Genomic DNA, 57,671 nt, shown 5'->3' with positions numbered 1-57,671 from the left:
AAATATCGTGGCTGATATCGCGTTTAGTGAATACAGGGGATAAATGGATGTTGGTATGTGAGCAAAAAGCGCAGAGCACACTGTGCCGTGTTGGCGCGCTGTGGGCCTTGAGCCTGTTTTCTTTCTGTACGTTGTCGGCGACCGGGCAGGCGGCAATAACGTCCCATGCCGCGTCGAGCGTCTCTGCGCACACCGCAGGCTCCACGTCACATGAAACCAGCGTGGCGGCATTACAGGCACTGGCAGCGAAAGGCGTTAAACCGCATTATCTTTCAGAACTTACCGCACTCTACGCGCTGCATCCGGCACAACGGCTGTGGGCGGATGAGCACGCCGTGGTACAACTTCAGCAGCAGTTGGCGGAAGTGGCGCTGTCAGGGGTTCAGCCGCAGTTTACCCAATGGGTGACCTGGTTGACCGATGCCAGTATCAAAGGGATGGCGCGCGACGTGTTGTTGTCGGATGCCATGCTGGGCTATCTGCAATTTGTTGACGGCGTGGAGCGTAGCGGCACCGATTGGCTCTACAGCAGCGTTCCCTACCGTTTGCAACCGCCAGCGCCTGGGCGCGTGGAGCAATGGCGGCAGGCACTGGTCGCAGGCAACGGTGTCGGGTTTGTCTCGTCACTTGCACCGCGCCATTCACAATATGCCAAGATGCATCAGGCGTTAAAAACGCTGTTGTTGGACACGCGTCCCTGGCCGGTGTTGACGATGTCCGATACCTTGCGCCCTGAGCAGCAAAGCCAGGATCTGACGGTGCTGCGTGAAATACTGCAACGTACCGGCATGCTTGCCACGCCAGAGACTATCACCCTGTTCAATGAACAACCTGCTGCCGCCGATGCGACTGTGTCGTCACCGGATACCTACACCGGCGATCTGGTCGAGGGGGTTAAGCGCTTCCAGCAGTGGCAGGGGTTAGATGCCGATGGCGTCATTGGTAAGCGCACGCGGGATTGTCTGAACGTTTCGCCGCAAACCCGTGCAGCGCTGCTGGCGCTCAATATTCAGCGCCTGCGTCTGGTGCCGGATAATGTCAGCACCGGCATCATGGTGAACATTCCTGATTACTCGTTGAACTACTATCAAAACGGTACGCAGCGGCTCTCATCGCGTGTGATTGTCGGACAACCGAAACGCAAAACGCCGTTGATGAGCAGCTCATTGTATAACGTGGTGGTTAACCCGCCGTGGAACGTGCCCACTACGCTGATTCGCCAGGATATCGTTCCCAAGGTCATCAAAGATCCCAGCTACTTGCAGCGGAACAACTATACGCTGCTCTCTGGTTGGCACTCCGAAGCGGAGACCATCGATCGTTTCCCGTATCGCATTCGTCAGGCACCCGGTGCTAACAACTCGCTGGGGCGGTATAAATTCAACATGCCTAATTCTGAAGCGATTTACTTGCACGACACGCCAAATCATGGGCTGTTCCAGCGCGATATTCGTGCGCTCAGCTCAGGCTGCGTGCGCGTGAACAAAGCCTCTGAGCTGGCGGGGCTGCTGTTGCAGGATGCCGGTTGGAACGATGCACGCATTTCCTCCACGCTAGCGCAGGGAAATACCACCTATGTGCCGGTCAAACAACGTATTCCTGTCAATCTGTACTATTTGACAGCCTGGGTCGCTGACGACGGCAAACCCCAGTTCCGCACAGATATTTACAATTATGATGATACGGTAAAACGGGGGGCGGGCATCTTGGGTAAGGCAGGGCAACTGCTCCAGTAACCGCTGATATTCTGGGGCGTTAGCGCTGTCACAGGGTTTATATCGCAGCGGAGGATCAATGCGATCCTCCGCATACCCTGTCGTAAAGCGGGTTGACTCAACTGCACTGCACGGTTATGGTGCCAAACGGCGCGCTTTTTGTCGTCGTTATGTTTACCTATTAAGCCGGGGCACACTTCATGGAATTCATCGATCATCATCGCCGCAGATGGCTGGCGCTGGGCGGAGCCGCGTTGGGCGTTGCCCTGCTACCGGGGCAGGCGTTTGCCACGCTATCAACCCCGCGTCCGCGCATTCTTACGCTGGCAAACCTTAATACCGGCGAATATCTTAAAACTGAATTTTTCGATGGCCGCCGTTACAACAAAGATGAACTGTCCCGTCTGAACCACTTCTTCCGTGATTACCGCGCCAATAAAATCAAAACCATCGATCCTTTACTGTTCGATCAGCTTTATCGCTTGCAGGTGATGTTAGGCACCAACAAACCGGTGCAGCTGATTTCGGGGTATCGTTCGGTGGACACCAACAATGAAATGCGCAGCCATTCACGCGGCGTAGCCAAACAGAGCTATCACACCAAAGGACAGGCGATGGATTTTCACATTGAGGGTGTGCAACTGGCCAACATTCGTAAAGCAGCGCTGAAACTGAAAGCGGGTGGCGTAGGCTACTATCCGAAAAGTAATTTCGTGCACATTGATACCGGACCGACGCGGAGCTGGTAACCCTTAACGCTAATAGACCCTATGGCCTGACCGTGTCATGATGGCGGTTACGTAAGGGTGCTTTTTTCGTGAAGTGGAGTGCTATGAAATACCAGATTGTTCCCGTAACGGCGTTCAGCCAAAACTGTACGTTGTTATGGTGTGAGGAAACCCGCGACGCGGCGATTGTTGACCCCGGCGGCGAAGCGGAAAAAATCAAACGCGCCGTCGCGCAGTGCGACATCAACGTGTCGCAAATCCTGTTGACGCATGGACATCTCGATCACGTCGGTGCGGCTCAGCAACTGGCCGATCACTATCAGGTGCCGATTATCGGCCCACATCCCGCAGATGCCTTTTGGCTTGATGGTTTGCCCGCACAGAGCCGCATGTTTGGCCTGACAGAGTGTGCACCGTTAACGCCGACGCGCTGGTTGCAAGAAGGGGATTCGGTAACAGTGGGTAACACGGTGCTGTCCGTGCTGCACTGCCCGGGACATACGCCGGGCCATGTGGTGTTTATCGACAAGGTATCGCGTTTAGCGCAGGTGGGCGATGTGATTTTCAACGGGGGTGTCGGGCGCAGTGATTTCCCGCAGGGCGACCATCAGGCACTGATTACGTCCATTCGTACCAAGTTGTTCCCACTCGGTGATGATATCACCTTTATTCCTGGGCACGGCCCGATGTCGACGCTGGGTCAGGAGCGCAAGACCAATCCTTTTGTGCATGATTAATGCACAGGCATCCCCCGACTAGCAGGGTATGCCTGACGGTATATTACAGCACGGCCACAATGGCTTCGCACAGCGGAGCCATGTTTTCCGGCGTCATACCCGCCACGTTAACCCGCCCAGAGTTCACCGCATAGACCGCAAACTCATCGCGCAGACGCAACACCTGCTCTTTGGTCAGACCGCTGAAGGAAAACATACCGTTCTGCTGGATGATAAACGAGAAATCCTGCGTCGCGCCTTTTTCCTGTAAGGTATTGACGAAAAGATGACGCATGCGTTGGATGCGCTCGCGCATCGCTGTCAGTTCCTGTTCCCACAGGGTACGCAACGCCTCGTTGCCGAGAATGGTCGCTACTACCGCCGCACCGTGTGCTGGCGGGTTGGAGTAGTTGGCGCGGATGATGGATTTCACCTGGCTGAACGCTTTGTCTGCCACATCGGCATTGGCCGCCACCAGGGTGCAGGCACCGACACGTTCGTTATACAAGCCAAAGTTCTTCGAATAGGAGCTGGAGACCAACAGTTCCGGGTGGGAAGCCGCGAAAATACGCAGACCCTCTGCATCCTCTTCCAGCCCGCGAGCAAAGCCCTGATAGGCAAAATCAAACAGCGGCAGCCAACCCTTCTGAGCAGACAGGTCAGCCAGCGCTTGCCACTGCTGCGCTGTAGGATCGATACCGGTCGGGTTATGGCAACAACCGTGGAATAACACCACGTCGCCCGCTTGAACTGCTTCAAGGCTTTTTACCATGCCATCAAAATCCAGCGCGTGGTTAGCAGCATCGTAGTAGTGATAATCACACACTTCCAACCCGGCAGCCTGGAACACGTTTTTATGGTTAGGCCAGCTCGGGTTACTTACCCAAATACGCTTAGCGGCGGTCTGACTGGCGATAAACTCTGCGGCAATACGCAGGCCACCGGTGCCGCCCGGCGTTTGTGCGCTACGTGCACGCTTTTCGCTGATAATCGCGCTTTGCGTGCCGAACAGCAGTTCCTGGGTGCGCAGAGCGAATTCAGGCAGGCCATCGATTCCGAGATAGTTTTTGGTGGCTTCATTCTCCAGCAAAAATTGTTCTGCTTTTTTTACACTGGCCAGCACCGGTGTCTTTCCGGTTTCATCTTTGTATACGCCGATACCCAGATTGATTTTTTGTGGACGAGAGTCGGCGCGAAACAGATCGGCCAGGCCAAGAATCGGATCAGCGGCAGCAGCAGTAATATGTTCAAACATTGATGGCTATTCCATGACAGAGGTTAGGCAAGAACCTTCAGGTTACCGCTAGCCATAAGCTTTGCCAACCGTTTGCGATCAAAATGCAGGTGAAATAACAGGAAAAATTGTGGCAGGAGCTATAGCCATAAATGGCGCTAATAGTCAGGGGACAGAAAACAAAAAGACAGGGCACAAGGCCCTGTCTTTTTCGTTATCAGACTGCGTAATGCAGTGGTGATAAAACGAAATTAGAACTGATAAGTTACACCAACAGCATACTTGTCATCATCGTTAACGCCGTAAGCATTAGTGTCTTTGATCAATTTGATGTCGTATTCAGTGTATACGGAGAAGTTTTTGTTGAATGCATAAGTTGCACCCAGGCTCACGTATTTGGTGATGTAGGCATTACGATTGTTGGTGTCGTCTTTAGCTTTGCCAGAAACGTAACCCAGAGACGGCGTCAGACCGAAATCGAAGTTGTACTGAGCAACAGCTTCGAAGATTTTAGTTTTATCTGCGAAATTGGTCAGCGGCGTAGCAGGGTCTCTTCTGCCGTTGATATAGCTTGCATTGCGCAGTTCAGAATAGATAGCTGCAACATAAATGTTGTTAGCATCATATTTCAGACCAGTACCCCAAGCTTCAGCTTTTTTACCTGTACCGGTAGTAAACTGGTTTTGCTCAACAGTACGGCTAATTGCTGCGTAGTTAGCAACGATACCTACACCAATTGGAGATACGTACTCCAGTGATGTACCCCAACCGTCGCCATTCTGAGTGTCCGGAGCAGTACGCTCGTTCAGAGTGTCTTTATTGTTCTTACCTTGATATTGCAGACCGAAGTTCAGACCATCAACCAGACCAAAGAAATCTTTGTTACGGTAGGTCAGAACGCCAGTAGAACGGCCAGTCAGGAAGTTGTCAGAGTTGGACTGGTCGCCGCCCCACTCAGGCAGAACGTCGGTGTATGCCAGAGAATCGTAAGCGATACCCATGTTACGACCGTAGTCGATGGTACCGAAATCAGCGATTTTCAAACCGGCGAAAGCATAACGAGTAGCAACGTCAGAACCTTCTTTTTTGTTGCCAGCGAATTCAGCTTCGTAACGACCGTAGCCCGTTACATCGCTGGTGATCCGCGTTTCACCTTTGAAACCCAGACGTGCATAAGATTTGTCACCATCCTGACCGCTGTTGTCAGAAAAACGGTGTTTAGCGGTAACTTTACCGTACAGGTCCAGTTTGTTGTCGTCTTTGTTGTAAACTTCTGCTGCGTTTACTGCGCCAGCAGCTAACAAAGCCGGGATTACTACTGCAAGAATATTGCGTTTCATCATTATTACCCTCATTGGTGTTTTAAGACACCCGCCGCTGCCATTAACAATTCTCGAAAAAAGTAATAAAACTCTTACGGAACTATCACTGGAAGTTTGGTGTCCTCCTGTGTCTGAACGCAGTGTTCCATTCACTCGCCCGTTAATCTACCCTTAAAATGATACTAAGTTCGTAATAGGGTAATAAAAAGAAAGATTGTGTTTCAAGTTGTAAATTTTAGGGAACTTTTTCAGCCTTATCTGAAAGAAAAAAAAGACCGCGAATTATTCGCGGTCTTTTTTCTAGTTATTTGTTTTACTTATGTTTAATGCGTATTTAGAAACTGGCGTTACGTGGAGTGCGTGGGAAAGGGATTACATCGCGCACATTTTGTACACCGGTCACATAGGCGATCAGACGTTCAAATCCGAGCCCAAAACCGGAGTGCGGAATGGTGCCGTAGCGACGCAGATCGCGATACCACCAGTAATCTTCTTTATTCAGCCCCATTTCTTCCAGACGGCTGTCCAACTGCGCCAGACGCTCTTCACGCTGAGAACCACCGATGATTTCGCCGATGCCTGGTGCCAATACGTCCATGGCTGCGACAGTTTTACCGTCTTCGTTCATACGCATATAGAAAGCTTTGATGTCTTTCGGGTAGTTTTTTACCACCACTGGCGCTTTGAAGTGTTGCTCAGCCAGGTAGCGCTCATGCTCGGAAGCCAGATCGACACCCCAGAACACCGGATTCTCGAAGGTATGTCCGCAATTCAACAGGATTTCGATCGCGTCGGTGTAATCCACCTGGGCAAAATCAGCGCTGACGAAGTTTTCCAGACGGCTGATGGCTTCTTTATCAACACGCTCAGCAAAAAACGCCATATCATCGGCGCGCTCTTCGAGCACGGCCTTGAAGACGTATTTCAACAGGCTTTCGGCCAGCGCGGCGGCATCGTCAAGGGTCGCGAAGGCCACTTCCGGCTCGATCATCCAGAACTCCGCCAGATGGCGGCTGGTGTTGGAGTTTTCAGCACGGAACGTGGGGCCAAAGGTGTACACATTCGAGAGCGCACAGGCGTAGGTTTCACCGTTCAATTGGCCAGAAACGGTCAGGAAAGCCTCTTTGCCAAAGAAATCTTCACTGAAATCCACTTTACCCGCCTCGGTACGCGGCAGGTTTTCCAGATCCAGCGTAGAAACGCGGAACATCTCACCGGCACCTTCGGTATCCGACGCGGTGATAAGCGGCGTGGAGACCCAGAAATAACCGTTCTCATGGAAGAAACGGTGAATGGCTTGAGCCAGCGTATGACGCACACGTGCTACGGCACCGATCAGATTAGTGCGCGGACGCAGGTGCGCGACTTCACGCAGGTACTCAATGCTGTGCCGTTTCGCCGCCATCGGATAGGTGTCCGGATCGTCTACCCAGCCCACCACGTCAACGGCGGTCGCTTGAATTTCGAATGATTGACCTTCACCCGGTGACGCCACCACGGTACCTGTGACAATCACAGAGCAGCCAGTGGTCAATTTCAGAACGTCATTCTGGTAATTGGGAAGATTATTATTTACGACCGCCTGTAACGGATTAAAGCAGGAACCGTCATAGACGGCGATAAAGGAGATACCGGCTTTAGAATCTCTCCGGGTACGTACCCAGCCGCGCACGGTGACTTCACTGTCAACGGCGACACGGCCTTGCAGTACGTCGACTACAGGCACTACGCTCATAAAATTCTCTCTTCTCAATGAATGGTATTAAACGGGTCAACCCCTAAGGGTGATTTGCTATGTTACTTGCCGTCTGGCAGGACACAAGCAGAAATCACCGGAATGCGCTAAGTTTTGCGCATTCCGGTAACGTTGGGCTAAATACTGAGCAGTCGAACAGACTAGCTGGCTTTTCTGATGCGCGGCAGATCGAAGGCTTTGCGCAGCGCAGAAATAAACGCGGCGTCGTGGCAGATTGTCTTGCCAGGGCTATCGGAGAGTTTCGCCACCGGGCGACCGTTACACTCCACCAGCTTGATGACGATATTCAGCGGTGTAACGCCCGGAATATCGCAGGTCAAACGCGTGCCGATGCCAAACACCAGATTGATGCGCTGAGAAAAATGGCGATAGAGCGTAAGAGCTTTTTCCAGATGCAGGTTATCGGAAAACACCAGCGTCTTGCTCATAGGGTCAATGCCTAAGCGCTGATAATGTGCGATGGCCTTTTCCCCCCAATCGATTGGATCTCCGGAATCATGACGCAGGCCCTGATAAGCGTTCGCGAAATCGAGATCGAAATCACGCAGGAACGCATCCATGGTAATGCAATCCGTCAGTGCGATACCGAGCTGATCGGGGTATTCCACCAGCCAGGCGTGCAGGGCGGCACGTTGGCTGTTAGCCAATGTCGCACCGAGTTGCTGATGCGCCTGGAACCATTCATGCGCCTGCGTTCCCACCGGCGTCAGCCCTAAACGGCGCGCCAGATCGTAGTTGCTGGTACCAATCAAATAGGGGAACTCTTGCTGCAACACGCTCACGATCTCGTGTTGCACATCGCGGGAGAAACGACGCCGGGTGCCGAAATCCATCAGTTTGAAATGGCTCAGATCGATACCCTGACTGCGTTCACGGAACTGCGCCAGCGTGCGACGCAACTGCGCCACGGCGTGTACGGCGCTAACGTCCGGGGTACGCGAGCGGTGTACCACTTCACTGATCACCGCCAGCAAGGGGACTTCCCATAAAATCACTTCGCGCCACGGGCCGCGAATGCGAATATCCAGCTTGCCGTGATGATTGCTCACAGTAACCTGTTGCGGGTTAAAGCGGAAATGACGTAGCCACAGTAAATAATCTGCGGTAAAAAAGGGCAGCGTAGAGAGATAAGCGAACTCGTCGTCGCTGAGTGACAGTTGGCTCATCAGCGCGATCTGCGCGGTGATAGCCTCTGCATAACTCCCTAACAGCTCATCGCCGCGGCAGCGGAATTCCGCTGTAACGTCCACATCATAATAATGATGAAACACCGCTTGCTGCATATGAAGCTTGTACGCATCCGTATCCAGCAATGAGTTCAAAATCGGGGAAGGGTGTAAAGTCATAATGCGTTACAGCATCCTCGTCAGACGCGTTTCCACTATCAAAATCATCAGCAACGTTCGGTGAGTATACCTTGATTCACGCTGCGTTGTCGCTATCACCAGATATACCCGTCATACTTCAAGCTGCAGGTGCGTTGTCTGCACTCATTAATCTGAATCACTTACTTGAGTAAGTTCATCGGGATTCGTTCGCTTGCCGCCTTCCTGCAACTCGAATTATTTAGGGTATAACATCATAATCCGGCCAGAAAAGAGAGGACCAATCGTGCTCAGGCATGGTTATTATTCTCATCCACTTAGTCATGGCAACATCGTTGTAACAGGCATAAACTGAACTGTCAAAGCAAAGAGTGAGGTGTAAACATCCTATGAATCAACAGCCGCAAGTAAAATACCGTCATGATTACCGTGCACCGGACTATACCATCAGCGATATCGCGCTTGATTTTGTTCTGGATGCACAGAAAACGCACGTCACGGCAGTGAGCCAGGTAGTTCGGCAGGGAGAGGCAGGGGCGCCGTTAACACTGGACGGTGAAGGGCTGACGCTGTTAAGCCTGACAGTGGATGGACAGGACTGGCCGCACTATCAGGTTGAGGATAATGGCCTGGTGTTAACGCACCTGCCCGCCGCTTTCACGCTCAGCATTGTCACAGAGATTAACCCAGCCGCCAACAGCGCGCTGGAGGGGTTATACCAATCTGGCGCGGCGCTTTGTACCCAGTGTGAAGCGGAAGGGTTCCGCCACATCACCTATTATCTGGATCGCCCCGATGTGCTGGCACGCTTTACCACGCGCATTACCGCCGATCCGGTTCGCTATCCTTATTTACTCTCTAACGGCAATCGCATCGCACAGGGCACGCTGGACGATGGTCGACACTGGGTTGAGTGGCAGGATCCGTTCCCGAAACCGTGCTACCTGTTCGCGCTGGTGGCAGGGGACTTCGATGTGCTCAGCGACAGCTTTACCACCCGTTCCGGGCGCGAAGTGGCCTTGGAGTTGTATGTCGATCGTGGCAACCTCGATCGCGCGGATTGGGCGATGACATCACTGCAAAATGCCATGAAGTGGGATGAAACCCGTTTCGGCCTGGAGTATGACCTTGACATCTATATGATCGTTGCGGTGGACTTCTTTAATATGGGCGCGATGGAGAATAAGGGGCTCAATGTCTTTAACTCCAAATACGTGCTTGCCAAGGCGGAAACGGCTACCGATAAAGATTACCTGAATATTGAAGCGGTGATCGGCCACGAATATTTTCACAACTGGACCGGTAACCGCATTACTTGCCGTGACTGGTTCCAACTCAGTTTAAAAGAAGGGCTGACGGTGTTCCGCGATCAAGAGTTCAGCTCCGATTTAGGGTCGCGCCCGGTAAACCGCATAGATAACGTGCGCGTGATGCGCGGTGCGCAGTTTGCCGAAGATGCCAGCCCGATGTCGCACCCGATCCGCCCGGATCAGGTGATCGAAATGAACAACTTCTATACCCTGACGGTTTACGAGAAGGGTTCAGAAGTGATCCGCATGATGCATACGCTGCTGGGTGAGGATAATTTTCAGGCGGGCATGCGACTTTATGTCGAACGCCATGATGGCAGTGCGGCCACCTGTGATGATTTTGTGCAGGCGATGGAAGATGCCTCGGGGGTGGATCTGACCCAGTTCCGCCGTTGGTACAGCCAGTCGGGTACGCCAGTGGTGACGGTGCGTGATGACTATAATGCCGCAACGCAGCAATATCTGCTGTCGGTCAGCCAAAAAACGCCGGTGGGCGCGGACGGTCAGGAAAAACGTCCGCTGCATATTCCGCTGGATATTGAGTTGTACGATCAGCAGGGCAATGTCATTCCATTGCAATACGCCGGCCAGCCGATCGATTCGGTGCTGAACCTGACCGAAGCAGAGCAGACCTTTGTGTTTGATAATGTGCCGAGTCAACCGATCCCTTCTTTATTAAGGGAGTTTTCTGCGCCGGTTAAACTCAATTATGCCTGGAGCGACGCGCAACTGACCTTCCTGATGCGCCACGCACGTAATGATTTCTCGCGTTGGGATGCGGTGCAAAGTCTGCTGGCCAACCATATTCGTCTCAACGTGGCGCGCTATCAGCAACACCAACCGCTCTCGCTGCCGCTGCATCTGGCCGATGCGTTCCGTGGGGTGTTGTTGGATCCTGCTCTGGATCCGATGTTGGCGGCGCAAATTCTGACGCTGCCCAGTGAAAACGAAATGGCAGAGCTGTTTGAGATTATCGATCCACTGGCCATTGCCGCGGTGCGCGAGGCGATGGTTCGCACGTTAGCCACAGAGTTGGCCGATGAGTGGCTCGCGGTGTATCACGTTAACGCCACCGCAGAGTACCGTATCGAACACGCTGATATTGGCAAACGTGCGCTACGTAACACCTGTCTCTATTATCTGGCATTTGGCGAAGCGACGCAGGCTGATGCGCTGGTAAGCGCGCAGTATCAACAGGCGGATAATATGACGGATGCGTTGGCGGCGCTTTCCAGTGGAGTCAGTGCGCAACTGCCGGTGCGCGATAGGTTGATGGCGCAGTTTGACGATCGCTGGCACACCGATGGCCTGGTGATGGACAAATGGTTTGCCTTGCAAGCGAGCAGTCCGGCCGGTGATGTATTGTCTCGGGTACGTGCGTTGCTCAACCACCGTTCATTCAGTCTGAATAACCCCAATCGACTGCGTGCGTTAGTCGGGACGTTTGCCAGTGCCAACCCGGCAGCGTTTCATGCCGCAGATGGAGAGGGCTACCGTTTCCTGACCGAGATCCTCAGCGATCTCAATACCCGCAATCCGCAGGTGGCTGCTCGGTTGATCGAGCCGCTGATTCGGTTGAAGCGCTATGACGAATCGCGCCAGGCGTTAATGCGCCGCTCACTGGAACAATTGAAAACGCTGGATAACCTCTCTGGCGATTTGTTCGAAAAAATCAGTAAGGCGCTGCAACGCTAATCTGTCCATAAGGTTCCCGCGTCAGGCGGGAACCTGTTTTCAGTGATAAATGTTTTACTTTCCCTCGCGATCTCATTACCATTTCCCGCCGTGCGTCAGGAAGTCACCCGCTTTATTGTTGTTTTTGCATGCATGACTTTTGGGATCTCAGGAGACACTATGTTCTATCCCGTAATCAAGAAGGCACTTTTCCAGCTCGATCCAGAACGGGCTCACGAATTTACCTTCCAGCAGTTACGTCGTCTGTCTAATACACCGTTTGAATTTCTTATTCGCCAATCTGTTCCCACCAAACCTGTTACCTGCATGGGCCTCTCTTTTAAAAATCCACTCGGTTTAGCCGCTGGTCTGGATAAAGATGGTGATTGTATTGATGCGCTGGGTGCAATGGGGTTTGGTCATATTGAAGTCGGTACGGTAACACCGCGTCCGCAGCCAGGAAATGATAAACCGCGTCTGTTTCGCGTTGTGGAAGCGGAAGGGTTAATTAACCGCATGGGATTTAATAACCACGGCGTTGATAACCTGATCGAGAACGTAAAAAAATCCCGTTTTGGCGGTGTACTGGGAATTAATATCGGCAAGAATAAAGATACGCCCGTTGAGCAGGGTAAAGATGACTATTTGATCTGCATGGACAAGATCTATGCTCACGCCGGATATATTGCGAGCAATATCTCTTCACCGAATACGCCGGGATTACGTTCTCTGCAATACGGTGAAGCGTTGGACGATCTGTTGCAGGCGATTAAAAATAAACAAGAAGCATTGCATCAGCAGTACCAGAAATATGTGCCGATCGCCGTGAAGATCGCGCCGGATCTTTCTGAGGAAGAATTGATCCAAATTGCTGACAGTTTGGTGCGTCATAACATTGATGGGGTGATTGCCACTAATACCACGTTGAATCGTGACCTGATTCAGGGGTTAAATCATTGTGGGCAAACCGGTGGATTAAGCGGGCGTCCATTACAGCAGCGCAGCACTGAAGTTATTCGCCGTTTGGCGCAAGAATTGAACGGCCGTTTGCCGATTATTGGCGTTGGCGGGGTTGACTCACTGACGGCGGCACGGGAAAAAATGGCTGCGGGAGCCTCTTTGGTACAGATATATTCCGGCTTTATTTTTCATGGGCCACGTCTGATTAAAGATATCATTACCCATATTTAATCTTTTCATCACATCATTTCTCGTTGGGGGTTTATTTATTCCCCCAGCTAGTCTATATTTTACTCGTTTGTGCAATTAATCTTCTTTTTTACAGAAAACGCGACTGACATACCCTCACCGAGCGTATGAAGGATATAGGCCTTAAATAATTCGAGTTGCGGGAAGGCGGCAAGTGAATGAATCCCGATCAGCATACTCAGGTAAGTGATTCGGGTGAGTGAACACCGCCAACGCACCTGCAACGTGAAGTATGACGGATATAACCCGTTTTCTTGTCAAGGATGGCAATGGTATGTGGTGTGCAGACGCAATGGCGTCGATGAATAGCCCAGGGGGAAGGTAAATAATATGAAGTTAAAACCTGACGACAATTGGCGCTGGTACTTTGATGCGGAACACGATCGTATGATGCTGGATTTAGCCAACGGCATGGTATTTCGTTCTCGTTTTTCGGCCAAAATGCTAACACCAGATGCGTTTGCCCCCGTATCATTTTGTGTCGATGACGCCGCATTGTTTTTCACCTTTCAGGAAAAATGCCAGCCTATTTCATTGCAGCATGAATTGCAGGCAGAGCTGGTATTAAATGCGCTGGTGGCTCACCGTTATTTAAAACCGCTGATGCCAAAGAGTTGGTATTTTGCGCAGCAACCCCATGAACAGCTGGCACCGCAAATGGGCGATGCCGTGTGGGTCATGCTGGCAGAAAACCAGGACATTGCCTGTTTTATGGTGGTGGATCGCGGTGAAAAGGCCAGCCTGTGCGTGTTGGCACAAGAGGCGTTGACGCTCAACGGAAAAACGATGCAGTTGGGTGAAGCGATTAAAATCATGCATGACCGCCTGCTGCCCCAGCAGAGCGCGCTGGCAGGGGCAATGCCATCGGCATCCTTCCCCTATGCCAAGGTGGTGTAGGGGAACGGTTCTTGTCAGGCAAGCACCAGGTTGCCCTGTGGCACGCAACTGCACGCCAGAATAGTGCCATCCTCGCGCACTGCACCTTGCTTTAAGGGCGAAACCTCGCCGCTGACCAGCGTTATTTTGCAACAACCGCACACACCCGCCCGGCAAGAATAGGGCACGCGCACGCCGTGCTGCTCTAGCTGCTCTAACAAAATCTGCTGATTATTCCCTGACAGCGTTTTGCCCTGATAGTGCAGGGAAAGGCCTTGTTCCGCCTGAACCGGCGCTTCCAGCGTAGCGGCCGGAATTCCTGCACCATAGCGACGCGCTGGCTTGGTTGCCAGCACCTCGACGCTATCGCCCACGCGAATGATACCGCTTTGACGCGCCACCATGTTCTGACCAAAATCCACATCACCGTTTTCCGCCGTGCGGAAGGCTTGCAGCGTGGCGAGCGGCTCTCCCGAGGGATGTTTGCGCCCGCGCTCCGTGCTTACCGTGGTCAATACGCAGCGGCTGCACGGTTTGACAACGTCAAAGGTCACCTCACCGATACGCAGCGTCTGCCAGCCGTCTTCCGCGAAGGCGTCAGCGCCGGTCACCACGATATTAGGGCGAAATTGAATCAGTTTTATCCCGGCGCTGCAACGCTGGCGCAGTGCCTGAAAAGAGGCCTCATTGACCAACAGATAAGGGTAACCGTCAGCGAAACCCAACGGAATGTCGGGAAAACGCTTTACGCGACGAGAGGGCGTGTCACCCACCCAGTGCAACTGCACCGGACGTTTGAAATAGCCGCTCAGCCACTGGTTGATGTTATCGGGCGCGATGCAGGCAGAAAAATGTGTGCCCCAGACCTCAGTAGGCTGTGGCGTGTGGGCGAAATCCGTATAGCGTACTAACGCCTGAGCGCCGTCAGGCGCGGTGAGAAACAGGCCGTCAGGCAGCAAGGCCTGTGTAAACAGCACCATTTCGGGGAACTGGCGCGCAGTGATAAAGGTCCCATCGGGTTCCGTCACCATAAAGGAACGGTCATACGCCAGACCACTGGGCGTTGCCAACGCATGGGAAAGTTGCAAGCCGCGCAAGGATTTAACCGGATGAACGTACAGTTGGGAAACACCAATCATCAAGAGTACCTATCTGTTCAAAGGTATTTAACGCGGCAACTTTATGACAAGTCGCTGGGATTAGCTATAATGCGCCTCAATTTTATGTGTTACACCCGTGATACTTCAAATTGCACGTGCGCTGACTGTGTGGGGTTACCCGAACCACTTATCGCTTTGTTGCAACCCGAAGTCCTCCGGGTCTACCCTTTTACCTTGGTGGTCGTCGTATTATGAATTCTCTGTTTGCCAGCACGGCGCGTGGTCTGGAAGAACTGCTTAAAAGTGAACTTGAAGCATTGGGTGCGCAGGAATGCAGCCTGGTTCAAGGCGGCGTGCATTTTCAGGGTGACGACCGTTTGATGTATCACAGCTTGCTGTGGAGTCGCCTGGCATCACGTATCTTATTGCCGCTCGGTGAATGCAAGGTCTACAGCGATCTCGATCTCTACCTCGGCGTTCAGGCGATTGACTGGACCTCGGTGTTCTCGGTTGACAGCGCCTTTGTGGTCCACTTTACCGGCACTAACGACGAAATTCGTAATTCTCAGTACGGCGCGCAGAAAGTAAAAGATGCCATTGTCGACAGCTTCGTGCGTAAAACCGGTCAGCGCCCCAACGTGGCAAAACAGCAACCGGATATTCGCATCAATGTGTTTCTGCAACGTGAGACGGCCAGCATTGCGCTGGATCTCAGCGGCGAAGGTTTACACCAGCGCGGTTACCGTGAAGGCACCGGCGCTGCGCCGTTGAAAGAAAACCTGGCCGCGGCCATTGTGCAGCGCTCAGGTTGGCAACCAGGTACTCCAATGATCGATCCGCTGTGCGGCTCCGGTACGTTGTTGATTGAGGCTGCCATGATGGCCGCCGATCGCGCACCGGGTCTGCGCCGCGATCATTGGGGATTCAGCGCCTGGCTGAACCATAACGCCGATTTGTGGCGTGAGGTGGTGGCTGAGGCGCAGGTGAGGGCCAAACAAGGCCTGCAAACCACCACCTCCCGTTTTTACGGTTCAGACAACGACAGCCGGGTGATTGAGTTGGCGCGCGCCAATGCGCGCCGTGCGGGTGTCAGCGAATTGATAACCCTCTCGGTACAGGATGCGGTGCAACTGCGCAATCCTTTGCCGCAAGGGCCGGTAGGCACGGTGCTCAGTAACCCGCCTTACGGTGAGCGTTTGGAGAGTGAACCCGCGCTGATTGCCTTGCACAATATGCTGGGGCGCAAGCTGAAAAGTGAGTTTGGGGGCTGGACGCTGTCGCTGTTCAGTGCATCACCGGAACTGTTAACCAGCCTGCCGTTGCGCGCTGAACGCCAGTTTAAGGCCAAAAACGGGCCGCTGGATTGCGTACAGAAAAACTACCGTATCAGCGCTGCGCCTGAGGCCCCGGCGGGTGAAGCCACTGTGCCGCGCGTCAGCGCTGAAGTGGCACCGGATTTTGCCAACCGCCTGCGCAAAAACTGCCGTAAACTGGAAAAATGGGCTAAGCAGCAAGGTATAGAATGCTATCGCCTGTATGACGCCGATCTGCCGGAATACAATGTGGCTATCGATCGCTATGGCAGTTGGGTGGTGGTACAGGAATACGCGCCGCCGAAAACCGTCGATCCGCAAAAAGCACGCCAGCGCGTGTTTGATATCATCAACGCGACGTTGCACGTGTTGGAACTGCCCGCCAACCGTTTGGTATTAAAAACCCGCGAGCGGCAAAAGGGCAAAAGTCAGTATGAAAAACTGGCGCAGAAGGGCGATTTTCTGCTGATGCAGGAGTATAACGCCAAGCTGTGGGTGAATCTGACCGATTATCTGGATACCGGGCTGTTTCTCGATCACCGTATCGCGCGCAAGATGCTGGGGGAGATGAGTAAAGGAAAAGATTTCCTGAACCTGTTTGCTTATACCGGCACGGCCAGCGTCCACGCGGGGCTGGGCGGCGCGCGCAGTACGACCACGGTGGATATGTCACGTACCTATCTGGAATGGGCAGAGAAAAACCTGAGTAGCAATGGCCTGGCGGGTTGTCAGCATCGCCTTATTCAGGCGGATTGCTTAGGCTGGATGCAGGAAACCCGCGAACAGTTTGACCTTATTTTTATCGATCCGCCCACGTTCTCAAACTCGAAACGCATGGCCGATGCCTTTGACGTGCAACGCGACCACCTGGGGCTGATGAAAGATTTGCAACGTATGCTGCGTCGAGGCGGTACCATTCTGTTTTCCAACAACAAACGCGGTTTCCAGATGGATCTGGCGGGTATTGCAGCCCTTGGGCTTCACGCCACGGAGATCAGCGAGAAAACCCTTTCATTAGATTTTGCCCGCAATCGTCAGATCCACAACTGCTGGCTGTTGCGACACGCGGGCGAGGAAAAGTAAGTCATGTCATTAATTAGCGTCTCGGATGCCTGGCTGTCGTTCAGCGATGCGCCTTTACTTGATAACACCGAACTGCACATTGAAGAAAATGAACGCGTCTGCCTGGTGGGGCGTAACGGTGCGGGGAAATCGACCCTGTTGAAAATTCTGGCGCGCGAAGTGCGGTTGGATGATGGGCGTATTGTTTATGAACAAGATCTGATCGTTTCCCGCTTGCAGCAGGACCCGCCGCGTGACGTGGTGGGCAGCGTATTTGACTTTGTGGCGGAAGGGGTGGCCGAGCAGGCCGATTACCTGAAACGCTATCATGAAGCTTTGCGCCTGGTCGAACAGGATCCCAGCGACAAGAACCTCAATCTGTTGGCGGTGCTGCAGGAAACGTTGGAAACCCAAGGCCTGTGGCAATTGGAAAATCGCATCCACGACGTGTTGGACCAATTGGGACTCACAGCTGATGCGCCATTGTCCTCACTCTCGGGTGGCTGGCTACGCAAGGCTGCGCTGGGCCGCGCATTGGTCAGCGGACCGAAAGTGTTGCTGCTTGATGAGCCGACCAACCACCTGGATATCGAGACCATCGACTGGCTGGAAGGTTTCCTCAAAACGTTTCAGGGCAGCATCGTTTTCATCTCCCATGACCGTTCCTTTATTCGCAACATGGCGACACGCATTGTCGATCTCGATCGCGGTAAACTGGTCTCCTGGCCTGGCAATTACGATAAGTACCTGCTGGGTAAAGAAGAAGCGTTACGAGTGGAAGATCTGCAAAATGCTGAGTTCGATCGCAAACTGGCGCAGGAAGAGGTGTGGATCCGTCAGGGCATCAAGGCGCGTCGCACGCGTAACGAAGGCCGGGTGCGTGCGCTGAAAGCCATGCGTCAGGAGCGTTCACAGCGTCGCGAAGTGTTAGGCTCAGCCAAAATGCAGGTGGAAGAAGCAGCGCGTTCCGGCAAGATCGTGTTTGAACTGGAAAACGTCGATTATCATATCGGTGATAAAAATCTGGTGCAGGGGTTCTCTGCTCAGGTGCTGCGTAGTGACAAGATAGCGCTGGTGGGGCCAAACGGCTGTGGCAAAACCACGCTGTTGAAACTGATGTTGGGCTCCCTGCAAGCGTCGCACGGTCGTGTTCATTGCGGCACCAAGCTCGAAGTGGCCTATTTCGACCAACACCGCGCGGAGCTCGATCCTGAGCGTACCGTGATGGACAACCTGGCCGAAGGCAAACAGGAAGTGATGGTGAATGGCCGTTCTCGCCATGTGCTGGGCTATCTGCAAGATTTCCTGTTCCACCCCAAACGGGCAATGACGCCGGTAAAAGCCCTGTCAGGCGGTGAACGCAACCGACTGCTGCTGGCGCGATTGTTCCTCAAACCCAGCAACCTGCTGATCCTTGACGAACCGACCAACGATCTTGATGTGGAAACGCTGGAGTTGCTGGAAGAACTGATCGATAGCTATCAAGGTACCGTGCTGCTGGTGAGTCACGACCGTCAGTTTGTCGATAACTCGGTCACCGAGTGCTGGATTTTCGAAGGGGATGGGCGTATTAACCGCTATGTAGGCGGTTATTATGATGCGCAGCAACAGCGTGCTGAAGCCGTGCCGCTGCGTAAATCTCAGCCTGCGGCGGCGGAAAAATCCGCAGAGAGCAAAGAGACGGCCCAGAGCGCACCCAGCGCTAAACGTCAAACCGGTAAACTCAGTTATAACCAGCAGCGTGAACTGGAACAACTGCCTGAGAAACTGGAGCAGTTAGAGCAGTCCATCGCGGCGTTACAAGCGCAAATGAACGATGCCGATTTCTTTACGCGTTCGCGCGATGAAACGCAGAACGTTCTCAACGCACTGGCAGAAGCGGAGCAGGCGTTGGAAGTGTGTTTTGAGCGCTGGGAAGCGTTGGAAACGCAAAGAAACGGCTAACGTTGCGTATACTACCAACAGGTAGATACCTTCTGATGGTAACCACAGTGCACGATATACCGTGACGTGGCAAACACGGGCCTTCTACAGGTAACGGCGGCTGCGCCCCAGACAGGGGGGCCGCACGGCGAAGGATAAAGGAGGCAGATCGTGTGCAATCATAACGCAAGGCATGACGACTACATGTTGTGCCCCCAGTGCGATTTACTGGTGGAATTACCCTCCCTGATGCATGGGCAGAAGGCGGTGTGTCCGCGCTGCAAAACCACGTTGGCCAACCGTCAGAATCAGGCGCGTCAGCGCTCGATCGGTTTTGCCTTCAGTGCCCTGCTGATGCTGGTCTTTGCGAACGCCTTTCCGTTTGTTTATATGCGCGTAGCGGGCATTACCAGTGAGATATCCTTGTTCGAGATCCCGCAGGTGATGGTGTCCGATAATTACGCCAGCGTCGCCTTCCTGTTTATGCTATTTGTTCAGGTGATCCCGGCGTTCTCCATGGTGATGGTTATCCTGCTGTCGCTGCACTCCGCAATGCCATCACGGATCAAACGACTGATGGCTACCTGGCTCTTCTGGTTAAAAAGCTGGGGAATGGCCGAAATCTTTCTTGCTGGCGTGCTGGTGAGTTTCGTGAAGCTGATGTCTTATGGTGACATTGGCGTCGGTACCGGTTTTGTTCCCTACGTATTGTTTTGTCTGCTGCAACTGCTGGCTTATCAAAGTCTGGATCGGCGCAGCGTGTGGAATGATGTAGCCCCTGCGCCGCAACTGTTCTTTGCTCCGGAGGCTGGGCGATCGGGTTTGGCGCAAGGATTGCGGTCTTGCTCCTGCTGTACGGCAATATTGCCCGCCGAACGGTGGGAATGCCCACGGTGTCATCGCCACGGCCATGCACGACGTAAAAACAGCCTGCAATGGACGCTGGCGCTGCTATTGACCTCGGTATTGCTCTATATTCCGTCTAACCTGCTGCCTATCATGATAACCGAGGCGTTGGGGAGTAGCGAAACGTCCACCATTATGTCGGGGGTTATTCTGCTGTGGGGGATGGGGTCTTATCCGGTGGCGCTGGTTATCTTTATTGCCAGCATTATGGTGCCGTCGCTGAAAATGTTGGCGCTGGCGTGGTTGTGCTGGAGTGCGGCGGGCAACGGGCGTCAGGACAATGAGCGTTTGCACGTGGTGTATGAAATGGTGGAATTTGTCGGTCGCTGGTCAATGATCGATGTATTCGTCATTGCGGTACTGTCTGCCATGGTGCGCATCGGCCAGTTAATGAGTGTTTATCCGGCAATCGGCGCGGTGTTGTTCGCGTTGGTGGTCATTTTGACCATGTTTGCCGCCATGACGTTTGATCCCCGTTTGTTGTGGGATCGCCAGCGTGATAATGATCAAGAGGGATCAGCCATTGGCGAAAAATAATTACTCTGTCGCGAACGTAGAAGCGATTAAACGCTGGTCGCCCGTGTGGATTGTGCCCATTGTGACGGTGCTGATTGGAGCCTGGATTTTATTTTACAATTTCAGCCATCTGGGGCCGCAGATCACGCTAACGACGCAAAGTGCCGAAGGGATTGTGGCCGGTAAAACCACCATCAAAAGCCGCAGTGTGGATGTCGGCGTGGTGGAGAGCGTGGTACTGAGTGAAGACCTGCGCCAGGTGGAGATTGTGGCTCGTTTGCACTCAGGTATGGGCAAGTTACTGCGCCATGATTCTGTGTTCTGGGTGGTGAAGCCGCAGATTGGCCGCGAAGGAGTCTCTGGGTTAGGCACGCTGTTGTCCGGGGCGTTCATTGAACTTCAGCCGGGAGTGAGCGGTGAATCACGCAGTGAATTTGCCTTGCTGGATTCACCGCCGCTGGCACCTCCGCACGCCAAAGGGATCCGTATTTTGCTCGACAGCGAGCGTTCGGGCCAACTGAACGCGGGCGATCCGGTGCTGTTTCGTGGTTATCGCGTCGGTTCAGTTGAAACCAGCGAGTTCGATACCAAGGCGCGCCAAATGCGCTATCAACTGTTTATTACCGCCCCTTACGACAGTCTGGTGACCAGTAATGTCCGTTTCTGGAAAGACAGCGGCGTTACGCTGGATATGTCGGCGCAGGGAATGCGGGTGGAAATGGGCTCGCTGACCACCTTGTTCAGCGGTGGCGTCAGTTTTGACGTGCCGGCGGGTTGGGATCTGGGAGAGCGTGTGCAGGATCGCTCGCAATATCAACTGTTTGATAATGAGCGCAGCATTCAGGATTCGCTATACACCGAGTACAAGGAATACGTGATGTTCTTCGATGAATCCATCCGCGGGTTGCAGGTGGGCGCACCGGTGGAATTCCGTGGCATTCGTCTGGGGACGGTGGCACAAGCGCCGTTGGTAACGACCAATTTCAAGCAGGATATGGACATGGATTATCGCATTCCGGTGCTGATCCGCGTTGAACCTGCGCGTTTTGAAAAGATCATCGGCAAGCAATTTGATTACCAGAAACAGCTCGCAGACGCACAAGCCATGGGGCTGCGTGCCTCATTGAAAACGGCCAATCTGCTGACCGGCGCCTTGTTTATCGATCTCGACTTTTACCCGAAAGCGCGTGGTAACAGTACCGGGCCGTTGCGCGTGGTGGATGGCTATCCGGTGCTGCCGACCATGGGCGGTGGTCTGTCGCAAATCCAGCAAAAACTGATGGCGGTACTGGATAAGGTCAACGACCTGCCGTTAACGCCAATGGTGAGCGAAGCGACCAAGACGCTGGCAGAAAGTCAGTCAACGCTGCGTGAGCTGAAAAAAACGCTCACTTCGTTAAACCAGATAACGTCCAGCAAAGCGATGCAGGCATTGCCGCAGGACATGCAGCAAACGCTGCAAGAGCTGAACCGCAGTATGCAAGGTATGCAGCCGGGCTCGCCCGCCTATAACCGATTGGTGGCGAACATGCAGCGCCTTGATCAAGTGTTAAGAGAATTGCAGCCTGTCTTGCGTACGCTGAATGACAAAAGCAATGCACTGATCTTCCAGGCACCCAATAGTGAAGATCCGCAACCGAAGAGGGCGAAACCATGAGTAAAGGATGGCTGGTGGCAATGGTGTTGGTGTTGAGTGCATGCAGCAGTACGGCGCCAAAAACCTATTATCAACTGCCGCAGCCGTCCGTAGCGGCAGCGGGAAAAACGGATCTGACCGCAGCCCGCACGCTGTGGCTCTCCCACGTTTCACTGGCGGATTATCTCAGTACCTCGGGTCTGGTTTATCAGACCAATGATGTGCGTTATGTCATTGCCAGCAATAACCTGTGGGCCAGCCCGTTGGAGCAACAGCTGCAACAGACGCTGCAAAGTAGCCTGAATACGGGGTTGCCGGGCTGGACGGTCAGTTCGCAGCCCTTAGGGGCTGCTCCTTCAGAGCTGGCTGTTACCGTGAAAGCCTTCCATGGCCGCTACGATGGAAAAGCGGTGGTGCAAGGGGAGTGGACCTTGCAGCGCGGCGATCGACTGTTGCGTCAACCGTTTAATCTGGTATTGCGGCTCAAAGATGATGGCTATGACGCGTTAGTGACAACGCTGGCACAAGGTTGGCAGCAGGTTGCGCAATCCATTGCCGCGCAAATTCAACGCAGTGAGTAGTTGGCAGCGATAGGAAACACTTATCTAACGTTATGTAATTTAAAGACTTATCACTTATCACCAGGCACTGTTTTTATGCATTTGCCAGCGTGCAGTGCGCCATGATGGCGCACTGCACCGTTCATAAAAATCCCTCACCATCTTCTTATTGTTAAATATCAATCAGTTATTTTTTGGCACAGATACTGCAATGTTAATCGCATAACATTATGACTGCGAATGACAGGGCACTAACATGCAGCAAGATGACGCCTATCCCGCTAACGCTGACGCCAATGTGCGCATTGATCTTATCGCACGTATCGAAGCGTCGTTCAGTCAGCAGACGCCGAGCGGTAAGCGTATTGCCGGCTGGTTGCTGAATAATCTGGCACAGATACCGTTTGAATCGGCGGATAGCATCGCCGGTTATACCGGCACGACGGGAATTACCGTGGGACGCTATCTGCGCAAGCTGGGCTACCGCAATTTGGAAGATGTCAAAGCGAGCCTGCGCGCCGATGCGCTGGCTCCTTACCGCCCTTGGGGTGTTACCGACCGGCTGGATGCCTGGCAGCAGCAGCGTACCCTCTCGGATCGTCTCAGCCCCTCTCTGCGTCTGGAGGTTGATGCCATTCAGGACGTCTATCGTCTGGCGCAAACGGAGGCGTTCGCGCGCATCAGTCAGCAACTTGCTGAAGCAGAAGCGGTGTTTATTCTCGGCATCCAATCTACGCGCGGCATTGCCAACGCGTTTTTTAGTCATCTGGAGTATTTGCGCCCGCGTGTGAGCTATGTCGATGGCTTGTCTGGTACCTGGGTGGAGTCGCTCAACTCCGAATACCGACGTCCTTATGTGGTGGTGACCGACACGCGTGCTTATTCCACCGTGGCCCGACAGTATTGCCGTGCCGCGAATGACCGGCAGATCCCGTTGGCGCTGATTACCGATCTCTGGTGCCCCTGGGCGCGTGATTACCCGATGGATTTGCTGCAAGTCAAAACCGATACCGGGCATTTCTGGGATTCGCTGGCACCGATCACCTGCTTGTTTAACCTACTGCTCTCCGCAGTGGTGGAGCAGTTGGGTGACAAACTGTCGGCGAGGCTGGCGCTTAACCGCGCCTTGCAAACGGAATTTGGCCAATTTGAACAGTAAACAGGACAACACATGACGGATGTTATCGACCTGGTGGATCTGGCGCAAACGCTCCCCCAACTGATTATCGATATGAAATATGCCACGGTGGATAACCTGACCGGTCATCCCATTTATGCCCAAGCGCTTTGTTTGTTGCACCCTGATGCGGCGCAGGGATTGGCGCGCAGTGTCGTCGTTGCCGAACAAAGCTGTTATCGGCTGCAACTTTACGACGCCTATCGTCCCCATGCGGCGCAAATACGCTTGTGGGATGCCTGTCCCGATCCGCGCTTTGTCGCCTCATTGGCGGTGGGGTCGCACCACAGCCGCGGCGTGGCGGTGGATGTCACGCTGTTGGATGAACAGGGTAAGGCGCTGGATATGGGCACCGGGTTCGATGAGATGAATGAAAAATCCTATGCGTGGTGTGCGGCGTTGCCCGTCGCCGTGCAACGTAACCGACTGCAACTCTATGCCGTGATGGCAGCGGGTGGCTTCGTCGGGATTGAAACGGAATGGTGGCATTTTGAATTGCCGAATGCTGATCGTTACCCGCTGTTGCCCGATCGGTTTGGTTGCACCTTGCCCAACCGTAGGACGGCTGTTTGATTGATGCGCGCTGCGCGAACCGTTTGACTATCACCAGGAGCTGAATCATGAAGACGCACCACACTGCATTGTTACGACCTCTGCTGTTAGCTACCGCAATGGCTGCCGTATTGCCTGCCTGGGCTGCGGTGCCGAAAGATATGCTGGTGATCGGCAAAGCCGCCGATCCACAAACGTTAGATCCTGCGGTCACTATCGATAATAACGACTGGACCATCACCTATCCCTGTTATCAACGGCTGGTACAGTACAAAACGGAAAACGGCAAAGGCGCTACTGATGTGACCGGGGATTTAGCCCTGAGTTGGGAAGCGTCTCCAGACCAAAAAACCTGGACTTTCAAGCTCGATCCCAAGGCAAAATTTGCCGATGGCAGCGTTGTCAGCGCCGAGGCGGTCAAATTATCGTTTGAACGTCTGCTGAAGATCGGCCAGGGACCCGCCGAAGCCTATCCCAGCGATTTGAAGGTTGATGCGGTGGATGCGCATACCGTGCGTTTTACTCTGAGCGCACCCTTTGCGCCGTTCCTGTATACCTTGGCCAATGACGGTGCCTCTATCATTAATCCCGCGGTATTGAGCAAACACAGTGACGATGAAGGTAAGGGCTGGTTAGCGGAGAATACCGCCGGTTCCGGGCCTTATCAGGTACAGCGTTGGCAGAAAGGCCAGCAGGTGGTGCTGGTGCCAAACCCTCACTACAGCGGCAGTACGCCCGCGTTTAAACGCGTTTCGGTCAAAATTATTGGTGAGAGTGCCACACGCCGCCTGCAACTTGAGCGCGGCGATATTGATATTGCGGAGTCGCTACCGGTCGATCAGCTTGCCACGCTGAAGGCAAAAAACAGTGTGTCGGTACAGGAACACCCGTCGCTGCGCGTGACCTATCTTTATCTTAACAATGGCAAAGGGCCATTGAGTCAGGTTGATTTGCGTCGTGCTGTCTCCTGGGCCACGGACTATCATGGCATGGTGAAGGGGATTTTGGGCGGGAACGGCAAGCAGATGCGAGGTCCGATCCCGGAAGGCATGTGGGGCTATGACAAAGATGCCATGCAGTACAGTCTGGATAACGCCAAGGCACAGGCGGCAATGAGCAAGGTTGCGCAAAAGCCGCAGCAATTGACCTTCCTTTATTCAGATAACGATCCCTCCTGGGAACCCATTGCTATCTCAACGCAGGCAACGCTGAAATCGTTGGGGGTCAATGTCAGTCTGGAAAAACTGGCAAACGCCACCATGCGCGAACGGGTTGGCAAGGGTGACTTTGACATCGCCATCGGCAACTGGAGCCCGGATTTCGCCGACCCGTATATGTTTATGAATTACTGGTTTGAATCCAACAAAAAAGGGTTACCGGGCAATCGTTCCTACTATGAAAACCCGGCGGTTGATGGGGTGCTGAAAAAAGCGATGGCCACCACCGATCAGGCTGTGCGCACCGAGGATTACCAGCAGGCGCAGCGCATTGTGATTGATGAAGCCGCCTACGTTTATCTGTTCCAGAAAAACTATCAGGTGGCGATGAACGATGCGGTAAAAGGCTTTGTGTTTAACCCGATCCTGGAACAGGTGTTCAACATAGGCACGATGTCGAAATAAGTTTCCTGGCGCAGCAGGCGGCGAGGCTTTGGGGATCGCCGCACGAAATCAGCCCGATGCGACAACCCGGCTTGGTGCCGCATCGCGTGGAGTAACACTATGACGTTCTGGAGTATTTTGCGGCAACGCTGCTGGGGATTGATACTGGTGGTGATGGGGGTTTGCGTCATCACCTTCATTATCTCACACCTGATTCCCGGCGATCCTGCGCGCTTGTTGGCAGGCGATCGCGCCAGTGATGATATCGTACGCCATATTCGCCAGCAGCTTGGATTGGATCAGCCGCTCTATGTGCAGTTTTGGCGCTATGTTACGTCCCTTTTTTCCGGTGATTTAGGCACCTCGATTCGTACCGGGCGTCCAGTGCTGGATGATATTCGGACTGTTTTCCCTGCCACGCTCGAACTGGCGTTTTGCTCTCTGTTGCTGGCGCTGGCGGCCGGCATTCCCCTTGGCGTGCTTTCGGCGGTATATCGCGATCGCTGGTTGGATCATGGTGTGCGATTACTGGCGATCGGTGGGATATCCACGCCCGCTTTTTGGCTTGGCTTGGGCGTTATTGTGTTGTTTTACGGGCATCTCGATCTGCTGCCCGGCGGTGGCCGGTTGGATGACTGGCTGGATCCGCCCGCGCATATTACTGGATTTTATCTTATCGATAGCCTGTTGGCGGGTGACCATGAAGCCTTCTTGAACGCTTTACAACACCTGATATTGCCGTCGCTCACGCTCTCGTTTGTTCATCTCGGTATCGTGGCGCGTCAGATTCGATCCGCCATGTTGGAGCAATTGAGTGAGGATTACATCCGCACCGAGCGGGCCAGTGGCTTAACCCCGTGGCGCATTGTGGTGTGTCACGCGCTGCCCAATGCGTTGATCCCGTCAGTGACGGTGTTGGGGCTCGCGCTGGGCGATCTGCTGTATGGCGCGGTATTAACGGAAACGGTGTTCTCCTGGCCGGGTATGGGCGCTTACGTTGTGGCATCGATTCAGGCGCTGGACTTTCCCGCGGTGATGGGCTTTGCCGTGGTGGTGTCCATGGCTTATGTCGGCGTTAACCTGGTGGTGGATCTGCTTTATCTGTGGCTGGATCCGCGAATTGGACGAGGAGAGGCGTGATGCATGTAACGCAACAACAAACTGCCGCACGGCGCACACCGTCCCCGCGTATTGCCTATTGGCAAAAACAGTGGTGGCTGGTCAAGCGTAGCCCGCTAACGTTATTGGGGGGCGCGATTATCGTGGTGATTGTGCTGATGATGGTATTTGCCCCCTGGCTTGCACCTTACGATCCTAACGCTATCGATTTTTCTGCCCGCTTGCAGCCGCCGTCATCGACCCATTGGTTTGGCACCGATGAAGTGGGGCGCGACCTGTTCAGCCGGGTGGTGATGGGAAGCCAGCAATCTGTTGCTGCCGGGCTGGCCGTTGTGGCCATTGCGGCCGTTATCGGCTCGCTGCTTGGTTGTTTTTCCGGCGTGTTAGGCGGCTTTGGCGATGCGATGATCATGCGGATTATGGACATTATGCTGTCCATCCCCTCCTTGGTGCTCACCATGGCGCTGGCAGCGGCTTTAGGTCCGAGTTTGTTCAACGCCATGCTGGCGATTGCCATTGTGCGCATTCCGTTTTATGTCCGGCTGGCACGTGGGCAAACGCTGGTGGTGCGTCAGTTTGCCTATGTACAAGCCGCGAAAACCTTCGGCGCTAACCGCTGGCACCTGATTACCTGGCATATTCTGCGCAACGCGCTGCCACCGCTGGTGGTGCAAGCGTCGCTGGACATTGGGGCCGCGATTTTAATGGCAGCCACGCTCGGTTTTATCGGATTGGGTGCACAGCAACCGACGGCGGAGTGGGGCGCGATGGTCGCCAATGGGCGCAGCTACGTGCTCGATCAGTGGTGGTATTGTGCGTTTCCCGGTATGGCGATTTTGATCACGGCGGTCGGCTTCAATCTGTTCGGTGACGGCGTGCGTGACCTGTTGGATCCGAAAACCTCAGGAGGGCACTGATGGACGATATCCTGTTGACGATTGATAATCTGGCGCTCAGTTTTCCGATTTATCACGGAGAAGTTCATGCGCTTAACCAGGTCTCGTTGAGCGTAAAGCGCGGTGAAATTGTTGGCGTTGTCGGAGAATCCGGTTCCGGTAAGTCAGTCACCTCGATGCTGGTGATGCGGCTGCTACGACCGGGGAGCTATAACATCAACAGCGGCAGCGTTACCCTGTTGGGACAGGATATGCTCAATGCCTCGGAGCGCACCCTACGCCAGATGCGCGGCACCAAAGTGGCCATGATCTTTCAGGAACCGATGACGGCACTGAACCCAACGCGCCGCGTCGGTGATTTGATGCGCGAAGTTATCCAACAGCACCAACCGTTGAATAAACGTGATGCACACGCCCATGCGCGGGTATTGCTCTCAGAAATGCAAATTTCTGATGCGGAACAGGTGATGAAGCGTTATCCGTTTGAGCTCTCCGGCGGGATGCGGCAGCGCGTAATGATTGCGCTGGCCTTTTCCTGTGATCCTGAACTGATCATTGCCGATGAGCCCACAACCGCGCTGGATGTTACGGTGCAGCGTCAGGTGTTGCGCCTGTTAAAACAAAAGGCGCAGGAACGCGGAACGGCAGTATTGTTTATCAGTCACGATATGGCGGTTGTATCACAACTGTGCGATCGGCTGTACGTCATGTATGCCGGAACGGTTATTGAGAGTGGATCCACACAGGCCGTGATCCAAGGTCCCGCCCATCCCTACTCGCAAGGGTTGTTACGCTGCGCACCGGATGATGCCATACCGCGCGCTGTGCTGCCAGCTATCCCCGGCACGGTACCCAATTTGTCGCAGTTGCCTGAAGGCTGTGCGTTTCGGCCACGCTGTACGGCAGCGACGGAACGCTGCTATCAACGTCCTGAACTGCATACGCTGGCAACGTCCTCTCAACAGGTTGCCTGCTGGAATCCTCAGAGGGAGGTGGAAAATGAATGACGCCTTATTGACGCTGCGTGATGTACACGTTCGCTTCCCGGCAAAGCGTAACTGGCGTGGCAAGGTGGTTGAACACGTCCATGCGCTTAACGGCCTCGATCCGCGATGGCGAAACGTTAGGCGTGGTCGGTGAGTCCGGCTGCGGGAAAAGCACCTTGTCACAGGTATTGATGGGGATGTTAACGCCGTCGCAAGGCGAGTGCGTGCGGGCACGTTCACCGGGCTCCTGGCTGGCAAACGGGATGCAAATGGTGTTTCAGGACCCGCTGTCATCGCTCGATCCTCGGCTGCCCGTGTGGCGCACTATTACCGAGCCGGTCTGGTTGCAGGGGCACGGTACCGAAACGGAACGCAGAGCGCTGGCAGGCGAGTTGGCGACATTGGTCGGCATTCGTCATGAATATCTCGACCGTTTGCCCCATGCGTTTTCCGGCGGTCAGCGTCAGCGCATCGCCATTGCGCGTGCGCTTTCTGCACAGCCCGATATCATTTTATTGGACGAACCCACCTCCGCGTTGGATATCTCTGTTCAGGCGCAGATTTTGAATTTACTGGTGATGTTACAGCGACAGCGTAAGCTCACCTACGTGCTGATTTCGCATAATATTTCTGTTATTCGTCACATGAGCGATCGTGTAGCTGTGATGTATTTAGGGCAAATCGTTGAATTAGGCACGGCACACCGTGTCCTGAACCAGCCGCGCCATCCCTATACCCGTTTGTTGCTGGATTCGGTTCCACGGCTTGATAGGCCGCTGTTACAACCGGCTGGCGAGGAGATGAAAACCGGCGAATTGCCCAGCAATCGACGCTTACCGCAGGGCTGTTTTTTTCGGGAACGTTGCCCTTATGCAAGCGCGGCCTGTGGGCAGCCTCAATTATTGACGCCACTAAATGAAACCGATGCTGTTCGCTGTTGGCGTGAGGTCACGGACTTGTAAGAATATTCCGATTTTATAGGATCGTAGCAGGTGACTCTCGCACGCTTTTTTTTCTATGGGGTAAACACCCGAGCAAAAGCTTCCCGTAGATCAATCATTCTGCATACAGGAGACAACGTTCGCTGCGAAGCTTATAGCATTAATGTGACAGGATAGTGAATTTTTAGCCTTGACCTTCGTGCCCAGAATCGCTATTGATACCTTGTGGGTGCTCGAAAAGCAGTCACTGTTTTCTTTCCACCAGATGAACAATGAGGGAAATGAGGCATGAAGAGACAGAAACGAGATCGTTTGGAACGGGCGCAATCACGCGGCTATCAAGCAGGACTTTCCGGAAAGTCGAAGGAACTTTGTCCTTATCAATCTATTAATGCCCGATCTGAATGGTTGGGAGGCTGGCGGCAAGCGATGGAGGACAGGGCGGTTACCGCGTAGTCTCCTTTTGTACCGGTGTCTATTGCATCGGTCTCATTGATTTGTTCTAAATGACCTCCGCACATTTGCGGAGGTTTTTGTTTTAAAGCAAGCGCATTCTATCTTCTTTTTTTAACGCGGCTTCAATGAAGTATGACATTGATATAATTAAATTGAACAGTGTGTAACGGAATGCAATAAATAGCCTTCGGATTGAAAAATAGAAGAGTAAATTGATGTGTTGCTGATATTTTTTTGATTTTCATCAAAAGGATATTATATGAATTCACTACCGTTACAGTATACTCGCTTGCAGGAAAACTCGCTTGTATCGACAGCAGTTAATAACTGCCATTCAATTTCGTTTCCCACCATGGTGACGTCTTTAAATAAAATAAATAATTCATCGCTGAATCTGTATGGGCGCAGTGTGGTTGAACGTTCAGGTTTTTTTGCACCGGCACCATCAACGACAACGACAACGACAAGAAAACCTGTGGCAACAACCCGCTGTTACTCCATGCATCTTCGGGCTATCAGCTGTGGTGATGCCGCATCTCACTGTCAATCGAACAGCAACCGTTCCGCCTCAGTTTCCCGCTTTGCGCAGGATCTACAGCGTGTTGCACCGCAAACCATAATCAGTCAACGTTTGCAGAAAGAAACGGCGGTGTCGCATATCGAAGAATCAACAGCAATTTTTAGAACGAAAATAAGAACGGTCAAGAGAACGGCGCGTTTTGTGAAGAACTTATCCTCCGCAATAATGATGCTCAGTCGTGCAGGCATCGATATTCCAAACGGAATGTCTCCACACACGATTTACTGTAAATACATGAGTGAGAAACGAAAAGCAGAGCAACAGGGTCATCAATTTAATCAGGCCGATTTTCAACTTCGCATCAACAATGAGGCGAGAGAAAGAATACCCGGATTGATAAAAAAATATTACTCAAGCGCGGCTACGGCAGTGAATTTATTTTCTGCACTGCATTCGCGATCTACGCAAAAAGCTATTTTGCAATTTATCAATCCGAGCACGCAAAACTAGTTGTATTGCAAACAAAACGCCCCTAATTTCTCAGGTGCGTTTTGTTTTTATCTGACGACGAGGCAGAGACTTACCCTTTCGAAATCACGCTTAATACTCTGTTAACTTCTGACTCGCCTGAGCCAATTTTTAATATACCTAACGTTACTTTTCAGACGTTCTGCAAACGTTCTGGTTTCATCGCTTATGCGGCTTAACGTATCGAGTTTCTCTTTTTCCGACAACCATTGAGAAACATCGATAGGCATGATATCTGAAACCGCTTCAATATTGAACTTGTTACCTAAAGCCAGGCGTTCAAAATCTAAAAAATATTGTTCAGCACAAGCCTGATAGTAAGGCATTTTGTCTTGACTATAACGGATGGCATCAGGAGAAGTGACACCAAAACTGAATGCATTAAACGCGCGTGCTTGAGAATGAGGGTGTTCTGCTTCATGATGGGTTAAATCTTCTAATTCATTATCATTGTGCAGTATCTCGAATATAGATCTTAACCCTACAGTGTAACTGCACAGCGCATCTTCAGGTCTTATTGAACCAGAATTTATGACGTTTAGAACTCTCAAGAAAAGAAGGCTTGCTCCATATATGTCAGCATCTAACTCCGCAACCCTAGACTCACCAAGTTTACTTAGGTTGAAACTCAATGGTTTTTCTGATTGATAAATGCCTAAATAATCAAAATGGCCTCTTATGATATGACTCAGCTCATGCCAAAAAATGAAATCTGCCATAACCCCACAGACAAAGCGAACAAAAAGTTCTTCCGTTACATTCAACTGCGAATGATATAATTTGTAAAAAGGTCTAATCACATCATTGGAATAGTCAAATATAGCAAGCAGTACCCCACTATTAATTGCAATGGTGTATTGATCAGAAGCTGTTGGTCTTGAACTGGAATTAATCGATACATCATCCTTAATATAATTATATATCTTAGCACCTTTTACCTTCACAATACCTTCATCAAGGATCTGTTTTTGATTACTTTTAACATCTGACAGAAACATATCGTAAGTGAATTTTTGTTCCATTTTCCCCTCTGATAAAAAGAAAGCGAACTCTTACTTAAAGAGCGACAAATAGTGCCGTCCTGTTTCAAGGTTTTGTTAGACAACAATAAGCAGTTGCTATGGTTTTTGTGGGGTTAGAGGTTGTCAACCTGGAACCCAATAGGGCGCTAATGGGGTACGCAGCCCATACCCCGACCTTGAGGTTAAGCTACCGCCCACTGGCTCACCGCCCCAGTCTGCGGTATTGCAATCCACGCTTTCTACACGCCATTCCTTTGGGCTACCACCGGGCTAGTCGCTTAGGGCACCATACATTGCACAGAGTGTGCTTGGCTAGCATCACAGCTCAATCGACGATACCTGCATCCGGTTGAATGAGTGAAACGAGTAATCGATATTATCACAGTCATTTAGGCGTTGATTCATGATTTTTTCAACTATACCAATGTGTTATCACCATGAATATAGTTGCAGGCGGGCGCTGATGACACATCATCGGGCTGACCATATGGGATTGAGGAAACGGAATGCAGGTGCAGTGGTTCCTGTTTCGGTTTTTCAGCAGGCAGTTCGGCACACAAGTGACAGCGCATCGTGACACGGGCCTTTCGCTTCTTTTGAAATGAAAAAACCCCATTAAATTCATGGGGTTTTTTACATTAAATTTGGCGGTGAGAGAGGGGTTCGAACACTCGATACGTTTTCACGTATACACACTTTCCAGGCGTGCTCCTTCAGCCACTCAGACACCTCACCGGATTGTCAGCCATCAGCATGCTGTGGTGACGGGCGCTAATGTAGGTAAATTGCCCGGCAGCGTCAATGAGTTTGTGCGACAAAATGCGCGTTTAGCCAAACTTAATGCAATTTGCTGATTTACTGACCTATTTTAGTTTAAATAGGGTGCGATGCATGTGTTAAATTTTCGTTATAGCTGCGGCGCAGGCTGCCAGTGCCGGCGAGAAATGGTATGCTGACGGTGAAATACCTAGCCAGGAGAGACCATGTATCCCGTCGATTTACATATGCATACCGTCGCCAGTACTCACGCCTACAGCACCCTGCATGACTATATCGCAGAGGCTAAACGCAAGAACATCCGCCTGTTTGCCATTACCGATCATGGTCCTGACATGGCTGATGCACCACACTATTGGCACTTTATGAATATGCGCGTGTGGCCGCGGTTGGTGGATGGTGTCGGCATCCTGCGTGGTATTGAATCCAATATCAAAAACCGTCAGGGGGATATCGACTGTACCGGGATCATGCTGGAGCAAATGGACCTGGTCATTGCCGGTTTTCATGAACCCGTACTGCCACCGCAGGATCTTGTGACGCACACCGAGGCGCTGATTGCCACCATGGCCAGTGGCAATGTGCATATCATCAGCCATCCCGGCAATCCCAAATATCCGATTGATATTGCCGCCGTGGCGCAAGCCGCAGCGCATTATGACGTCGCGCTTGAATTGAATAACTCGTCGTTTATGCATTCACGCAAAGGCAGTGGACCCAACTGTCGCGCTATTGCTGAGGCGGTTCGCGAGGCAGGCGGAAGGCTGGCGCTTGGCTCTGATTCCCATATTGCATTTACGTTGGGCGATTTTACCCACTGCGAACGTATTGTGCAGGAAATTGATTTTCCGCAAGAGCGTATACTCAATGTGAGTCCTCGACGCGTTTTAGATTTTCTGGAACAACGTGGCCGCCCTGCGATAGCAGAACTGGCGGCTTTGTAATTTATTAGTGACGTTGTCACTTAATCACCATAATAACAACAGGTATGACATGAACGAATTCTCACTGGTATGCCGGCTGCTCGGTACGCTGTTTAATCGGGCTCCTGACGACACCGTGGTGACCCCGTTATTGACGATGATTGAGCAGGGTAAACTTAAGCCGAATTGGCCGCTTAATCAGGATGCTTTGTTGGAGCGCATGCAGCAGGGCGTTGATATCAAAGCAATAACTGCCGATTACCACGCGCTGTTTATTGAACAAGGCGGTGCAGTTTCCCCCTGGCGCTCTTCCTACGTCGAGAATGAGACAGAAGACGCTGTTCGCGTTTTTCTTCAACAGCGCGGCATGCCGCTCAAAGAGGGCGCCGTTGACCATTTTGGCGCGTTGTTGCTGGCCGCTTCATGGCTTGAAGATCAGGCTGGCGAAGATGAAAATGCCGCGCAGTTGGCCCTGTTTGACGAGTTTCTGCTGCCGTGGAGCGATCGGTTTCTTGGCAAAGTCGAAAGTCACGCCACCACGGCATTTTATCGCACGCTGGCACTGCTAACACGCGAGGCGCTGGAGGCATTACGAGAAGACTTGGTTGAAGAGGAGGACGGTGAGGACGTGCAGGAGAGTCCAGACGCGTGAATCGGTCTATCAGGGCGGTGAACCCGCCCTGATAGACCCATCATATCGCGCTGGGCCTCTCCTCTTACGAGGCCGCCGCACACGGCGTTCAAATCAGCTCCCGGCAGATTTGTCACCCGAATCACTTACTTGTGTAAGCTCATCGGGATTCACTCACTTGCCGCGTTACGAGACTCATAAATGAGCCTCGTTCTAAAGGGCCAGCGCAAGCGCTGTTCAAAACGTTAACGTTTTGTCCTGCAACTAGAATTATTTAGGGTATAAAAGTTCAATAAGTCAACTGAATGGCAATTTGACCGGGTTTTACCTCAATGCCTTTTGCCAGTTTTTTGGCTAAGGCTTCGGTTTTACTATTTTCATCACTCAGCACATAGGCTGGTTTCTGGTCAAAATAGTTCTTCAATGCCTGATTTAAATAGGGCGTCAGCGTTTTGAACACGGTATCCATCTTCTCCGGCGTCACCTGATAATCCACCAGCTCCATCTCTTTGAGGTAAATGGCGCTGTTCGCTTTATCAAACACCGGTTGTGCTTTCAGCGTGAGCACGGCATCCGCTGACTGGGCACCCAGTAGCGAACTGATATCCACCTTGGCATGACCAGACAGCGTGACCTTGCCCGGTTCGGCACGCCCTATCTGGCTGCTGAGATCGTTCAACACAATGGTGGCATCAACCACGCCTGGAATGCCGATCTGTTTTTTAAAATCATTGTGTTTTTGCAGATAACGGTTTACATCTTGCTCGCTAAGCGAATATTGCGTGAGCCGATCGCAGCCACTAACAAGTAACGTCAGCGCCACTGCGGCAATGGCGGCTATCCCTGATTTTTTCATTGATGTTCCTCTGCACGTGCTGTGTTTCTAAAGTATGGCGGTTTAGCGATAGAAAGGGTGCCCTGAGCATAGCAGAAAATCTGCGGGGCTAACGGACGCAGAGATACACTGCCTGATTAGCCCCAGGTTAACTATCAGATAGCGCTGAAAGCATAGAAATTGACAGCCAGCGTTAACCTTAATGCTCTCCCAGCATCGCCGGCGCTATCTTGCGCAGATTGAACTGCCAATACAGGGTCGCCAGGGTGAGTAAACCGATAATGCCTAACATAAACCACGGCAGTTCGGGCATATGCAGCCGATGCCCGGTATCAAACAACCAACCGCCGCCGCTATAACCCAGCGCGCCGCCCAGTGCCAGTCCCAGACGGCTGAATCCCATGTAACTGCCGCGCGCACGCGCATCAGCCAATGACGCGCTTAATGTTTCACGGGCAGGCTCTGCGATAATTGATCCCATGTAAAACAGGCTGATAAGCATCAGTAGCGTCGGCAGTGTGGTTGTCATGCCGATGGGAAACAGACTGAGCGTCATGATAAATAACCCTGCCATCAGACGCTGTTCCAGACGGAAGCGTTTTTCACTCCAGCGTGCAATGGGATAGAGCAAACTGAGCGATAGCGTGGCTTCAATGGCATACATCCATTTCACTGCCGAAGGGGTACCCGCAATCTGATTGACCATGATCGGGAGCATTAACAGAACTTGCACGCCGAGCATGTAGTAGCCGGTCAACGTCAGGACATAAATCAGGAAGCGTCGATCGCGAATGACGCGCAGCAGGCCTTCTGAAATCGGCGTACGCACGGTCGAGATGCGATAGGCGGGTAACAGCCAGGCGTTTAAGGCCGCCGCCAGCACGAACAGCACAGCGCCGCCCCAGCACACAACGGTAAAGTCATATTGCAGCAGCCAACTGCCAATCAGCGCACCGATAACTGCCCCGGCACTGTCTTGCATCATCAGCAATGAGTAAAAGCGCCCGCGTTCCTGTGGACGAACCAGCTTTACCACCAGTGCGGTGCGCGGAGGATCGAACAGTGTGCCGCCAAGGCCAGACAGCGCGCAGGAGAGCCAAAGCAGCCAAGGTTCGGTGGCGATAGCCATAAATACAAAACCGGCGGCACGCAACAACATACCGGTGATGATCATCGGTTTCGCACCAAACTTGTCGGCAATGGCACCGCCAAAAACCCCTAATCCCTGTTGAATAAACTGACGTAATCCGAGAGCGATGCCCACCAGCAAGGCCGCCCAACCCAAGTCGTCAACAAAGCGTATGGAAATAAGCGGGAATACTACAAAAAACCCCAGAACCACCAGCATATTATCTAATAAAAGGAAATATTTGCCGAGACTCCGAGCTTGTGACATCAGAGGCATGTTTCACCACAAGAGAAAAAAAGAAAGAGTTACAACACGTCTATTTTGTACCCTAATCAAATGGCAGGATAGTCTTTACAGAACAATATTTTTTTATCGTCCTCAATTTCAGTGGGGGCAGTTTGAATGGTTTTTTTTTAGCCAAAGAGCGGCAATATTGTAGTAATTGCGCAATAAGTCACCGCAGGAGGTTTTACGCCAGAGAATTGATGCGGTTATAGTAGGAAGTATCGACGTTTTTTGTGGTTAGGGGTGTGGTTCCCTGTTGGGAAGACGTTTTTTCCCAGTTAAACCTGTACTGCAAATTATCGCGATAAATTTTTCTTATCGAACAACGCAAAAACGAGGCAGAGATGTTTGGCTATCGTTCAACCCCGGCACGGGGATATATGACTACAGACAGGCTGGTCGTGCGTTTAGCCCACGAACGTGATGCCTGGCGTCTGGCGGAATACTATGCGGAGAATCGTGATTTTTTAAAACCCTGGGAGCCGGTGCGCGATGCCAGCCATTGTTATCCTTCCGGCTGGCAAGCGCGGCTTAGTGTGATCAATGACATGCATAAGCAAGGGGCTGCTTATTACTTCTTGCTGCTCGACCCGAATGAAAATGAGGTGCGGGGTGTTGCCAATTTCAGTAACGTCCTGCGTGGTTCCTTCCATGCGTGCTATCTGGGCTATTCGCTCGGCGAGAAATGGCAGGGGCAGGGCATGATGTATGAAGCATTACAGCCTGCGCTGCGCTATATGCAGCGCCAACAGCATATGCACCGTATCATGGCCAACTACATGCCGCACAATCAGCGCAGCGGTAATCTGCTGACGCGATTGGGCTTTGAACGTGAAGGCTATGCTAAAAAATACTTGTTAATCGATGGCACCTGGCAGGATCACGTACTGACTGCCTTGACGAATGAACAGTGGACGCCTCAGCGATAGGAGCCCAGAGAATGAAATATCAGTTTGATGCCAAAGCGTTGCGTGTAGTGGGTTGTTTATTGGAAAAACAGGTCACTACGCCAGAACCGTACCCCATGTCGTTGAATGGCGTGGTAACAGCCTGTAATCAGAAAACCAACCGCGAGCCGGTATTGGAACTCAGTGAGAGTGAGGTTCAACAAACGCTCGATGTGTTGGTTAAAAAGCACGTTGTCAGAACCCTCAGTGGCTTTGGTAATCGCGTGATGAAGTATGAGCACCGATTTTGCAACTCAGAGTTCGGCGATCTGAAGTTCTCCTCCGCAGAAGTGGCGTTGGTTACGACGCTGTTGCTGCGCGGTGCGCAAACGCCGGGTGAATTGCGCACTCGAGCGGCGCGCTTACATGACTTTGCGGATGTCGATGACGTTGAGCAGACGCTGACACTGCTACAAACGCGGGAGGATGGCCCCTTTGTGGTGCGTTTGGCGCGTGAGCCAGGTAAGCGGGAGCACCGTTTTATGCACCTGTTTGGCGATGATAACGCCGTTGTAACTGCCACTGACAGTGCGCAAGAACCCATGGACGCTGCCATGCCGGATCTCGCACAGCGTGTGCGTGTGTTGGAGCAGGATGTGGACGAATTGAAGCAGCAATTGGCGCACTTGCTGTCGCAGCGATCCTGAGTATTGCCCGGGGGCAGTGCCCTCTGACTGAAGGTGACACAATGAATACAGCGAAAACGGATGCAGGGCGGATCCGCATCGGCATGGTTGGGCTTGGTTCGATTGCGCAAAAGGCCTATCTGCCGGTACTGAGCCAGGAAACACACTGGACGTTTGCCGGTGTTTTTTCACCGGATCAGCAAAAAATGCGCACGCTTTGCCAGCAATATCGCCTGTCAGGTTATTCGTCACTGGAGGCACTGGCGAGCGTATGTGATGCCGTGATGGTACACAGCAGCACCGCCAGCCACTACGAGGTTATCAGTACGTTACTGCATCTTGGCATTCATGTGTATGTCGATAAACCGTTGGCGGAAACGCTGCCGCAGGCTGAAGCGCTGTTAGCGTTAGCCGAGCGGCAGGGAAAAACCGTGATGGTCGGATTTAACCGCCGCTTCGCCCCGGGTTATCTCTCGCTGAAATCAGCGTTACTGCATCCGGATTCGGTTCGGGTGGAAAAACACCGGGCGGATAACGTGGGTCCGCAACCGGCGCGCTTCACCCTGTTGGATGATTACCTGCACGTGGTTGACACGGCATTGTGGCTGGCGGGTGAGGGCGCGACGTTGCAAGGTGGTGTCGTTCGCAACAATACAGCGGGACAGCTTGTTTTTGCTGAACATCTGTTTAGTTCTCCAACCTGTCAGGTTGTCACCAGCATGCATCGGTGCACGGGCAGTCAGCGCGAATCGGTCCAGATGATCGGACAGGGCGCCATTCACCACGTCGATAATCTCAGCGACTGCTGGCAGGAATGCGGTGGCATTATCACGCGATCCCCAGCACCGTCCTGGCAAAATATTTTGGAACAGCGCGGTTTTGTGGGGGCGGTTCACCATTTCGTTGACGCGCTGGAGAGAGATATTCAACCCAAAACATCAGGCGAACAGGCGATTCTGGCGCAGCGAGTGGTTGAATCACTGCTCACATCATGCTGAATTTCTCAGTGATCTCTCATCAAGGGTGGCTATTCCGCCCCTGATGCGTAGACTGTCGCCACGCCCGGCGGGCTGCGTTCCGCCGTAACTCTCGACACAACAGAATTGAATCGGATGAACTTATTAAAATCATTGGCTGCGGTCAGTTCAATGACCATGCTATCGCGCATTTTGGGCTTTATCCGCGATGCCATTGTCGCACGGGTATTTGGTGCCGGCGTGGCGACAGACGCCTTCTTCGTCGCCTTTAAACTGCCGAATTTGCTGCGCCGTGTTTTTGCAGAGGGGGCCTTCTCGCAGGCATTTGTTCCGATATTGGCTGAATACAAAAGCCAGCAAGGGGATGAAGCAACGCGAACCTTTCTTGCCTATGTGTCAGGCATGTTGACGCTGGTCCTGGCGCTGGTGACCGTAGCGGGGATGATCGCCGCACCCTGGGTTATCATGGTAACGGCGCCAGGTTTTGCAGCCACGCCCGATCGGTTTGCACTGACATCGGCGCTGCTGCGCATCACCTTCCCGTATATTTTGCTGATATCGCTGACCTCGATGGTAGGGTCGGTATTAAACACATGGAACCGTTTCTCGGTTCCGGCGTTTGCGCCGACCTTTCTCAATATCAGCATGATCGGTTTTGCTTTGTTCGCTACACCCTATTTCGATCCGCCGGTATTAGCGCTGGCTTGGGCGGTGCTGCTGGGCGGGGTGCTGCAATTGGTTTACCAACTGCCTCATCTCAAGAAGATAGGGATGTTGGTCTTGCCGCGCTTTAAATGGCGCCACCCCGGCGTCGGGCGAGTGATGAAACTGATGGCTCCAGCGATTCTGGGCGTATCAGTGAGCCAAATCTCGTTGATCATTAACACGATATTTGCCTCTTTTCTCAGTGAAGGAGCGGTCTCCTGGATGTACTACGCTGACCGACTGATGGAGTTTCCGTCCGGTGTGCTGGGCGTCGCTTTAGGCACGATTTTGCTGCCTTCTCTGGCGAAAAGCGTCGCCAGCGGCGATCAGGAGGCCTATTCGCACCTGATGGATTGGGGGCTGCGTCTCTGCTTTCTGTTGGCGTTGCCAAGTGCAGTGGCATTGGGGATTTTGTCGAAGCCGTTGATTGTTGCACTGTTCCAGTATGGCAAGTTTAGTGCGCTGGATGCATTGATGACTCAGCGGGCGTTGATTGCCTACGCCATCGGATTAATGGGACTGATTGTCGTCAAAGTGTTGGTTCCGGGGTTCTATTCTCGACAGGATATCAAAACGCCGGTGAAAATTGCGTTGGTGACGTTGGCGCTGACGCAGGTCATGAACCTGATCTTTATCGGTCCGTTGCAGCATGCCGGGCTGGCACTTTCCATTGGATTGGCCTCTTGCCTGAATGCCGGACTGCTCTATTGGCAGTTGCGCAAACAGCAGCTTTTCCAACCACGTCCGGGGTGGGGCGCGTTTCTGACCAAACTGGTTATTGCCGTGCTGGCTATGTCGGCGGTATTGATTGCGTTGTTAGCGTGGATGCCTGCCTGGGACATTGGCGGCATGACCGTGCGGATTTCGCGCCTGATGCTGGTGGTGGTGGCTGGGGCGAGCACCTACTTTGTGATGCTTGCGCTGCTGGGCTTTCGTCCGCGCGATTTTGCGCGTCGCGGTATGTGATAGAACCCATAAAAAACGGTGGCTCAGGCCACCGTTTTTATGACAAGACGCCGTTGATTACATTTTATCGACGGTTTCAATACCCAGAGTGCCTAACCCTTGTTTCAGCGTTTCTGCGGTTAACAGGGCCAGTTTCAGACGGCTTTGACGCACAGCATCACTGTCGGCATTCAGAATCGGGCAATGCTCGTAGAAACTGGAGAATAAGCCTGCAAGATCGTATAAGTAGGCACACATCACATGCGGAGTCCCTTCGCGTGCCACGGTAGTGATGGTTTCTTCAAACTGCATCAGGCGGGTTGCCAGCGCCGTTTCTTTCCCATCATTCAGTACGACAGGCTGTGTCAGAGCGGCTTTATCAAGATTGGCGCGTTTGAAAATCGAGGCAACTCGCGTGTAGGCATATTGCATATAGGGAGCTGTATTCCCTTCAAACGCAAGCATGTTATCCCAGTCAAACACGTAGTCAGTGGTGCGACTTTTGGATAGATCCGCGTATTTCACTGCTCCGATGGAGACGACGCGCGCCAACTCACGCAACTCGTCTTGGTCCATATCGGGGTTTTTACCTGCGATCAGCGTTAATGCACGCTCATAGGCTTCGTCTAACAGATCTGCCAGCTTGATGGTGCCGCCCGCGCGGGTTTTAAACGGTTTGCCATCTTTGCCCAGCATCATGCCGAACATATGATGTTCCAGTGATACTGATTCGGGTACATAGCCCGCTTTGCGCACGATAGTCCATGCTTGCATCAAATGTTGGTGCTGGCGGGAATCAATGTAGTAGAGAACGCGATTGGCGCCCAGCGTCTCATACCGGTACTTGGCGCAGGCAATGTCAGTGGTGGTATAGAGATAGCCGCCATCTTTCTTTTGCACGATGACGCCCATCGGTTCGCCTTCCTTGTTTTTAAACTCATCAAGGAAAACCACCGTTGCCCCTTCACTTTCAACGGCCAGACCTTTTGCCTTAAGATCGGCAACAATCTCCGGCAGCATTGCGTTATAGAGACTTTCACCCATTACATCTTTTTTGGTCAGGGTGACATTCAGACGATCGTAGGTGAGCTGGTTCTGCGTCATGGTGACATCAACCAGCTTGCTCCACAGTTCGCGGAAATAAACGTCGCCGCCCTGTAATTTCACCACGTAATGGCGGGCGCGTTCAGCAAAGGCGGCATCTTCATCGTAACGGAGTTTCGCTTCACGGTAGAAGGCTTCCAGATCGGGTAATACCAACTCGCCGGAGGTGTCTTTCTGCACATCTTCCAGATGAGCGATCAACATGCCGAACTGTGTTCCCCAGTCACCCACGTGGTTGGCGCGGATAACCTTGTGTCCGAGAAATTCAAGCGTGCGTACCGCAGCATCACCAATAATGGTGGAGCGCAGGTGGCCGACGTGCATTTCTTTTGCAACGTTGGGCGCAGAATAGTCAACCACGATGGTTTGCTGTGTGACAGGTGTGATACCCAATTTGGGTGCGTTCAAAGCCCGTTCGGTTTGTTGTGCCAACCACTGCGGATCCAGAAACAGGTTGATAAACCCCGGACCGGCAATCTCTGTTTTAGCGACAATGCCTTCCAATGCCAGATGCTTAACTACCGTCTCTGCCAGTTGTCGCGGAGCAAGCCCAAGTTTTTTCGCTGCCGCCATGACACCATTGGCCTGGTAATCACCAAACTGAGCCTTGGCGGACTGGCGCACCTGCGGGTCTGTGCCGTTGGGCGCACCCGCTGCAACCAATGCCTGGCTGACTTGTTCCGAAAGAAGAGCCTGAATATTCACCTGGATACCTTTAATAAAAATTTAGCCCCCGCTTATACCATATTTGGGCTGAAACGTCAGCAGGGCGAGCCTTCCCCGCGAGAATTTTCCTGAGAAAATGCAAGGGGGATAGAGTACGAAGAGGAGGGTAACGCGTCGAAAAAGGAGGCAAAGAAGAAGAAAAAAAGTACCAGCGCTAGCAAAAATAGTTAACGCTTTCTTCCCCGATGGTTGGTTCCGATACGTTGACTTTCCCTTGTTTTAAAATGTTTAAAAATTGCATATGCCGCAATGGCAATAAGCAGAACCGATAAAATGGCTAAAATCATAATTATTTCTCTGTGTACTATTGCGATACGTTAACAAATTACCTGTTTTTGTTAGGTGTGACAATGTAGGTCAAGAGGTTTAAGATTAATCTTTTCTTTTAGGAATATTCCCTAAATCAGTATAATTTACGTATGAATTAGGCGTAGTAGGTTATTGTGGACCATTTGCTGTGCTGTGTTTATAAATTCCGCTGCCGTTCGATATCCTTATCAAACACGCTGATGTGATTAACAATGAAGGGATATAGCATAAGGTGATTTTTATCACGTTATGTTTCAGAATGTTACAGCATCTGTTTCATAAACCCGTAAGCATTTTGTGCTGTGGACGATGACCCAGAGTGCGCTACACCTGACGTGTGTCGCAATGGTATGCAAAACGCGTGCATGGCGTTACTATTTGAAGATTAATTATTATTAATATTAGGAAATGCAATGTCTGGAATGCTTCCTCCTGCGCTTCAACACGATTTGGCCCGTTTTGAGCGTGCGTTGTTACAGTTAGCGGAGACGCTGTCATTAGATTTGTCGCAATTCGAAGCCGATCATATTGCATTGCGCTGCAACCAAAATACGACAGCGGCGCAGTGGAAAGAAACATTATTAACGCTAGGGGTATTAATTTCTGAAAATCAAATTAACGGACGTCCTATTTGTCTTTTTTCGCTTAACGAAAAAATAACCCTAGGTCCGTTGAATATTGATTGTATTGAATTACCTTGGCCTGGTCAGCGTTTTTATCCCAATGAAGGTTGGGAGCACATTGAATTAGTGTTAGCGGGCAATCCAGAGACCTTGCATGCCCGCGCTCTGGCTTGTCTTTCCGATAGCGCGCTGGCCTCACCGCACATTACCCTAAAATTTAGTCAACCCGGCAGCGATAAAGAACGTTTGCCCAATCCCACGTTAGCCGTGAGCGATGGGACAACCACTATCAAGTTTCATCCGTATTCGATCCGTGAAGTCATCGCCAGCGAGCAGGAATAACCCTGCCCCCGATCCTTGTTGACGGCTTTTGGTAAAATTTGTGTGACGCGTCATGGATAGCCTTGGGGCAATCCTGGCCTCTGTGACTCGGCTCTCCTTTGCATTTTTATTCAGATGCCATATTTATCCTAAAGCTATAGCGTGCTAGTTGATGGTGCAATGGTCACAGCGCAATGTGACGCAGGCGGGAGAGATTAAATGTCAAAGTTGGAAGTATGCTGTTACAGCGTTGATTGCGCACTCACGGCGGAACTGGCGGGAGCAGACAGGATTGAGCTCTGTGCTGGCCAGCGTGAAGGCGGTCTGACACCAAGCTATGGTGTTCTGGCCGAGGCGAGGAGCAGGGTGCGGCTACCGGTGCATCCTATTGTACGTCCGCGCGGTGGGGATTTCTGCTACAGCGACAGTGAGTTTCGCACCATTCAGTATGATATTCAGCGCATTAAAGAAATGGGTTTTCCCGGCGTAGTGGTTGGTGTGCTGGATGAAGAAGGGCATATCGATCTGCCGCGCATGAAAGTGTTGATGGCATTGTGTGAAGGGATGGCAGTGACATTTCATCGTGCCTTCGATCTGTGCCTCAATCCGCATATGGCGTTGCAACAGCTCACCGATTTGGGCGTGGCGCGCGTGTTGACATCCGGTCAGCAGCAGCAAGCTGAAAACGGATTAACATTATTGCGTGAACTAATTCGGGCAAGCCGTGGTCCAATCATTATGGCGGGAGCGGGCGTGCGTTTGACCAACCTGCATAAATTCCAGCGAAGCGGTATTCAGGAATTGCACAGTTCAGCCGGACACTGGCTGCCTTCGGCGATGCGGTTTCGCAAAGTGGGTGTCTCGATGTGTTCAGACGCGGAAAGCGATCTGGACGAATTCAGCCACTATTGCGTCGACGGCGACATCGTTGCTGAAATGAAGCGCGTGCTGAATGCGGGGTGCCAGACAGTCCCTGTCCCCTGATGACGGGGACAATTCGCCAACGAGTCCTTTACCGCGCAGCATCCCTTCGGGTTTGCTTGCGAGTACCAAGCCCCGGCGTGTTGCCGGGGCTTTTTTTCACTGTTTTTAAAATGCAATGAAAGCCCAAACTGCCATTGAATATTGAGCCATGGTGCTCATGCATTATATACCCGTCATACTTCAAGTTGCATGTGCGTTGGCGGCACTCGCTCACCCGAATCACTTACTTATGTAAGCTCATCGGGATTCGCTCCCTTGCCGCCTTCCTGCAACTCGAATTATTTAGGGTATAAACGGTTTTTATATAATAAATAATCTGTCAAATGCAAAATTGGTACAGTAGGCAGAAAAATGAATAGCAAGCGTTTAAGATTTATTGACTAATTTTGATGTTAGTATATGGCAAAAGACAGAATAAAATCCAAATCAGAGATTCTGCTATTTTCTATGAGTCTAAATTTCAATCGTCTCGGTATTATTGCTGGGCTTAAATATCTTAATTGATATTGTTTTATTAGTAATGGGATCATTGATGTTTACTATCCTAATTCAGAGGTGTCTGGATTTTGAATTTATGGAAAACGTGATAGTAATGGTATAGGGGAGGGTAAAGGTACAATAAAAATGACTTGATGCAGTCGTTATGCAATGCGTAAAAATTAAACATATCAACACTAATCGTGATACTACAATTTGTAGTAACTCAACGGGGACGACTTTATGCGTGATATTCAGAGAGTATTGGAGCGCTGGGGAAGCTGGGCATCACAGGAGGGGAGTCATATTGACTGGTCACCTGTCGCTTGCGGTTTCAAAGGAATATTGTCTCACGAGAAAAAGCCGAGACCCTGTTGTTGCGATTCAGATGGATTGATTGTGGATGCAGCCGTTGGCATGTTGAAAAAAAATGAACGTAATGAAGAGCTGAAATTTATCATGTTTCATTATCTGTATAATGTTTCTAAGTCAACCATATCGCGTTGGGAAAAGTGTTCTGAAGGGAAAGTGAGGAACAAGTTAATGATAGCTGAAACATTTATTGACGCTTGCATAATTATGAGTGGCTCCAGGTTGGAAATGGATGAATATACACAAAAAAATGAAATAAACCCTACGTTAAAATAATGCTTTTCGTTACGAAAATGATCGGCTACACTGCCTACAGTGGTTGTTTTGGCTGTGCGTGGCAACTATAACTAACCCCGTCGTTTGGCGGGGTTGGTTATTAGTGCGGTATTCAATTTATTTCATGCTGTGTTACCAAGTTAATACGCACTTATGTCGTAACCACCATGAACAGTTGATTGTTGATTTCATCCTATAACATTCAACATAAGGAAAAGAGTAAAAATTTAAATGGAGGAATGATGGGGGTCAGAGTTCGTATACATTGGTTTGATAGAGGGAAAACACTGAGTGTCGGTCGAGAGTGCTCAGCAGATTTAGGTAACGATAACACCATCTTTAAAAGCATTAGTCTTGCTGTGGCACATAATGTTAATAACGGTAACTTTCCGGTTGAGAAACATTGGGTGGAAAAATTGCAACCCTTATTTTTTCACTGGATAGACCTTGAACATTATGACTATCAAGTGGCTTTTGATTATAAAGATAAATGGAATATTAATGAAAATTCACTAAGAGGGAGGAACGTTATGACGATGCAATTTATTTCTGTTGATGAGTTGGCTGGCATACCATTGCCGTATCCATTGGCAACACCGCCAGCAGGGTGGTTCATTTGCCAGGGGCAGGTGTTTGATAAAACAAAATATCCAAAACTGGCGCATTGTTACCCCACTGGTAGGTTACCGGATTTACGCGGGGAATTTATTCGTGGTTGGGATAATGCGCGTGGGGCAGATACTGGGCGATTATTGTTAAGCGAACAAGGCGACGCCATCCGAAATATCACCGGGAAGTTTGCAAATAATGGATTGGCTTGGTCAGAGGGCGCGTCATCGTCGGTGGGGGAAGGCACATTTACTAGATTGGAGGGCTACCTCACTTCTAATAATAATGTTAGCTCCGGTGGTTGCCACTATACGTTCGACGCATCGAAGGTCGTGCCCACCGCAACTGAAAACCGTCCACGTAACATCGCATTTAACTACATTGTACGTGCCATATAGGTAATCCATTCGTACCTTTCACTGCCTGAACCTGCATTCACTCTTCTCCTTTTTAAATATCATTTGTAATAACAGAGTTGCTTCTCTGATGTGCAACTCTACTTTTCTATGCAGCCAAAAGGCGGTGGGGTATCTCAATTATTCTGTAGTTGTTCTAGGGGCTGTTGACAATTAACACAGCCAGACGAATGCAGCAGCGAGCGCAACGAATGATGCGAAGCGTTTTGAGAGTTTGTCGAAGCGTGTAGCTACGCGTCGAAATTGCTTGATACGGCAAAAGAAACGTTCGATCAAATTGCGTGAAGCGTAAAGATGTTTGTCCAGTGGGCGTTGCTCACGGCGATTCTCTTTGCTGGGGATGACAGCCTGAATGCCTACCGACTCCAGATATTGTAGAATCACATTCGTATCGTAGGCTTTGTCTGCAGCCAAGCTTGAAGGTTTCAATTCACCAAGTAAAGGCAATGCTTCTCTGGTGTCGCTCTTTTGACCACCAGTCAAACTAAAACGGGCAAGCATGCCCAGCCCATCAACCAGAGCGTGAATCTTGGTTGTCAATCCCCCGCGAGAACGACCAATCGACTGGTCACCGTTTTTTTGGGAGCGCCCGCTGCATGCTGATGAACCCGTACGATAGTGCTGTCGATGAAGATTTCCTCGAAATCGGCATCGCCCGCAAGTTCAGCAAAAACGGAATGCCATATTTCTGCCCGTGACCATCTGGCAAAGCGTTTGTACACACAGTTCCAGAGTCCGAAATCGGGTGGTAAATCTCTCCATGGGCTTCCAGTTCGGGCGATCCATAAAACCGCTTCGACAAAAAGCCGATTATCTGCTGCTGTTCGTCCCGGATCCGAATCCTTTCCCGGCAAAAACGGGCTAATCCGTTCGTATTGGTCATCACTGAGCATCAATCTTGGCATTCTGCTTTTCCAAAAAAGACAGAATGTAAACAGATTCTTTTACAAAAAAACAGGTTCTTGGCGATGATTGTCAACAGGCCCTAGCAAGGAAAGCACTGACATGAATGACCAAAGTGAAGGAAAAAAAAGAAAAAAACGAAAAAAACGAAGCCCTGGTTGGTGGGGATCGGGTAGTGGTAATTCAAGCCGTGGAAGTCGAGGGGGATATAACAGCACCAACCTTGGTGGTCACACCGTTAACCATGGCAATGGAAGGTCAACCACCACGGATAACCGAGGCTCTATATCTCTATATCGCATTATTCAGACAGTGGCAGCCGCAGTTCAAATTCCCCTACATCAATACGTAGTGGAGGAAATAGCGGGAGTAATCGAAGTACATATTCTAATAGAGACCACATTGATAGAGAGGCGGTTGCGAGAGAACAGGCAGCGCGTGCAGCCACACTGGAAAGAGAACAGCAGGCTCGGGCGCTGCTTAGTCAGGCGAACTCGCTTGCGATGCTGGCGATACCCGCTGCCGAGCCCGCTCCCGTACTCTCCGTGTCTGGTGTTGGGAGCATAGCGCTGGTTGAAACGACGAGTCCTGGTTTATTGGAGGATTTCAGTCGTGGACTAAACGCATTGATGGCATTTGCGACCCGCGTAAGAAATGCAACGCCGATAGGGTTTGCGATCGCGTCAATATTCCACATGGAGAAACTGGGCGTTGGTAGTGACCAGGTTCCTGGGCGTACCAGAGAAAATTTTCTCTCATTGTCTGTCCCGGCGAAAACCATGGGGTTAACGGATAAAGCGGCATTGGTAAATGCGGCTAAAACAACCGGTGAGATTACGATGCCGGCAAGGGGTAAATTGTCGGTAAAAGATCGACAGCTTGACATTTCGGTGGTTAAGCCAGCAAGACCGCAATCCGTGCGTGTTGTTGAAGCTACCAAGGACAAAAGCAGCGGATTGTATGGACATGCGTTAACAACTGGGGTTAGCGGCGTAACCACTCGGACGCGCGAGTCCGCACTGGCCGGGCAGCCCGCGTTGATGGCGGGTATCCCAGGTATTTCAGTGCGCAGTAATAGGGATTCATTTTCTTCTGCTGCGTCAACACCACGGCCCTTTAATCATGCGACCCGCTTCCACGATGTGGTGGTGGTTTATCCTGAAGAGGCGCAATTAGAGCCCGTGTATGTCATGGTAGAGCCTATTGTGGAGGATGTCGTAACAGCGAGCCAGCAATATCATGCCGAGCCGGTAACCGAAGAAATTGCGACACCGAAAGGGCTAGTCAGAGTCAAATCGATTACCCCTGCGGCGAGCGGTGAGGGGCTAAAAGGGCGGTGGCGCAGCGCCGTGGATGGGGTCATCTATGAGTGGAACAGCAAACTGGCTAAACTGGAAGTGGTTCAGCGCCCACCACAAGTGCTGCCGGGCAGTGTGCCAGTGGCAGGCGCGCCTCCCTCGCGCACTGCATCTGGCCGCTGGGAAACAGAGGTTAGCCGCAGCGGTGAGGTGTTGCGTGTCTGGGTGGTTGAAGGAATAATGGATCGGGCCTCGGGGCTCTACAGTATTACCTTGCCGCCTGAAAAGGGTAGGCTGGGGCGAACGATACTTATCAGTCCGGTAAAAGCACCGGGAACTGATGGACTGGGGCACTTAATTCACCCGGAAGGCCGCCAGGTAGTTATTCTCAATACTGGCATCGGAGCACCTATTCGTTCACCTACGATAACGGTGTACCCTAATCCGGTGCTACCGGACATTGATGCAGAAATCGCGGTACCGCCGCTAGAGGTGAATTATCCGCCGCTGTATGTGATGTTTAATAATCCTCGCCATATGCCGGGCACTGTGACGGGACAAGGTGAGGCAGTTAGCGATGATTGGTTGACTGTAGTTAATGAAGGCGAAGGAGTACCAATTCCCTCACAGGTTTTAAACAAACTACGTGGTAAAGAGTTTAAGAGCTTTCGAGAGTTCAGGGAGGCATTTTGGAAAGCAGTCTATGCTGATCCCAAACTAAGTAAAGGGTTTGACCCCGGTAGTTTAAACGCGATGAGTAAAGGATGGGCTCCATATGTTAGAAAATCGGATAGAGCAGGGAAAAGAAACAAAGCAGAAATCCACCACGTTATTGCATTGAAGGATGGCGGCCTTCTCTATGATATAGATAATATGAGAATTATTACGCCAAAACGTCATGTTTATATTCATTCAATTAAAAGAGGTTAGTTATGGCAAGATTCGAATCAATTGAGGACTGTACTGAAAAAGAGTTCCTTGATTTTGTCACGCAAATATATAGTGCTGAATATTCAACGGAAGAGGCTCATGCAATAGCTTTAGACGAGTTTGAAAGAATCTCAGAGCATCCATTTGGTTCAGACCTTCTTTATTATCCAGAGGCGGGAAAACAAGGGCCATTAGAGGTTGTAAAAGAAATAAAACAATGGCGAGCCAAAAACGGCAAGCCCGGTTTTAAACCCGGTTGATTATCGCCTATTAACCTCATCAAGGCTCACTTCGGTGGGCCTTTTCTTTGCCCTTTAATCAAGACTGCGCCTCAATAGAGGTGTTTGGATGAAATTATGCCTGAAAAAATATCAACCGGTATGGCTTACATGACATCGGCGAGCAGCAGTGTTTATTGGCTGTTGCAATTATTGGATAGGGTCTCCTCGACACAATGGGCGGCGATTGGCGTTTTGGGCAGTCTAGCCTTTGGCTTTTTGACTTACTTCACTAATTTATATTTCAAAATCAGGGAAAGCAGACGTACAGAAGCGCGAGGTGAATGATGAGAAAACGCAATGCTATCGTAGCAGGTGTCGTGTGTTCTGTCGGTGCCATTATCGGCATTATAATGAGCAATAACCAGGTAAGAACAAACAGGCTCGGACTTGAACTGATGGGTAACGCTGAATCATGCCGCCGTGATCCTTATGTATGCCCTGCGGGTATTTTAACTGACGGTATTGGCAATACCCATAGTGTGGTTAATGGGGGCCGTAAAACAGATAAGCAAATTGCGGCGGACTGGCAGAAAAATATCCTTGAGGCTGAAAAATGTGTGGACAGCTATGCGAATGGAAAAAACCTACCGGATGGTGCATTCAGCGCGGCAGTCAGCATCGCTTTTAACGCCGGATGCCCAAGGGTACAGGGTTCAACGCTGTTTCAGTTATTTCGTAGCGGAAATATTCAGGCAGCTTGTGAGCAACTGCCCCGCTGGGTATATAGCGGAGGTAAGATTATGCCGGGATTGGTGAAACGCAGAGACAAGGAGATGGCATTGTGTCTTTCCTCCCTGTCTGGAAAATAAGCGAACTGTCTATCGCTCGATTCTCAAACAGGAAGAGGTTGGTCACAAGTGTGTTCCTGCCCCTGTTGCTGATCGGCTGTTCGACTACGCGAACCGATTACGTCGAGACGCCCTGCACGCCACTGCCAGTGGCATTAACACAACCGGTACTGATACCGTTACCTCGGGTTGCCGATTGACCTATGCCCAGGCGGTTTACTGGCTTGATCCGCTACTGACCGCGCTTGATGAAGCAAACAGTAAATTGTCGGCTATCCGCGCGATCGAGGAGCAACGCTGAGCAGAACGTTTTTTTCTTGCATTAAGGTATTTAGCGGGTGGAAGATCGCACTGTTGCTTGTTTATTCTGAGCGGTAAATGAAGACGAAGATAAGGCTTTTCATTGCGCATATACTCTGTGCTTTGCGTGACATCATGCAGGGATACGGTTTAAAACAGCATTGTTTTTACTGTTATTGTTAGTATCAAACGTTGGGTGTTATCGCGTTTATTTTTACCAAAAAAGGAGTTCTTGAGTGAGGGCATTACGTCGCTTTATGTTATTGCCGATTGTATTATCATGTTATGGGTGCGCTAGTTCACTATCGAGTCCAATGCGTCACGCCTACCACACAGCTAATAAAATCGCACATCAACATTTCGATCCGAATACACGTATTCATGTTAATAATACGACCGCGCTGTTACTTCCTGCATTTGAAGATATATATCATTTAGGGCAGCAGGACCGTGCCAAAGGCTTGTCTCAGCAAGAAGCACAACAGAATGTGAATCGTTTTGACGATCCGCAGTTATTGCCTGATTCAAACATGACGTTATCTTTTTTTACGCATCAATATTCAGTAGAGAATCCGCAAGAAACGCGAAGGTTATATATCGATGGCCTGCGCAAAACATATTGGGATGGTTTTAACGGTCGGTAATAATATAGCGCTCATATAAACCCCGACCAGTAAGCCGGGGGTGATTGCTACGACGATTATTTACTCTGCTTGCATTGAAAACTACACTACGAATCCCGCCAAACCGGACGCCCATTACTGTCCACAGTCCAGTGCGCCTCACGGGGCGTAAGGCAAACTCCGCCTACCCAACGAGGCTGTGAGGCAACATCAAGCCAGTAAGCCTTGCCATTGAGTATGTCATGGCCTAGCGGCGTTAATTCCACGGTAGTCAGGGCTTCTGCCTCTGCTGCTGTAGTGATACGCAATAGTGGGTTTTCGCCTGTTATCAATGGTCTGATAGCGGAATAGAACATCATGTCACCCATATAAGGCAGCGGATCGCGCTGGCCGATCAGTTCTCTGAATACTTTTCTGAGACTGATGGGGCCGGATTGTGCAATAGCCTGTAACGCCAGGCGTTCGGTCAGAGAAAGACCGTCGTTAATACCCGGTAATTCTTGCAATAATCGGCGCAAGGAACGCGAAAGATAAGGCAATGTGGTGTGTTCACGTTGAGCAAGCGTAAAGAGCGCTGTCGGTGAGGGCGCGCACCAGGCCGACCAGGCTGTGCGCCAGTGCTATCGCATCGGCAGGCACCGTCTTGCGTTGCGTCCAGAGCCAGGCCAATACATCCGGTGATAGTTGCCCTAGTCCAATAAAACGTTTCACGCCGGGTATATTGTCCACGGCGATAAGCTCGAGCTTTTGTGGCGGTTTTTCGAGTGTCGAGAGTGAGCGGATCAAAAACAGCTGGTCGTAGGGGTCGGCTTCGCACCACAACACGGCATGTTCAGCGTCGGGTAAACGTTGCCACTGTGCCTGCTCCTCGTCAAAACGGCGGGTGACATCATCAGCTTCCAACCGAAAGGCCTGCTGGATATAGGTGCAGCGGACCGTGCGGTAGTCGGCAAAGGGGATGTTCTGAACTGGTCCCATTGACAGTGGGTCGGTATAACAGTGAAAGGTGCCGTGAAAACCCGCGAGCCGCAGACTGTGTTCAATATCATTGCCGCAGCGCCAGTGTTGGGTTTTGCTTTCATCATCAGCGGAAAAATGGGGATGACGCCGGGCAAATGCGATGGCATCAACATGTGCTTTGAGCTTCGGCCAACTGTCAAACCCGACGTCACGCGCAATTAACCATTGTGCGCTGGCAAGGGTTAGGTCGGACGTTGGATTAAGGCGATGAAGCAGTGCCAATTTTTCAGGCTCAAGGCCTGCTTTGATACGTTGCAACAGTTCTTTTGCGCGTTTGCGCTGTTGAACCAGATTGATATGACCATTACTTATCGGATGTACAGACATACGAACTCCTTTCCAATACCTTATCCGCATTCAGGTGGGGAGTCGTAACCTTGAGGTTGCCTACTTATCTTGGGCGCAGCCCTTTCCGCGGATGGCGGCGCAGATAACGCCGGACCATCACTATATCCCGCCAGCGGGAGGGCTGCAATACGCGCTTGGGTTAATGTTGCTGCAATAATAAAAAAGTTTTTTCTGCCCCTGAGTTAATTACCGTTCGCTCAGTGATAGTAAAACGCGCATATTGATTCCTAAATTAGGCATGTTAAAGCTTTTTTAAAAAATGGGTGACTTTATTTTTTGCTGTTTCAAAGCTGCGCTCAGCTTCCTTTTCAACTCGGGTCTTAACACGAACAAGTTCATCTTTTGTTTTGTCTAAGCTACGCTCAACCTCCTTTTCAACTCGGGGCATAACACGATCAAATTCATCTTTTGTTTTGTCTAAGCTACGTTCGACCTCCTTTCCAACTCGAGTAGTAACACGACCAATTTCTTTGCTGATTCGTTCACCGGTACTGGTTTTGTCACTCACGCTCGACTGAATCAATTTATCAATCTCATCTATTGATTGATTGATTTGGGTATAGTTTTCGGAATTATCTTCACCAAGTCGATCATTATCCGTAATTGAATTTATCGTCGCGAGAACCGTTTTTAATGGTCCATGGATACTGTCACCCATTTCGCACAATGTAAGGATTGCTTTATTGTTTTTTGAAAAAAATTCTTCACAATACGTTAAACGTTCATTGTAAGTGTGTTGTTCGAGCTGTAGCGTTGATAGTTTTTCATTTATAAGTTTAACTCTTTTGGTTGCAGGGTTATCTTCTTGCGAAGAACTCTGGGCTGGGGAAATTGATTGAAGTGAATGTATAGCGCTTGATATGGATGGTAGCATGTTGATGACTCCCTATTAATAAGTGGAGCCATAGTATGAGGAACGAAATTATTTTTATATCAGGTTATCGACTTATTTCATGTAACGCGTTTATAGGCTATGAAATCATTCGAAAGTAAATCTACCCATAAATAATGCGAGGTGCAGGACAAAACGTTTACGTTTTGAACAGCGCTTGCGCTGGCCCTTCAGGGCGAGACTCATTTATGGGGCTCGTAACGCGGTAAAGGAGCGAATCCCGATGAGCTTACATAAGTAAGTGATTCGGGTGAGCGAGTGCCGCCAACGCGCATGCAACTTGAAGTATGACGGTTATACCACGCGCCGTCTGAAATACCAATAAGCAGATATTCTGGAGCGAGAGTCTGATGCAACGATAAACAGAGAGTAAAACCCCGGCACAACGCCGGGGCGAGACACTAAGGATTACGTGCCACTATCACCGCACGCAGTGGCGCGGGGTAACCTTCGCAAGTTTTACGGCGATCGTTAGGATCGAGAAAATCGGCCAGTGATTCCGTGGTCATCCATGAAGTTCTGCGTTGTTCTTCGAGGGTCGTGACGCAATGATCGGCGATACGTACGTCGACAAAACCGCATTTTTCCAACCAGCGTACCAGCGCCTGGGCTGAGGGGATAAAGTAAACATTGCGCATCTGCGCGTAACGTTCGCCCGGCACCAGCACGGCATTCTCATCGCCCTCGATAACCAACGTCTCCAACACCAACTCCCCGCCGGAAACCAACTGATTTTTCAACTGCCAAAGATGATCGAGCGGCGAGCGGCGATGGTAAAGCACGCCCATGGAGAACACGGTATCAAAGGCAGCGAGTTCCGGCAGTTGTTCGATACCGAGCGGTAATACATGCGCACGTTGATCGTTACCCAGCAGTTTGCGAACGGCTTCGAATTGGCAGACGAAAAGCTGCATCGGGTCGATGCCCACAGCCAGATGCGCACCGGCACCAATCATGCGCCACAGGTGATAACCGCTACCGCAACCGACATCCAATACCAGACGGCCTGCTAAGGGGCTGATATGGGGCGTCAGACGTTCCCATTTCCAGTCAGAGCGCCATTCGGTATCGATATTAACACCGTAAAGGGAATAGGGACCTTTACGCCACGGCATCAGTTGACGCAAACGCACTTCCAACCCTTCACGCTGACCCTCGCTGAGGCCCGGCAGTGAAGTGGCAGTGACGCTGTGTTGCACATCTAACTGGGAGGGTGTTAATTCGGGCAAGGCTTCAACGGCATTGAACCATTGTTTAAATTTGCCGTGCAAGGATTCCCGTTGCCAGGCACTCAGTTGGGCCGGCAGCGTATTTAACCAATGGCTTAATGGACCTTTTGCGATAAGCTGATAAAAATTGCCGAAATCGATCACGCCTTATCCTCAGCTTTTAACGCCAGTAACGAACCAAAATTAAAGCACTGGAACCACACTTCGCTGTGTTGAAATCCGGCGTGTGCCAGACGAGATTTATGGGTTTCCACCGAATCGGTCAGCATGACGTTTTCTAGCATGTTACGCTTTTGACTGATCTCTAATTCGCTGTAGCCATTTGCCCGCTTGAAATCGTGGTGCATGTTAAATAACAGCTCACCTACCTTGTTATCTTCAAAGCTGAACTTCTCCGATAACACCAGCGCACCACCGGGATTCAAGCCTTGATAGATACGTGTTAACAGTGTTTGCCGTTCATCCGGCGCCAGGAATTGCAAGGTGAAATTGAGTACCACCAGGGAGGCATTCTCGATGACGATATCGCGGATATCCGCTTCGATCACTTGGACCGGGGTGGCAGCGCGAAACGCATCAATGTGGCGGCGACAGCGTTCAATCATCGCAGGTGAGTTGTCAACGGCGATAATGTTGCAGCCCGTGGCCTGAATATTACGCCGCATCGACAGCGTAGCGGCTCCGAGCGAGCAGCCCAGATCGTAAATCTGCGTATCGGGTTTGGCGAAACGTTCGGCCAACATGCCGATCATGGAAATTATATTCGAATAACCGGGGACGGAGCGCTGAACCATATCGGGAAAGACTTCAGCGACGCGTTCGTCAAAGGTCCAGTCACCGAGGTGGGCTATGGGAACAGAAAAAAGCGTATCGCGATTTGGCATGATGGACACGAAATTACAGTGCGGTTAATAAAAAAGGTGGTACAGTCTAGCAAATACCAATAAGAAAGTCTGTTTCCTTGCGGCGCGCCATAATACGTACGGCGCACCAACGTCACAGGCGCGGTTAATACAGGGTGAGTACCAATTCCCAGGGAAGGTAGTAAAGATTGAACAGCGACATCAATACCAGTGAAGCGTAGGTAGCGGCCATTCCGGTACGGCGCCAGCGGAATTCACGTTGACGCAAGCCTACGTAGTGAAAGAGTCGGCCAACAATTAGCAAGATACCGCACAGATGAATCATGACGATCAACGCGCCGTTCATTTCCATCAGCACCAGAAGAATAGCGCCGATGGGGAGGTATTCTACGGCATTACCGTGAACCCGAATGGCGGTCTGTAATTCATAAAAACCACCGTCTCCGTAGGCCACGCGGTATTGCATACGCAGTTTCACCACATCGAGAGACAGTTTTACCAGCAACAATGCGCCAAGCAC

At 51.4% G+C, this 57,671-nt stretch carries 50 protein-coding genes, 1 tRNA gene and 2 pseudogenes (1 of these 53 cut by a window edge); 36 read left to right on the top strand and 17 right to left on the bottom strand.

The window, feature by feature from the left end; all coding sequences use genetic code 11:
* The first annotated feature begins 47 nt into the window (after positions 1 to 47).
* The 3 genes from ldtD to K6K13_RS11835 all read left to right on the top strand — a co-directional run bounded on the left by ldtD (position 48) and on the right by K6K13_RS11835 (position 3,180).
* The gene (ldtD, locus tag K6K13_RS11845) at positions 48 to 1,736 is read left to right on the top strand and encodes a L,D-transpeptidase (RefSeq protein WP_222157217.1); all 1,689 of its coding nucleotides are present in this window, start codon (positions 48 to 50) and stop codon (positions 1,734 to 1,736) included.
* A gap of 179 nt (positions 1,737 to 1,915) precedes the next feature.
* The gene (gene mepK / locus K6K13_RS11840; RefSeq protein ID WP_222157216.1) at positions 1,916 to 2,464 is read left to right on the top strand and encodes a peptidoglycan L,D-endopeptidase MepK; all 549 of its coding nucleotides are present in this window, start codon (positions 1,916 to 1,918) and stop codon (positions 2,462 to 2,464) included.
* An 83-nt stretch (positions 2,465 to 2,547) separates the two neighbouring features.
* Positions 2,548 to 3,180: an MBL fold metallo-hydrolase gene (locus tag K6K13_RS11835; RefSeq protein WP_222157215.1), complete on the top strand. Its 633-nt coding sequence runs from the start codon at positions 2,548 to 2,550 to the stop codon at positions 3,178 to 3,180.
* 43 nt (positions 3,181 to 3,223) lie between these two features.
* On the opposite strand, the gene K6K13_RS11830 is transcribed toward K6K13_RS11835, so the two are convergent.
* From K6K13_RS11830 to pncB, 4 genes are all read right to left on the bottom strand, one after another.
* Positions 3,224 to 4,414, bottom strand: a complete 1,191-nt coding sequence (locus tag K6K13_RS11830) for an amino acid aminotransferase (protein ID WP_222157214.1) — start codon at positions 4,412 to 4,414, stop codon at positions 3,224 to 3,226.
* 230 nt (positions 4,415 to 4,644) lie between these two features.
* Positions 4,645 to 5,736 (bottom strand): porin, encoded by a 1,092-nt coding sequence (locus K6K13_RS11825; RefSeq protein ID WP_286206766.1) that lies wholly within the window; start codon positions 5,734 to 5,736, stop codon positions 4,645 to 4,647.
* 313 nt (positions 5,737 to 6,049) lie between these two features.
* Entirely contained in the window at positions 6,050 to 7,450 is a 1,401-nt protein-coding gene (asnS, locus tag K6K13_RS11820) for an asparagine--tRNA ligase (protein ID WP_222157213.1), read from the bottom strand.
* Between the two features lie 161 nt (positions 7,451 to 7,611).
* A complete protein-coding gene (gene pncB, locus K6K13_RS11815) occupies positions 7,612 to 8,817 on the bottom strand; it encodes a nicotinate phosphoribosyltransferase (RefSeq protein WP_222157212.1) in 1,206 nt (401 codons plus the stop codon).
* A 368-nt stretch (positions 8,818 to 9,185) separates the two neighbouring features.
* Here pncB and pepN point away from each other — a divergent pair, with 368 nt between their 5' ends.
* The 3 genes from pepN (at position 9,186) to K6K13_RS11800 (ending at position 13,886) form a co-directional block, all read left to right on the top strand.
* Positions 9,186 to 11,801, top strand: a complete 2,616-nt coding sequence (gene pepN, locus K6K13_RS11810) for an aminopeptidase N (RefSeq protein WP_222157211.1) — start codon at positions 9,186 to 9,188, stop codon at positions 11,799 to 11,801.
* Between the two features lie 159 nt (positions 11,802 to 11,960).
* Positions 11,961 to 12,971 carry a quinone-dependent dihydroorotate dehydrogenase gene (gene pyrD / locus K6K13_RS11805; RefSeq protein WP_222157210.1) on the top strand — a complete coding sequence of 337 codons (1,011 nt, stop codon included), beginning with the start codon at positions 11,961 to 11,963 and terminating at the stop codon, positions 12,969 to 12,971.
* 348 nt (positions 12,972 to 13,319) lie between these two features.
* Entirely contained in the window at positions 13,320 to 13,886 is a 567-nt protein-coding gene (locus K6K13_RS11800; protein ID WP_222157209.1) for a cell division protein ZapC, read from the top strand.
* Positions 13,887 to 13,900: 14 nt separating this feature from the next.
* On the opposite strand, the gene K6K13_RS11795 is transcribed toward K6K13_RS11800, so the two are convergent.
* Positions 13,901 to 15,004, bottom strand: a complete 1,104-nt coding sequence (locus tag K6K13_RS11795) for a YcbX family protein (RefSeq protein ID WP_222157208.1) — start codon at positions 15,002 to 15,004, stop codon at positions 13,901 to 13,903.
* Positions 15,005 to 15,216: 212 nt separating this feature from the next.
* Between K6K13_RS11795 and rlmKL the strand changes: the two genes are divergently transcribed.
* From rlmKL to K6K13_RS11725, 14 genes and pseudogenes are all read left to right on the top strand, one after another.
* On the top strand, positions 15,217 to 17,361 hold the full coding sequence (gene rlmKL, locus K6K13_RS11790; RefSeq protein ID WP_222157207.1) for a bifunctional 23S rRNA (guanine(2069)-N(7))-methyltransferase RlmK/23S rRNA (guanine(2445)-N(2))-methyltransferase RlmL: 2,145 nt from the start codon (positions 15,217 to 15,219) through the stop codon (positions 17,359 to 17,361).
* A 3-nt stretch (positions 17,362 to 17,364) separates the two neighbouring features.
* Entirely contained in the window at positions 17,365 to 19,284 is a 1,920-nt protein-coding gene (locus tag K6K13_RS11785; RefSeq protein ID WP_222157206.1) for an ABC transporter ATP-binding protein, read from the top strand.
* 183 nt (positions 19,285 to 19,467) lie between these two features.
* The gene (gene pqiA, locus K6K13_RS11780; RefSeq protein ID WP_252120513.1) at positions 19,468 to 20,706 is read left to right on the top strand and encodes a membrane integrity-associated transporter subunit PqiA; all 1,239 of its coding nucleotides are present in this window, start codon (positions 19,468 to 19,470) and stop codon (positions 20,704 to 20,706) included.
* Positions 20,693 to 22,342: an intermembrane transport protein PqiB gene (gene pqiB, locus K6K13_RS11775; RefSeq protein ID WP_222157204.1), complete on the top strand. Its 1,650-nt coding sequence runs from the start codon at positions 20,693 to 20,695 to the stop codon at positions 22,340 to 22,342. The genes pqiA and pqiB overlap by 14 nt, the downstream gene beginning before the upstream one ends.
* Complete coding sequence (gene pqiC / locus K6K13_RS11770; protein WP_222157203.1) at positions 22,339 to 22,902, top strand: membrane integrity-associated transporter subunit PqiC; 564 nt, start codon at positions 22,339 to 22,341, stop codon at positions 22,900 to 22,902. Before pqiB ends, pqiC begins: the two co-directional genes overlap by 4 nt.
* A 235-nt stretch (positions 22,903 to 23,137) precedes the next feature.
* The gene (locus K6K13_RS11765) at positions 23,138 to 24,040 is read left to right on the top strand and encodes a MurR/RpiR family transcriptional regulator (protein WP_222157202.1); all 903 of its coding nucleotides are present in this window, start codon (positions 23,138 to 23,140) and stop codon (positions 24,038 to 24,040) included.
* Positions 24,041 to 24,052: 12 nt separating this feature from the next.
* Positions 24,053 to 24,631, top strand: coding sequence for a D-alanyl-D-alanine dipeptidase (gene ddpX, locus K6K13_RS11760; protein WP_222157201.1), 579 nt, complete (start codon positions 24,053 to 24,055; stop codon positions 24,629 to 24,631).
* Between the two features lie 47 nt (positions 24,632 to 24,678).
* Positions 24,679 to 26,232, top strand: coding sequence for an ABC transporter substrate-binding protein (locus tag K6K13_RS11755; protein WP_222157200.1), 1,554 nt, complete (start codon positions 24,679 to 24,681; stop codon positions 26,230 to 26,232).
* A gap of 99 nt (positions 26,233 to 26,331) precedes the next feature.
* On the top strand, positions 26,332 to 27,351 hold the full coding sequence (locus K6K13_RS11750; protein ID WP_222157199.1) for an ABC transporter permease: 1,020 nt from the start codon (positions 26,332 to 26,334) through the stop codon (positions 27,349 to 27,351).
* Positions 27,351 to 28,247, top strand: coding sequence for a D,D-dipeptide ABC transporter permease (ddpC, locus tag K6K13_RS11745; protein WP_222157198.1), 897 nt, complete (start codon positions 27,351 to 27,353; stop codon positions 28,245 to 28,247). The genes K6K13_RS11750 and ddpC overlap by 1 nt, the downstream gene beginning before the upstream one ends.
* On the top strand, positions 28,247 to 29,233 hold the full coding sequence (locus K6K13_RS11740) for an ABC transporter ATP-binding protein (protein ID WP_222157197.1): 987 nt from the start codon (positions 28,247 to 28,249) through the stop codon (positions 29,231 to 29,233). Before ddpC ends, K6K13_RS11740 begins: the two co-directional genes overlap by 1 nt.
* Positions 29,226 to 30,174, top strand: a pseudogene (locus tag K6K13_RS11735) (ABC transporter ATP-binding protein). The gene K6K13_RS11740 and the pseudogene K6K13_RS11735 overlap by 8 nt, the downstream one beginning before the upstream one ends.
* 267 nt (positions 30,175 to 30,441) lie before the next feature.
* Positions 30,442 to 30,609, top strand: coding sequence for a ribosome modulation factor (gene rmf, locus K6K13_RS11730; protein WP_195312963.1), 168 nt, complete (start codon positions 30,442 to 30,444; stop codon positions 30,607 to 30,609).
* Between the two features lie 259 nt (positions 30,610 to 30,868).
* A complete protein-coding gene (locus K6K13_RS11725; RefSeq protein ID WP_222157196.1) occupies positions 30,869 to 31,639 on the top strand; it encodes a hypothetical protein in 771 nt (256 codons plus the stop codon).
* A gap of 101 nt (positions 31,640 to 31,740) precedes the next feature.
* Here the strand turns inward: K6K13_RS11725 and K6K13_RS11720 are convergent, their stop codons facing one another.
* Positions 31,741 to 32,679, bottom strand: coding sequence for a hypothetical protein (locus K6K13_RS11720; protein ID WP_222157195.1), 939 nt, complete (start codon positions 32,677 to 32,679; stop codon positions 31,741 to 31,743).
* Positions 32,680 to 33,324: 645 nt separating this feature from the next.
* A tRNA-Ser gene (locus K6K13_RS11715) sits at positions 33,325 to 33,414 on the bottom strand.
* A gap of 248 nt (positions 33,415 to 33,662) precedes the next feature.
* On the opposite strand from K6K13_RS11715, the gene K6K13_RS11710 reads away from it, so the two are divergent.
* Both K6K13_RS11710 and K6K13_RS11705 read left to right on the top strand, forming a co-directional pair.
* Complete coding sequence (locus K6K13_RS11710; protein WP_222157194.1) at positions 33,663 to 34,400, top strand: phosphatase; 738 nt, start codon at positions 33,663 to 33,665, stop codon at positions 34,398 to 34,400.
* Positions 34,401 to 34,449: 49 nt separating this feature from the next.
* Positions 34,450 to 35,031 carry a TorD/DmsD family molecular chaperone gene (locus K6K13_RS11705; RefSeq protein ID WP_222157193.1) on the top strand — a complete coding sequence of 194 codons (582 nt, stop codon included), beginning with the start codon at positions 34,450 to 34,452 and terminating at the stop codon, positions 35,029 to 35,031.
* A 268-nt stretch (positions 35,032 to 35,299) separates the two neighbouring features.
* On the opposite strand, the gene K6K13_RS11700 is transcribed toward K6K13_RS11705, so the two are convergent.
* On the bottom strand, positions 35,300 to 35,866 hold the full coding sequence (locus tag K6K13_RS11700; protein WP_222157192.1) for a lipoprotein: 567 nt from the start codon (positions 35,864 to 35,866) through the stop codon (positions 35,300 to 35,302).
* Between the two features lie 178 nt (positions 35,867 to 36,044).
* Positions 36,045 to 37,250 (bottom strand): multidrug efflux MFS transporter MdtH, encoded by a 1,206-nt coding sequence (mdtH, locus tag K6K13_RS11695; protein ID WP_222157191.1) that lies wholly within the window; start codon positions 37,248 to 37,250, stop codon positions 36,045 to 36,047.
* A gap of 353 nt (positions 37,251 to 37,603) precedes the next feature.
* Between mdtH and rimJ the strand changes: the two genes are divergently transcribed.
* The 4 genes from rimJ to murJ all read left to right on the top strand — a co-directional run bounded on the left by rimJ (position 37,604) and on the right by murJ (position 41,480).
* On the top strand, positions 37,604 to 38,188 hold the full coding sequence (gene rimJ / locus K6K13_RS11690; protein ID WP_222157190.1) for a ribosomal protein S5-alanine N-acetyltransferase: 585 nt from the start codon (positions 37,604 to 37,606) through the stop codon (positions 38,186 to 38,188).
* Between the two features lie 11 nt (positions 38,189 to 38,199).
* Positions 38,200 to 38,853, top strand: coding sequence for a DUF480 domain-containing protein (locus tag K6K13_RS11685; RefSeq protein WP_222157189.1), 654 nt, complete (start codon positions 38,200 to 38,202; stop codon positions 38,851 to 38,853).
* Positions 38,854 to 38,894: 41 nt separating this feature from the next.
* Positions 38,895 to 39,830, top strand: a complete 936-nt coding sequence (locus K6K13_RS11680; protein WP_222157188.1) for a Gfo/Idh/MocA family protein — start codon at positions 38,895 to 38,897, stop codon at positions 39,828 to 39,830.
* A 114-nt stretch (positions 39,831 to 39,944) separates the two neighbouring features.
* Entirely contained in the window at positions 39,945 to 41,480 is a 1,536-nt protein-coding gene (gene murJ, locus K6K13_RS11675) for a murein biosynthesis integral membrane protein MurJ (RefSeq protein ID WP_222157187.1), read from the top strand.
* 57 nt (positions 41,481 to 41,537) lie between these two features.
* On the opposite strand, the gene argS is transcribed toward murJ, so the two are convergent.
* The gene (gene argS / locus K6K13_RS11670; RefSeq protein WP_222157186.1) at positions 41,538 to 43,268 is read right to left on the bottom strand and encodes an arginine--tRNA ligase; all 1,731 of its coding nucleotides are present in this window, start codon (positions 43,266 to 43,268) and stop codon (positions 41,538 to 41,540) included.
* Between the two features lie 752 nt (positions 43,269 to 44,020).
* Here argS and K6K13_RS11665 point away from each other — a divergent pair.
* From K6K13_RS11665 to K6K13_RS11650, 4 genes are all read left to right on the top strand, one after another.
* Entirely contained in the window at positions 44,021 to 44,563 is a 543-nt protein-coding gene (locus K6K13_RS11665) for a VOC family protein (RefSeq protein WP_222161062.1), read from the top strand.
* A 198-nt stretch (positions 44,564 to 44,761) separates the two neighbouring features.
* Entirely contained in the window at positions 44,762 to 45,526 is a 765-nt protein-coding gene (cutC, locus tag K6K13_RS11660; RefSeq protein WP_222157185.1) for a copper homeostasis protein CutC, read from the top strand.
* 720 nt (positions 45,527 to 46,246) lie between these two features.
* The gene (locus K6K13_RS11655; RefSeq protein ID WP_222157184.1) at positions 46,247 to 46,651 is read left to right on the top strand and encodes an antiterminator Q family protein; all 405 of its coding nucleotides are present in this window, start codon (positions 46,247 to 46,249) and stop codon (positions 46,649 to 46,651) included.
* 179 nt (positions 46,652 to 46,830) lie between these two features.
* Complete coding sequence (locus K6K13_RS11650; RefSeq protein WP_222157183.1) at positions 46,831 to 47,658, top strand: colicin E3-like toxin immunity protein; 828 nt, start codon at positions 46,831 to 46,833, stop codon at positions 47,656 to 47,658.
* Positions 47,659 to 47,829: 171 nt separating this feature from the next.
* On the opposite strand, the pseudogene K6K13_RS11645 reads toward K6K13_RS11650, so the two are convergent.
* A pseudogene (locus K6K13_RS11645) lies at positions 47,830 to 48,569 on the bottom strand (IS5 family transposase).
* Positions 48,570 to 48,685: 116 nt separating this feature from the next.
* On the opposite strand from K6K13_RS11645, the gene K6K13_RS11640 reads away from it, so the two are divergent.
* From K6K13_RS11640 to K6K13_RS11615, 6 genes are all read left to right on the top strand, one after another.
* A complete protein-coding gene (locus K6K13_RS11640) occupies positions 48,686 to 48,931 on the top strand; it encodes a hypothetical protein (RefSeq protein WP_222157182.1) in 246 nt (81 codons plus the stop codon).
* Positions 48,932 to 49,208: 277 nt separating this feature from the next.
* Positions 49,209 to 50,807 (top strand): pyocin-S2/colicin E7-DNase domain-containing protein, encoded by a 1,599-nt coding sequence (locus K6K13_RS11635; protein ID WP_222157181.1) that lies wholly within the window; start codon positions 49,209 to 49,211, stop codon positions 50,805 to 50,807.
* Positions 50,808 to 50,809: 2 nt separating this feature from the next.
* The gene (locus tag K6K13_RS11630; protein WP_222157180.1) at positions 50,810 to 51,067 is read left to right on the top strand and encodes a bacteriocin immunity protein; all 258 of its coding nucleotides are present in this window, start codon (positions 50,810 to 50,812) and stop codon (positions 51,065 to 51,067) included.
* Between the two features lie 96 nt (positions 51,068 to 51,163).
* Positions 51,164 to 51,373 (top strand): class II holin family protein, encoded by a 210-nt coding sequence (locus tag K6K13_RS11625; RefSeq protein ID WP_222157179.1) that lies wholly within the window; start codon positions 51,164 to 51,166, stop codon positions 51,371 to 51,373.
* Positions 51,373 to 51,897 carry a lysozyme gene (locus K6K13_RS11620; protein WP_222161061.1) on the top strand — a complete coding sequence of 175 codons (525 nt, stop codon included), beginning with the start codon at positions 51,373 to 51,375 and terminating at the stop codon, positions 51,895 to 51,897. Before K6K13_RS11625 ends, K6K13_RS11620 begins: the two co-directional genes overlap by 1 nt.
* A gap of 593 nt (positions 51,898 to 52,490) precedes the next feature.
* Positions 52,491 to 52,820 (top strand): Exc2 family lipoprotein, encoded by a 330-nt coding sequence (locus tag K6K13_RS11615; RefSeq protein ID WP_252120264.1) that lies wholly within the window; start codon positions 52,491 to 52,493, stop codon positions 52,818 to 52,820.
* Positions 52,821 to 52,906: 86 nt separating this feature from the next.
* On the opposite strand, the gene K6K13_RS11610 is transcribed toward K6K13_RS11615, so the two are convergent.
* From K6K13_RS11610 to K6K13_RS11585, 6 genes are all read right to left on the bottom strand, one after another.
* A complete protein-coding gene (locus K6K13_RS11610; protein WP_222157177.1) occupies positions 52,907 to 53,305 on the bottom strand; it encodes a hypothetical protein in 399 nt (132 codons plus the stop codon).
* A gap of 43 nt (positions 53,306 to 53,348) precedes the next feature.
* Positions 53,349 to 54,146 carry a DUF1835 domain-containing protein gene (locus tag K6K13_RS11605; RefSeq protein WP_222157176.1) on the bottom strand — a complete coding sequence of 266 codons (798 nt, stop codon included), beginning with the start codon at positions 54,144 to 54,146 and terminating at the stop codon, positions 53,349 to 53,351.
* 262 nt (positions 54,147 to 54,408) lie between these two features.
* The gene (locus tag K6K13_RS11600; protein WP_222157175.1) at positions 54,409 to 55,041 is read right to left on the bottom strand and encodes a hypothetical protein; all 633 of its coding nucleotides are present in this window, start codon (positions 55,039 to 55,041) and stop codon (positions 54,409 to 54,411) included.
* 419 nt (positions 55,042 to 55,460) lie between these two features.
* On the bottom strand, positions 55,461 to 56,432 hold the full coding sequence (cmoB, locus tag K6K13_RS11595; RefSeq protein ID WP_222157174.1) for a tRNA 5-methoxyuridine(34)/uridine 5-oxyacetic acid(34) synthase CmoB: 972 nt from the start codon (positions 56,430 to 56,432) through the stop codon (positions 55,461 to 55,463).
* Complete coding sequence (cmoA, locus tag K6K13_RS11590) at positions 56,429 to 57,172, bottom strand: carboxy-S-adenosyl-L-methionine synthase CmoA (protein WP_222157173.1); 744 nt, start codon at positions 57,170 to 57,172, stop codon at positions 56,429 to 56,431. Before cmoA ends, cmoB begins: the two co-directional genes overlap by 4 nt.
* A 124-nt stretch (positions 57,173 to 57,296) precedes the next feature.
* Positions 57,297 to 57,671, bottom strand: the 3' portion of a protein-coding gene (locus K6K13_RS11585) for an MAPEG family protein (protein WP_222157172.1). It continues 21 nt past the right edge of the window; only the last 375 of its 396 coding nucleotides appear in the window; its start codon lies off the right edge, out of view; it ends in the stop codon at positions 57,297 to 57,299.

This window comes from Symbiopectobacterium purcellii (assembly GCF_019797845.1).
GTDB lineage: Bacteria > Pseudomonadota > Gammaproteobacteria > Enterobacterales > Enterobacteriaceae > Symbiopectobacterium > Symbiopectobacterium purcellii.
Note: the sequence above shows the minus strand (reverse complement) of the source record. Positions and strands in the feature narration are given on the sequence as shown.

What these genes read in the sequence shown, in the direction of transcription:
- K6K13_RS11785 (WP_222157206.1), top strand. Translation starts at nt 17,365, where the DNA reads ATGTCATTAATTAGCGTCTCGGATGCCTGGCTGTCGTTCAGCGATGCG.
- K6K13_RS11625 (WP_222157179.1), top strand. Translation starts at nt 51,164, where the DNA reads ATGCCTGAAAAAATATCAACCGGTATGGCTTACATGACATCGGCGAGC.
- K6K13_RS11825 (WP_286206766.1), bottom strand. Translation starts at nt 5,736, where the DNA reads ATGATGAAACGCAATATTCTTGCAGTAGTAATCCCGGCTTTGTTAGCT.
- cmoA (WP_222157173.1), bottom strand. Translation starts at nt 57,172, where the DNA reads ATGCCAAATCGCGATACGCTTTTTTCTGTTCCCATAGCCCACCTCGGT.
- pepN (WP_222157211.1), top strand. Translation starts at nt 9,186, where the DNA reads ATGAATCAACAGCCGCAAGTAAAATACCGTCATGATTACCGTGCACCG.
- K6K13_RS11685 (WP_222157189.1), top strand. Translation starts at nt 38,200, where the DNA reads ATGAAATATCAGTTTGATGCCAAAGCGTTGCGTGTAGTGGGTTGTTTA.
- rmf (WP_195312963.1), top strand. Translation starts at nt 30,442, where the DNA reads ATGAAGAGACAGAAACGAGATCGTTTGGAACGGGCGCAATCACGCGGC.
- murJ (WP_222157187.1), top strand. Translation starts at nt 39,945, where the DNA reads ATGAACTTATTAAAATCATTGGCTGCGGTCAGTTCAATGACCATGCTA.
- rimJ (WP_222157190.1), top strand. Translation starts at nt 37,604, where the DNA reads ATGTTTGGCTATCGTTCAACCCCGGCACGGGGATATATGACTACAGAC.
- K6K13_RS11600 (WP_222157175.1), bottom strand. Translation starts at nt 55,041, where the DNA reads ATGCTACCATCCATATCAAGCGCTATACATTCACTTCAATCAATTTCC.
- ddpX (WP_222157201.1), top strand. Translation starts at nt 24,053, where the DNA reads ATGACGGATGTTATCGACCTGGTGGATCTGGCGCAAACGCTCCCCCAA.
- K6K13_RS11680 (WP_222157188.1), top strand. Translation starts at nt 38,895, where the DNA reads ATGAATACAGCGAAAACGGATGCAGGGCGGATCCGCATCGGCATGGTT.
- K6K13_RS11710 (WP_222157194.1), top strand. Translation starts at nt 33,663, where the DNA reads ATGTATCCCGTCGATTTACATATGCATACCGTCGCCAGTACTCACGCC.
- K6K13_RS11620 (WP_222161061.1), top strand. Translation starts at nt 51,373, where the DNA reads ATGAGAAAACGCAATGCTATCGTAGCAGGTGTCGTGTGTTCTGTCGGT.
- K6K13_RS11720 (WP_222157195.1), bottom strand. Translation starts at nt 32,679, where the DNA reads ATGGAACAAAAATTCACTTACGATATGTTTCTGTCAGATGTTAAAAGT.
- K6K13_RS11795 (WP_222157208.1), bottom strand. Translation starts at nt 15,004, where the DNA reads ATGATTGGTGTTTCCCAACTGTACGTTCATCCGGTTAAATCCTTGCGC.
- K6K13_RS11765 (WP_222157202.1), top strand. Translation starts at nt 23,138, where the DNA reads ATGCAGCAAGATGACGCCTATCCCGCTAACGCTGACGCCAATGTGCGC.
- K6K13_RS11640 (WP_222157182.1), top strand. Translation starts at nt 48,686, where the DNA reads ATGACCAAAGTGAAGGAAAAAAAAGAAAAAAACGAAAAAAACGAAGCC.
- ldtD (WP_222157217.1), top strand. Translation starts at nt 48, where the DNA reads ATGTTGGTATGTGAGCAAAAAGCGCAGAGCACACTGTGCCGTGTTGGC.
- rlmKL (WP_222157207.1), top strand. Translation starts at nt 15,217, where the DNA reads ATGAATTCTCTGTTTGCCAGCACGGCGCGTGGTCTGGAAGAACTGCTT.
- K6K13_RS11635 (WP_222157181.1), top strand. Translation starts at nt 49,209, where the DNA reads ATGGCATTTGCGACCCGCGTAAGAAATGCAACGCCGATAGGGTTTGCG.
- K6K13_RS11830 (WP_222157214.1), bottom strand. Translation starts at nt 4,414, where the DNA reads ATGTTTGAACATATTACTGCTGCTGCCGCTGATCCGATTCTTGGCCTG.
- K6K13_RS11800 (WP_222157209.1), top strand. Translation starts at nt 13,320, where the DNA reads ATGAAGTTAAAACCTGACGACAATTGGCGCTGGTACTTTGATGCGGAA.
- K6K13_RS11755 (WP_222157200.1), top strand. Translation starts at nt 24,679, where the DNA reads ATGAAGACGCACCACACTGCATTGTTACGACCTCTGCTGTTAGCTACC.
- mepK (WP_222157216.1), top strand. Translation starts at nt 1,916, where the DNA reads ATGGAATTCATCGATCATCATCGCCGCAGATGGCTGGCGCTGGGCGGA.
- pqiC (WP_222157203.1), top strand. Translation starts at nt 22,339, where the DNA reads ATGAGTAAAGGATGGCTGGTGGCAATGGTGTTGGTGTTGAGTGCATGC.
- cutC (WP_222157185.1), top strand. Translation starts at nt 44,762, where the DNA reads ATGTCAAAGTTGGAAGTATGCTGTTACAGCGTTGATTGCGCACTCACG.
- K6K13_RS11740 (WP_222157197.1), top strand. Translation starts at nt 28,247, where the DNA reads ATGGACGATATCCTGTTGACGATTGATAATCTGGCGCTCAGTTTTCCG.
- K6K13_RS11655 (WP_222157184.1), top strand. Translation starts at nt 46,247, where the DNA reads ATGCGTGATATTCAGAGAGTATTGGAGCGCTGGGGAAGCTGGGCATCA.
- pncB (WP_222157212.1), bottom strand. Translation starts at nt 8,817, where the DNA reads ATGACTTTACACCCTTCCCCGATTTTGAACTCATTGCTGGATACGGAT.
- pqiA (WP_252120513.1), top strand. Translation starts at nt 19,468, where the DNA reads ATGTTGTGCCCCCAGTGCGATTTACTGGTGGAATTACCCTCCCTGATG.
- K6K13_RS11605 (WP_222157176.1), bottom strand. Translation starts at nt 54,146, where the DNA reads ATGTCTGTACATCCGATAAGTAATGGTCATATCAATCTGGTTCAACAG.
- K6K13_RS11615 (WP_252120264.1), top strand. Translation starts at nt 52,491, where the DNA reads ATGCGTCACGCCTACCACACAGCTAATAAAATCGCACATCAACATTTC.
- K6K13_RS11705 (WP_222157193.1), top strand. Translation starts at nt 34,450, where the DNA reads ATGAACGAATTCTCACTGGTATGCCGGCTGCTCGGTACGCTGTTTAAT.
- K6K13_RS11630 (WP_222157180.1), top strand. Translation starts at nt 50,810, where the DNA reads ATGGCAAGATTCGAATCAATTGAGGACTGTACTGAAAAAGAGTTCCTT.
- K6K13_RS11700 (WP_222157192.1), bottom strand. Translation starts at nt 35,866, where the DNA reads ATGAAAAAATCAGGGATAGCCGCCATTGCCGCAGTGGCGCTGACGTTA.
- ddpC (WP_222157198.1), top strand. Translation starts at nt 27,351, where the DNA reads ATGCATGTAACGCAACAACAAACTGCCGCACGGCGCACACCGTCCCCG.
- K6K13_RS11725 (WP_222157196.1), top strand. Translation starts at nt 30,869, where the DNA reads ATGAATTCACTACCGTTACAGTATACTCGCTTGCAGGAAAACTCGCTT.
- K6K13_RS11665 (WP_222161062.1), top strand. Translation starts at nt 44,021, where the DNA reads ATGCTTCCTCCTGCGCTTCAACACGATTTGGCCCGTTTTGAGCGTGCG.
- asnS (WP_222157213.1), bottom strand. Translation starts at nt 7,450, where the DNA reads ATGAGCGTAGTGCCTGTAGTCGACGTACTGCAAGGCCGTGTCGCCGTT.
- K6K13_RS11750 (WP_222157199.1), top strand. Translation starts at nt 26,332, where the DNA reads ATGACGTTCTGGAGTATTTTGCGGCAACGCTGCTGGGGATTGATACTG.
- K6K13_RS11835 (WP_222157215.1), top strand. Translation starts at nt 2,548, where the DNA reads ATGAAATACCAGATTGTTCCCGTAACGGCGTTCAGCCAAAACTGTACG.
- pyrD (WP_222157210.1), top strand. Translation starts at nt 11,961, where the DNA reads ATGTTCTATCCCGTAATCAAGAAGGCACTTTTCCAGCTCGATCCAGAA.
- mdtH (WP_222157191.1), bottom strand. Translation starts at nt 37,250, where the DNA reads ATGCCTCTGATGTCACAAGCTCGGAGTCTCGGCAAATATTTCCTTTTA.